54 protein-coding genes (2 of these 54 only partly in view) are annotated in these 56,819 nt (G+C 74.0%); 23 read left to right on the top strand and 31 right to left on the bottom strand.

Annotated elements, in window-relative coordinates:
- On the bottom strand, nt 1–74 hold the 5' end (the start) of the coding sequence (gene cydB / locus R6Y94_RS18450) for a cytochrome d ubiquinol oxidase subunit II (protein ID WP_318397109.1). Its footprint begins 922 nt before the window's first position; the window shows 74 of its 996 coding nt (coding positions 1–74); its start codon is at nt 72–74; the stop codon falls past the left edge of the window.
- A gap of 58 nt (nt 75–132) precedes the next feature.
- Nucleotides 133–1,590 (bottom strand): cytochrome ubiquinol oxidase subunit I, encoded by a 1,458-nt coding sequence (locus tag R6Y94_RS18455; RefSeq protein WP_318397110.1) that lies wholly within the window; start codon nt 1,588–1,590, stop codon nt 133–135.
- Nucleotides 1,591–1,807: 217 nt separating this feature from the next.
- Here R6Y94_RS18455 and R6Y94_RS18460 point away from each other — a divergent pair, with 217 nt between their 5' ends.
- Nucleotides 1,808–2,602: a lysophospholipid acyltransferase family protein gene (locus tag R6Y94_RS18460; RefSeq protein WP_318397111.1), complete on the top strand. Its 795-nt coding sequence runs from the start codon at nt 1,808–1,810 to the stop codon at nt 2,600–2,602.
- Nucleotides 2,603–2,657: 55 nt separating this feature from the next.
- Here R6Y94_RS18460 and R6Y94_RS18465 read toward each other — a convergent pair whose 3' ends face one another.
- The 4 genes from R6Y94_RS18465 to R6Y94_RS18480 form a co-directional block, all read right to left on the bottom strand.
- The gene (locus R6Y94_RS18465; RefSeq protein ID WP_318397112.1) at nt 2,658–2,993 is read right to left on the bottom strand and encodes a hypothetical protein; all 336 of its coding nucleotides are present in this window, start codon (nt 2,991–2,993) and stop codon (nt 2,658–2,660) included.
- Complete coding sequence (locus R6Y94_RS18470; protein ID WP_318397113.1) at nt 2,942–4,222, bottom strand: RNA repair domain-containing protein; 1,281 nt, start codon at nt 4,220–4,222, stop codon at nt 2,942–2,944. The genes R6Y94_RS18465 and R6Y94_RS18470 overlap by 52 nt, the downstream gene beginning before the upstream one ends.
- 2 nt (nt 4,223–4,224) lie before the next feature.
- Entirely contained in the window at nt 4,225–6,054 is a 1,830-nt protein-coding gene (locus R6Y94_RS18475; RefSeq protein WP_318397114.1) for an RNA ligase family protein, read from the bottom strand.
- A 161-nt stretch (nt 6,055–6,215) separates the two neighbouring features.
- Complete coding sequence (locus tag R6Y94_RS18480; protein ID WP_318397115.1) at nt 6,216–6,848, bottom strand: hypothetical protein; 633 nt, start codon at nt 6,846–6,848, stop codon at nt 6,216–6,218.
- Between R6Y94_RS18480 and R6Y94_RS18485 the strand changes: the two genes are divergently transcribed.
- Nucleotides 6,829–7,245 (top strand): DUF5980 family protein, encoded by a 417-nt coding sequence (locus tag R6Y94_RS18485; protein WP_318397116.1) that lies wholly within the window; start codon nt 6,829–6,831, stop codon nt 7,243–7,245. The two genes, R6Y94_RS18480 and R6Y94_RS18485, sit on opposite strands and share 20 nt — an antisense overlap.
- 48 nt (nt 7,246–7,293) lie before the next feature.
- Here R6Y94_RS18485 and R6Y94_RS18490 read toward each other — a convergent pair whose 3' ends face one another.
- Together R6Y94_RS18490 and R6Y94_RS18495 are read right to left on the bottom strand one after the other, a co-directional pair.
- Entirely contained in the window at nt 7,294–7,824 is a 531-nt protein-coding gene (locus R6Y94_RS18490) for a LuxR family transcriptional regulator (RefSeq protein WP_318397117.1), read from the bottom strand.
- 19 nt (nt 7,825–7,843) lie between these two features.
- Nucleotides 7,844–10,459: a helix-turn-helix transcriptional regulator gene (locus R6Y94_RS18495; RefSeq protein WP_318397118.1), complete on the bottom strand. Its 2,616-nt coding sequence runs from the start codon at nt 10,457–10,459 to the stop codon at nt 7,844–7,846.
- Between the two features lie 208 nt (nt 10,460–10,667).
- Here R6Y94_RS18495 and R6Y94_RS18500 point away from each other — a divergent pair, with 208 nt between their 5' ends.
- The 4 genes from R6Y94_RS18500 (at nt 10,668) to gndA (ending at nt 16,306) form a co-directional block, all read left to right on the top strand.
- Nucleotides 10,668–12,185 carry a dynamin family protein gene (locus R6Y94_RS18500; RefSeq protein ID WP_318397119.1) on the top strand — a complete coding sequence of 506 codons (1,518 nt, stop codon included), beginning with the start codon at nt 10,668–10,670 and terminating at the stop codon, nt 12,183–12,185.
- Nucleotides 12,182–14,101 (top strand): dynamin family protein, encoded by a 1,920-nt coding sequence (locus R6Y94_RS18505; protein WP_318397120.1) that lies wholly within the window; start codon nt 12,182–12,184, stop codon nt 14,099–14,101. The genes R6Y94_RS18500 and R6Y94_RS18505 overlap by 4 nt, the downstream gene beginning before the upstream one ends.
- The gene (locus R6Y94_RS18510) at nt 14,094–14,732 is read left to right on the top strand and encodes a hypothetical protein (RefSeq protein WP_318397121.1); all 639 of its coding nucleotides are present in this window, start codon (nt 14,094–14,096) and stop codon (nt 14,730–14,732) included. Before R6Y94_RS18505 ends, R6Y94_RS18510 begins: the two co-directional genes overlap by 8 nt.
- A gap of 107 nt (nt 14,733–14,839) precedes the next feature.
- On the top strand, nt 14,840–16,306 hold the full coding sequence (gndA, locus tag R6Y94_RS18515; RefSeq protein WP_318397122.1) for an NADP-dependent phosphogluconate dehydrogenase: 1,467 nt from the start codon (nt 14,840–14,842) through the stop codon (nt 16,304–16,306).
- 108 nt (nt 16,307–16,414) lie between these two features.
- Here gndA and R6Y94_RS18520 read toward each other — a convergent pair whose 3' ends face one another.
- Nucleotides 16,415–17,728 (bottom strand): Hsp70 family protein, encoded by a 1,314-nt coding sequence (locus R6Y94_RS18520; RefSeq protein ID WP_318397123.1) that lies wholly within the window; start codon nt 17,726–17,728, stop codon nt 16,415–16,417.
- A 187-nt stretch (nt 17,729–17,915) separates the two neighbouring features.
- On the opposite strand from R6Y94_RS18520, the gene R6Y94_RS18525 reads away from it, so the two are divergent.
- The 4 genes from R6Y94_RS18525 (at nt 17,916) to R6Y94_RS18540 (ending at nt 21,429) form a co-directional block, all read left to right on the top strand.
- Nucleotides 17,916–18,689, top strand: a complete 774-nt coding sequence (locus R6Y94_RS18525; protein WP_318397124.1) for a glycerophosphodiester phosphodiesterase — start codon at nt 17,916–17,918, stop codon at nt 18,687–18,689.
- Between the two features lie 45 nt (nt 18,690–18,734).
- The gene (locus R6Y94_RS18530; protein ID WP_318397125.1) at nt 18,735–20,111 is read left to right on the top strand and encodes an MFS transporter; all 1,377 of its coding nucleotides are present in this window, start codon (nt 18,735–18,737) and stop codon (nt 20,109–20,111) included.
- 135 nt (nt 20,112–20,246) lie between these two features.
- Nucleotides 20,247–20,618 carry a hypothetical protein gene (locus R6Y94_RS18535; RefSeq protein WP_318397126.1) on the top strand — a complete coding sequence of 124 codons (372 nt, stop codon included), beginning with the start codon at nt 20,247–20,249 and terminating at the stop codon, nt 20,616–20,618.
- A gap of 139 nt (nt 20,619–20,757) precedes the next feature.
- Nucleotides 20,758–21,429, top strand: a complete 672-nt coding sequence (locus tag R6Y94_RS18540) for a thymidine kinase (RefSeq protein ID WP_412102808.1) — start codon at nt 20,758–20,760, stop codon at nt 21,427–21,429.
- Between the two features lie 27 nt (nt 21,430–21,456).
- Here R6Y94_RS18540 and R6Y94_RS18545 read toward each other — a convergent pair whose 3' ends face one another.
- Nucleotides 21,457–21,915, bottom strand: a complete 459-nt coding sequence (locus R6Y94_RS18545; protein WP_318397127.1) for a DUF4878 domain-containing protein — start codon at nt 21,913–21,915, stop codon at nt 21,457–21,459.
- A gap of 174 nt (nt 21,916–22,089) precedes the next feature.
- Between R6Y94_RS18545 and R6Y94_RS18550 the strand changes: the two genes are divergently transcribed.
- On the top strand, nt 22,090–23,790 hold the full coding sequence (locus tag R6Y94_RS18550) for an acyl-CoA dehydrogenase family protein (protein WP_318397128.1): 1,701 nt from the start codon (nt 22,090–22,092) through the stop codon (nt 23,788–23,790).
- A 278-nt stretch (nt 23,791–24,068) separates the two neighbouring features.
- Here R6Y94_RS18550 and R6Y94_RS18555 read toward each other — a convergent pair whose 3' ends face one another.
- The 4 genes from R6Y94_RS18555 to R6Y94_RS18570 all read right to left on the bottom strand — a co-directional run bounded on the left by R6Y94_RS18555 (nt 24,069) and on the right by R6Y94_RS18570 (nt 27,600).
- Complete coding sequence (locus R6Y94_RS18555; protein WP_318397238.1) at nt 24,069–25,013, bottom strand: tyrosine-type recombinase/integrase; 945 nt, start codon at nt 25,011–25,013, stop codon at nt 24,069–24,071.
- A gap of 251 nt (nt 25,014–25,264) precedes the next feature.
- Entirely contained in the window at nt 25,265–25,690 is a 426-nt protein-coding gene (locus R6Y94_RS18560) for an Hsp20/alpha crystallin family protein (protein WP_318397129.1), read from the bottom strand.
- A 112-nt stretch (nt 25,691–25,802) separates the two neighbouring features.
- Nucleotides 25,803–26,297 carry a GNAT family N-acetyltransferase gene (locus R6Y94_RS18565; protein WP_318397130.1) on the bottom strand — a complete coding sequence of 165 codons (495 nt, stop codon included), beginning with the start codon at nt 26,295–26,297 and terminating at the stop codon, nt 25,803–25,805.
- 67 nt (nt 26,298–26,364) lie between these two features.
- Nucleotides 26,365–27,600: an MFS transporter gene (locus tag R6Y94_RS18570; protein WP_318397131.1), complete on the bottom strand. Its 1,236-nt coding sequence runs from the start codon at nt 27,598–27,600 to the stop codon at nt 26,365–26,367.
- A gap of 69 nt (nt 27,601–27,669) precedes the next feature.
- Between R6Y94_RS18570 and R6Y94_RS18575 the strand changes: the two genes are divergently transcribed.
- Nucleotides 27,670–28,173, top strand: coding sequence for a MarR family transcriptional regulator (locus tag R6Y94_RS18575; protein WP_318397132.1), 504 nt, complete (start codon nt 27,670–27,672; stop codon nt 28,171–28,173).
- A 25-nt stretch (nt 28,174–28,198) separates the two neighbouring features.
- Here the strand turns inward: R6Y94_RS18575 and R6Y94_RS18580 are convergent, their stop codons facing one another.
- The 4 genes from R6Y94_RS18580 to R6Y94_RS18595 form a co-directional block, all read right to left on the bottom strand.
- Nucleotides 28,199–28,516 (bottom strand): type II toxin-antitoxin system PemK/MazF family toxin, encoded by a 318-nt coding sequence (locus R6Y94_RS18580; RefSeq protein ID WP_318397133.1) that lies wholly within the window; start codon nt 28,514–28,516, stop codon nt 28,199–28,201.
- Nucleotides 28,513–28,764 (bottom strand): hypothetical protein, encoded by a 252-nt coding sequence (locus tag R6Y94_RS18585; protein ID WP_318397134.1) that lies wholly within the window; start codon nt 28,762–28,764, stop codon nt 28,513–28,515. Before R6Y94_RS18585 ends, R6Y94_RS18580 begins: the two co-directional genes overlap by 4 nt.
- Before the next feature lie 73 nt (nt 28,765–28,837).
- Complete coding sequence (locus R6Y94_RS18590; RefSeq protein ID WP_318397135.1) at nt 28,838–29,497, bottom strand: response regulator transcription factor; 660 nt, start codon at nt 29,495–29,497, stop codon at nt 28,838–28,840.
- A complete protein-coding gene (locus R6Y94_RS18595) occupies nt 29,494–30,705 on the bottom strand; it encodes a sensor histidine kinase (protein WP_318397136.1) in 1,212 nt (403 codons plus the stop codon). Before R6Y94_RS18595 ends, R6Y94_RS18590 begins: the two co-directional genes overlap by 4 nt.
- A gap of 96 nt (nt 30,706–30,801) precedes the next feature.
- Between R6Y94_RS18595 and R6Y94_RS18600 the strand changes: the two genes are divergently transcribed.
- The 3 genes from R6Y94_RS18600 to R6Y94_RS18610 all read left to right on the top strand — a co-directional run bounded on the left by R6Y94_RS18600 (nt 30,802) and on the right by R6Y94_RS18610 (nt 33,627).
- A complete protein-coding gene (locus R6Y94_RS18600; protein WP_318397239.1) occupies nt 30,802–31,764 on the top strand; it encodes an ABC transporter ATP-binding protein in 963 nt (320 codons plus the stop codon).
- Nucleotides 31,761–32,624: a hypothetical protein gene (locus R6Y94_RS18605; RefSeq protein ID WP_318397137.1), complete on the top strand. Its 864-nt coding sequence runs from the start codon at nt 31,761–31,763 to the stop codon at nt 32,622–32,624. Before R6Y94_RS18600 ends, R6Y94_RS18605 begins: the two co-directional genes overlap by 4 nt.
- 517 nt (nt 32,625–33,141) lie before the next feature.
- Nucleotides 33,142–33,627: a dCMP deaminase gene (locus tag R6Y94_RS18610; RefSeq protein ID WP_318397240.1), complete on the top strand. Its 486-nt coding sequence runs from the start codon at nt 33,142–33,144 to the stop codon at nt 33,625–33,627.
- 40 nt (nt 33,628–33,667) lie between these two features.
- On the opposite strand, the gene R6Y94_RS18615 is transcribed toward R6Y94_RS18610, so the two are convergent.
- Together R6Y94_RS18615 and R6Y94_RS18620 are read right to left on the bottom strand one after the other, a co-directional pair.
- Nucleotides 33,668–34,228 carry a DinB family protein gene (locus R6Y94_RS18615; RefSeq protein WP_318397138.1) on the bottom strand — a complete coding sequence of 187 codons (561 nt, stop codon included), beginning with the start codon at nt 34,226–34,228 and terminating at the stop codon, nt 33,668–33,670.
- Nucleotides 34,229–34,553: 325 nt separating this feature from the next.
- The gene (locus R6Y94_RS18620) at nt 34,554–35,582 is read right to left on the bottom strand and encodes a tyrosine-type recombinase/integrase (RefSeq protein ID WP_318397139.1); all 1,029 of its coding nucleotides are present in this window, start codon (nt 35,580–35,582) and stop codon (nt 34,554–34,556) included.
- 148 nt (nt 35,583–35,730) lie between these two features.
- On the opposite strand from R6Y94_RS18620, the gene R6Y94_RS18625 reads away from it, so the two are divergent.
- Both R6Y94_RS18625 and R6Y94_RS18630 read left to right on the top strand, forming a co-directional pair.
- Nucleotides 35,731–36,198, top strand: coding sequence for an HNH endonuclease (locus R6Y94_RS18625; RefSeq protein WP_318397140.1), 468 nt, complete (start codon nt 35,731–35,733; stop codon nt 36,196–36,198).
- 621 nt (nt 36,199–36,819) lie between these two features.
- Entirely contained in the window at nt 36,820–37,305 is a 486-nt protein-coding gene (locus R6Y94_RS18630; RefSeq protein WP_318397141.1) for a DUF1062 domain-containing protein, read from the top strand.
- A gap of 176 nt (nt 37,306–37,481) precedes the next feature.
- Here R6Y94_RS18630 and R6Y94_RS18635 read toward each other — a convergent pair whose 3' ends face one another.
- The 3 genes from R6Y94_RS18635 to R6Y94_RS18645 are packed head-to-tail and all read right to left on the bottom strand — an operon-like array spanning nt 37,482 to nt 41,175.
- Nucleotides 37,482–38,333: a sensor histidine kinase gene (locus R6Y94_RS18635; RefSeq protein WP_318397142.1), complete on the bottom strand. Its 852-nt coding sequence runs from the start codon at nt 38,331–38,333 to the stop codon at nt 37,482–37,484.
- Entirely contained in the window at nt 38,330–39,106 is a 777-nt protein-coding gene (locus R6Y94_RS18640; protein WP_412102802.1) for a response regulator transcription factor, read from the bottom strand. The genes R6Y94_RS18635 and R6Y94_RS18640 overlap by 4 nt, the downstream gene beginning before the upstream one ends.
- Nucleotides 39,025–41,175 (bottom strand): MMPL family transporter, encoded by a 2,151-nt coding sequence (locus tag R6Y94_RS18645; protein ID WP_318397144.1) that lies wholly within the window; start codon nt 41,173–41,175, stop codon nt 39,025–39,027. Before R6Y94_RS18645 ends, R6Y94_RS18640 begins: the two co-directional genes overlap by 82 nt.
- A gap of 397 nt (nt 41,176–41,572) precedes the next feature.
- On the opposite strand from R6Y94_RS18645, the gene R6Y94_RS18650 reads away from it, so the two are divergent.
- Nucleotides 41,573–41,737 (top strand): hypothetical protein, encoded by a 165-nt coding sequence (locus R6Y94_RS18650; RefSeq protein ID WP_318397145.1) that lies wholly within the window; start codon nt 41,573–41,575, stop codon nt 41,735–41,737.
- A 345-nt stretch (nt 41,738–42,082) separates the two neighbouring features.
- Nucleotides 42,083–43,252 (top strand): AAA family ATPase, encoded by a 1,170-nt coding sequence (locus tag R6Y94_RS18655; protein WP_318397146.1) that lies wholly within the window; start codon nt 42,083–42,085, stop codon nt 43,250–43,252.
- A 178-nt stretch (nt 43,253–43,430) separates the two neighbouring features.
- Here the strand turns inward: R6Y94_RS18655 and R6Y94_RS18660 are convergent, their stop codons facing one another.
- Nucleotides 43,431–44,387, bottom strand: a complete 957-nt coding sequence (locus R6Y94_RS18660) for an endonuclease/exonuclease/phosphatase family protein (RefSeq protein ID WP_318397147.1) — start codon at nt 44,385–44,387, stop codon at nt 43,431–43,433.
- 98 nt (nt 44,388–44,485) lie between these two features.
- On the bottom strand, nt 44,486–46,903 hold the full coding sequence (locus R6Y94_RS18665; protein ID WP_318397148.1) for a PEP/pyruvate-binding domain-containing protein: 2,418 nt from the start codon (nt 46,901–46,903) through the stop codon (nt 44,486–44,488).
- 86 nt (nt 46,904–46,989) lie between these two features.
- On the opposite strand from R6Y94_RS18665, the gene R6Y94_RS18670 reads away from it, so the two are divergent.
- On the top strand, nt 46,990–47,718 hold the full coding sequence (locus R6Y94_RS18670; protein ID WP_318397149.1) for a TetR/AcrR family transcriptional regulator: 729 nt from the start codon (nt 46,990–46,992) through the stop codon (nt 47,716–47,718).
- A gap of 128 nt (nt 47,719–47,846) precedes the next feature.
- Entirely contained in the window at nt 47,847–48,851 is a 1,005-nt protein-coding gene (locus tag R6Y94_RS18675; protein WP_318397150.1) for an NAD(P)H-dependent glycerol-3-phosphate dehydrogenase, read from the top strand.
- A 27-nt stretch (nt 48,852–48,878) separates the two neighbouring features.
- On the opposite strand, the gene R6Y94_RS18680 is transcribed toward R6Y94_RS18675, so the two are convergent.
- A complete protein-coding gene (locus R6Y94_RS18680) occupies nt 48,879–49,592 on the bottom strand; it encodes a class I SAM-dependent methyltransferase (RefSeq protein ID WP_318397151.1) in 714 nt (237 codons plus the stop codon).
- A gap of 162 nt (nt 49,593–49,754) precedes the next feature.
- On the opposite strand from R6Y94_RS18680, the gene R6Y94_RS18685 reads away from it, so the two are divergent.
- Together R6Y94_RS18685 and R6Y94_RS18690 are read left to right on the top strand one after the other, a co-directional pair.
- Nucleotides 49,755–50,912, top strand: coding sequence for a hypothetical protein (locus R6Y94_RS18685; RefSeq protein ID WP_318397152.1), 1,158 nt, complete (start codon nt 49,755–49,757; stop codon nt 50,910–50,912).
- A 233-nt stretch (nt 50,913–51,145) separates the two neighbouring features.
- On the top strand, nt 51,146–51,487 hold the full coding sequence (locus tag R6Y94_RS18690) for an RNA polymerase-binding protein RbpA (RefSeq protein WP_318397153.1): 342 nt from the start codon (nt 51,146–51,148) through the stop codon (nt 51,485–51,487).
- Between the two features lie 243 nt (nt 51,488–51,730).
- Here the strand turns inward: R6Y94_RS18690 and R6Y94_RS18695 are convergent, their stop codons facing one another.
- From R6Y94_RS18695 to R6Y94_RS18715, 5 genes are all read right to left on the bottom strand, one after another.
- The gene (locus tag R6Y94_RS18695) at nt 51,731–52,261 is read right to left on the bottom strand and encodes an FxsA family protein (protein WP_318397154.1); all 531 of its coding nucleotides are present in this window, start codon (nt 52,259–52,261) and stop codon (nt 51,731–51,733) included.
- Nucleotides 52,262–52,321: 60 nt separating this feature from the next.
- Nucleotides 52,322–53,119, bottom strand: coding sequence for a polyprenol monophosphomannose synthase (locus R6Y94_RS18700; RefSeq protein WP_318397155.1), 798 nt, complete (start codon nt 53,117–53,119; stop codon nt 52,322–52,324).
- Nucleotides 53,116–54,756, bottom strand: a complete 1,641-nt coding sequence (gene lnt / locus R6Y94_RS18705) for an apolipoprotein N-acyltransferase (protein ID WP_318397241.1) — start codon at nt 54,754–54,756, stop codon at nt 53,116–53,118. The genes R6Y94_RS18700 and lnt overlap by 4 nt, the downstream gene beginning before the upstream one ends.
- A 682-nt stretch (nt 54,757–55,438) precedes the next feature.
- Complete coding sequence (locus R6Y94_RS18710; protein ID WP_318397156.1) at nt 55,439–56,788, bottom strand: glutamate mutase L; 1,350 nt, start codon at nt 56,786–56,788, stop codon at nt 55,439–55,441.
- Nucleotides 56,789–56,790: 2 nt separating this feature from the next.
- On the bottom strand, nt 56,791–56,819 hold the final stretch of the coding sequence (locus tag R6Y94_RS18715; protein WP_318397157.1) for a hotdog domain-containing protein. Its footprint extends 406 nt past the window's final position; only the last 29 of its 435 coding nucleotides appear in the window; its start codon lies beyond the right edge, outside the window; the stop codon is at nt 56,791–56,793.

The following is a 56,819-nucleotide window of genomic DNA, read 5'->3' on the forward strand; positions in this document are numbered from 1 at the left end:
TCGAAGCCCTCCAGGATGAAGTAGCCGGTGAAGAGCACGGCGATGAGCAGGAACCAGAAGGTGGACAGGTCCATCGTGGACTCCGGTCGGGTCGGTCGTGGGCGGGCTGCGGGTGCGGCGGGCGGCGCCGGGTCAGTAGGCGAAGGCGAGGGGGCGGTTCTCGTCGTCGGTGTCGGGATCGGGTTCGGCGGGCGGTGCGGTGTCCGGCAGGCCGGCGCGGGCGTACCGGATCAGCAGCCGGACCTCGACGACGGCGAGGGTGGCGTAGACCAGGGTGAAGGCGGTGAACGAGGTGAGGACCTCGGCCAGCGAGACGCTGCGGGAGACGCCGTCGCGGGTGAGCATCTCGCCGAAGACGACCCACGGCTGCCGGCCCATCTCGGTGAAGATCCAGCCGAAGCAGTTCGCGGCAAGCGGCAGGACCGGCATGACCAGGCCGGCCCGGACCAGCCAGCGGGAGTTCGGGGTACGGCCGCGGCGCTGCGCCCAGAGCACCCAGGCGGCGATCGCGGCGGCGGCCAACCCGAAGCCGATCATGAATCGGAAGCTCCAGTAGGTGACCGGGATGACCGGGGTGTAGCTGCCGGGGCCGTACTGGGCGACGTACTGGGCCTGGAGGTCGTTGATTCCCCGGACCTGCCCGTTCGGGTCGCCGGTGCCGAGCACGGAGAGCAGGTACGGGATCTTGATGGCGAAGAGTTCCCGGCTGCCGTCCAGGCTGCCGACGGTGAGTACGGAGAACGAGGCGGGCGCCTCGGTGGTGTAGAGCGCCTCGGCGGCGGCCATCTTCATCGGCTGCACCTGCGTCATGATCTTGCCTTGCAGGTCGCCGGTGATCACGACGGCGACCGCGGCGGCGAGGGTGACCCAGGCGCCGAACCGGGCGGCGAACCGGAACGCGGCCCGGTCCTCCCCCGCCGCCGGGCTCTGCCGCTCGGCGGCCTGCTTGCCGGCCTTGCCGGTCGGGCGGCGCAGGTGCCAGAGGGCGATCGAGACCATCAGTGCCCCGGCGACCAGGAAGCAGCCGGCGAGGGTGTGCGGGAAGGTGACCAGGGTGACCTTGTTGGTGAGTACGGCGACGATGTCGGTGAGTTCGGCCCGGCCGGTGTCGGGGTTGATCCGGTAGCCGACCGGGTTCTGCATCCAGGAGTTCGCGGCCAGGATGAAGTACGCGCTCAGCGTCGAGCCGAGCGCGGCGGCCCAGATGGTGGCCAGGTGGATCCGTCGGGGCAGCCGGTCCCAGCCGAAGATCCACAGGCCGAGGAAGGTGGATTCGAGGAAGAACGCGAGCAGCGCCTCGATCGCCAGCGGGGCGCCGAAGACGTCGCCGACGAAGCGGGAGTAGTCGCTCCAGTTCATCCCGAACTGGAACTCCTGCACGATGCCGGTGACCACACCCATCGCGAAGTTGATCAGGAAGAGCTTGCCGTAGAACTTGGTCAACCGCAGGTAGCGCAGCTCCCCGGTGCGATGCCAGCGGGTCTGCAGGATCGCCACGAGCACCGACAGCCCGATGGTCAGCGGTACGAAGAGGAAGTGGTAGACGGTGGTGACACCGAACTGCCACCGGGCGACGTCGAGCGCGTCCACGGCAAACCCCCAGGTATTTACTACCGGACGTAGTAAATACTACCCGTCGTCGTAGACGGTGGCGCTGGGAGGTCGATCACGTCCGCCGGGCGCCTCCGACGCCACCGCCGGGTCGCCGGACTCGTGCAACCGGCGGCGGCACACCGCGTCCCGGCCGGCGCGACACCCCCGGCCCCGGGCCTCCCGGACGGCCGGCGCGTGCGACGATCGACCGCTGATGGAGACCACCACCGCCGCACCCTGGCGCGCCCCTCGCTTCTGGCTCTTCCTCCAGGTCCTCGCCCGGGGCGTGGTCGGGCTGCTCGCCCGGCTGCGGGTCACCGGCGACGTGCCCGACGACCTGCGGCATGGCCCGCTGATCCTGGCCGCCAACCACCTCAACCCGTTCGACCCGGTGGTGCTGACCGCCGCCTGCCGGGTACGCCGGATCGCGCCTCGGATCATGGCCACCGGCGGTGTCTTCCGGGCCCCGATCGTCGGCTCCGCGATGCGGGCCAGCGGACACATCCGGGTCGACCGGCGTACCCCGACCGTCGGACTCGCCCTGGAGCACGCGGCGTCGGCCGTCGCCCAGGGCTCGGTGGTGCTCGTCTATCCGGAGGGGCGGATGGGGCTCGACCCCGGCATGTGGCCCGAGCGGGGCAAGACCGGCACCGCTCGGCTCGCCTTCGCCAGTGGCGCCACGGTGGTGCCCGTCGCCCAGTGGGGCGCGCACGAGGTGCTGCCGTACGCCGCACCGGCCGGCATGCTCCGGGCGGTCGGCCGGGCGATGCTCCGCCGGCCGGTGATCCGGGTGCACTTCGGCCCGCCCGTCGACCTGACCGGGATCGACCCGACCAGCCCCGGCGCCGCCGCCCGGGCCACCGACGCGATCATCGAGGCGCTCACCGTCGCCCTGGCACCGCTGCGCCCAGACGAACCCGACCGGCCCCGGTACGTCGACCCGACCCGGCCCACCGAAGCCCGGCGCCAGCACCGCCGTCCCCGCCTCGACGACGCAGCCGGCGGCTGACCCGGGCACGGTGTTCCCGGCGGCGGGAGCATCGTGCCCGGGTTCGGTGCGCGGCTCACCGCAGGGTCGGCACGTCGCCGCCGGGCAGCCAGTCGACGGTGGCACCGGGCAGTCCCGCCGTCCAGGGCGCGGCCGCCTCGGCGAGCCGGACCGGATCCGGTGGCGTCGGGCTGAGGCCGATCACGTACCGGGCCAGCTCCGGAGTCCGCTCGAACGGGCGCGGCCAGGCGTGCGGCTCCGCTGCCCCGGCCCGCTCCACGGCGGTGAGCAGGGCCCGAACCCGGCCCCGGACCCGGCCGAGCGTCACGCTGAACGCCTCGCCCCGGACCGCCCGTACGGTCAGCACCGCCCAGGCGGCGTGCCGGCGGTGCAGCGGCGGTGGCGACAACAACGCGGGGTCGGCTCCGGGGCGGCTCCCGCCGCGTCCTCGACCCCGGTGGGTCGGGCCGGCTCGCCGGGTACGCCGGCCGGGTCGGTCGAGCCGTCCACTACGACGTCCACGGTGACGCCGTAGTGGTCCGAGACGAACAGGCCGTCGACGGAGGCCGGGGCGGTGCCGAGCAGGGCGGCGGCCTCGGCCCGCAGTCCGGTGCCGCGCAGCAGTACCCGGTCGAGCCGGCCCGCCCGGCCGGACAGCGACGAGACGGCCGCCAACGGGTTGACCTGCGGGTCGAAGGTCGGCGTCCGGTCGGCGGGCCCGTGCAGCTCGGACCAGGCGTCCCGTACCTCGGGCAGGACGCCGGGGCCACGTCCGCCGTCGTTGAAGTCGCCGACCAGCACCACCGGTCCGTCGATCCCGGCCAGCGCCTCGGCGAGCCGGGCCAGTTCGACCTGCCGTCGGGCCGCCCCGCCGTCGGCGTGGTCGCTGGTCAGGTGGGTACCGGCCACCACCACCGGCCCGGCGGCCGACTCCACGGTGATCGCCGCGACCGCCTTGTGCGGGCCGAGCGGGTGCCGGCCCGCCTCCCGGACCGGCAGCCGGCTGAGCAGCAGCAGCCCGGTGTCGTCGACGTCCCGACCGGTCGGGTCGGTGCCCAGGGTGTAGCCGGCGCGGACCCAGGGGGCGCTCAGCAGCAGGTGCAGCAGCCCGGCTTCGACCTCCTGCAGGGCGATCACGTCCGCGTCGGCGTCTTCGAGCGCGGCCAGCAGCAGCGGCCGGCGCCGGGCGGTGTCGATCCGGTCGCTGTCGTACCGGTCCCAGAGGGTGTTCCAGGTCAGCACCCGCAGCCGGGCCGGGCCGGGCAGCGGTGCGGTGCCGGCCGGCGCGGGCGCGGCACGCCAGCCGGCGGCCGGTACGCCGGTCCGGTCACCCGGTCCGGCCGACCAGCGGAACGGCGTGCCGGCGGCGAAAGACGGCGCCCGGAGCAGCCGGGGTCGCCGGCTGCGGCCCACCGGAGCCGAGTCGATCCGGTCCAGGCCGGCGGCCCGGTCCCAGACCACCTCGCCGTCCGCCTCGATGAACAGCACCCGGTGCCACGGGATGTCGCCGCCCGGTGTGAACGCGGGCAACGGCACCCGTTTCGGGTCGGTGCCCCGGACGTTGACCCCGAGCACGAACCGGGCCGGGTCGAAACGCGGATCCCAGCGGATCCGGTGGTAGATCTCCTCGCTGGTCCGCATGCTCAACCCACCTCGCCGAACACGGGCGCACCGTCGCGCACCGGCGCACCGTCGGCCGGGTTCTCCGGCTCCTCGTCGGCGAGGCTGCCGGCGACGTCGCCGACCGTGCCGTCCGGCCCGACGTACCAGGTGCGGTGCGCCTCCCCCGGCAGCGGCGGCCGGAACCGGCGGAGCTGGCCGGCGAGTACCTCCGGCGGCACCGGGTACGCCCGGTCGGCGTTGCGCCGGGCCAGCACGTCGTCCGGAACCAGCAGCACCGCGTGCGTGGTCAGTGCGTCGCGGCGGCGGGCCACGGCGTGCACCAGGGACCGCTGCTGCCGGTTCAGCGCGGTCGCGTCCCAGACGACCGTCCCGCCGGCGGCCAGCAGGGTGTCGAGCCGGTCCAGGCCGGCACGCAACACCTCGGCGTTCGCCCGCTGGTCGGCGCGGGACCCCCGGGCCTGGCGCAGCTCGTCGAGGGAGACGATCCCGGCCACGCCCGGCAGGCGCTGCGCGAAGCTGCTCTTGCCGCTGCCGGCCGGCCCGACCGTCAGCACGAGCCGGGGAAAGCGCCCCGACCGCCACCGCCAGGTCGCCGCCGGTGCCTGCTCCGGCGTGCCGATCCGGCCGTCCGCGTACGCCCGGCGGGCCTCGGCCCAGCACCGGTCCGCCGCCTCCGGGTCGCACCCGCGCAGCGCCGTACGCAGTTCGGCCCGCAGCGGACGCAGCGGCGCCTCGGCGAGCAGGCCGGCCTCGTCGGCGTGCAGTTCCGACCAGGCGACCTGCTCCCGTGCGTCGGCGCTGCCGGCATCGTCGCGGCCGGTCAGCACCGCGGCGGCGACGGCGTGCAGCACGCCGACGTCGACCGCGTCGGCGAGCCGGACCAGGCCGGCCCGGCGCGCCTCGTCGGGAAACGGCCGGTGCGGGCCGGTGTGCAGCTCCACCAGGTCGTTGATTCGGCGCGCCAGCGGCATGCCGAGCGGAGCGACCAGGCGGGCCGCCAGCCCCGGCCGGCGGGTCTGGGCGAAGAGGGCGGCCAGCACCCCGGCCAGGCGCGGGTCACCGCAGCGGCCCAGCAGGTCGAGCCGGGCCAGGACGTCGGCGACGACCTCCTCGGCCCGCTCGGCCGTCCCGCCGTCACCGGCGGTGCCGTCGTTTGCGGTGCCGGTGACGCCGAGGGTGGCGGCGAGCAGCGCGGGTACGTCCGCCGGGCCGCCCGACCGCACCTCCCAGAGCGGGGCGTGCGGGCCGAGCCCGTTGGGCACCACCGGAGCCAGCATCCAGTGCGCGTCGGTGCGTACGTGGTCCCGGCGTACCCACTTCACGACCCGGGCGGCGAACTCGGCGCGGGGAAAGCCGTCGACGGTCCGGACCACGTAACCCTCCTGCCGGGCCGGGTCGAGCCGCAGCGTACGCAGGGCCCGCTCGTCGAAGGTGCCCCGCCACAGCACCGGCGGCACCGGCAGGCCGAGCCGCCGGGTGAACCGGACCGTCCGGTCCCAGTCCAGGCAGTGGTCACCGGCCCAGACCGAGAAGGCGTAGAACCAGCTCGCCAGATCCTGGTAGCCGATCGAGTGCCGGGCGTAGACGTTCTCCCCGCAGATCCGCCACCCGGCCGGCAACCCGGCGGCGATCCGGCCGTGCAGTGCCTTCAACCAGGCCCGGGACGGATGGTGCGCCGAGTCCAGCGAGCGGGCGTGCAGGCCGTCCCGGTAGAGGGTGGTGTTCTCGCCGTCGAGTTTCTCGGTCACCACCACCTCCCGGCCACGCAGGCCGGACAGGTCCCCGACCCGCAGGTCGTCGGCGGCCACCCCGGGCGACCAGGGCAGGTGCGGGGTGCGAGGGTACGGCACCCGCATGATCCACCCCCGACGACGACCAACCTGGTGATCGAAAACGGTACGCAGCGCGGCAATTCCCGGCCAGCCATTTAGGCATCGGCGAGCGGGAAGCGAACCGCGCCGGTCACGCGGATCCGGAGCAGGTCGACGGTGCTCTCAGCAAGCCGTGTCGCTCACCCTTGCTGAGAATGTCCGGTGCGGTGGTGGGACCGGTGCTCGTACTGCGCCGACGGGACCGGCCGCCAACCCGGTGTCGACTCGTCGCTCCGGCAGGCGGTGCAGAACGTCCACAGCCGATAACCATCCCCGTACGTCTGGCAGTGGGCCAGGTAGTTTCCGGTGTATTCCCATGCCTCGCCGGCGAACCTGCACTCCGCGCAGTACCGGAACGACGACCGGTACTGCCATCCGCTCGGTAGATTCCCGTTGCATCCGGTGACGAGCGGCTCCACCACCGCAGCCCGAGCCTGCTCGGCCAGGCCCGGAGCCGGCTGGGCCAGCGCCGGGACCGCGTTCACCGCCACTCCGGCAGAAAACGCAGCGGCAAAGGCCAGCGCGAAGGCCGCTTTCTTGAGTAAGAATCCACGTCCCTGTGTCATGTCGCGAAAACTATCAACAGGCGACTTCTCGGCGGCTTCGGCTGCTTCTGATGTCTCTCTGAGACGACAACCGTAGGCTGCCGGGTTCAGGGCGGCGATACGAGTGACGACGATGCTGGGTGTGAGCCGCCCGTCGAACGAGCTTTGGGAGGTTTCGATGTTGCGATCGACCTTCGGCGCCGCTCGGTTGGCGCTCGGGCTGGTCACCGCTCTGACCCTGGCGCTGATCGCCGGCCAGCCGGCCGCCGCGGCGGGTACCTCCACGTCGGAGGGCGGCTGGCAGCTGACGAACATCGGCCAGCGCATCTGCATTCCGGCCGGCGAGTCCTGGTGGACGTACTTCTGGATCACCATCGACGGAGAGTGGTCGACCCCCATCGAGGTCGGAGCCCGCAACCTGCCTGCCGGCACGACCACCAGCCTGCCGCACGCGCCGATCCCGCCCGGATCGAGCGATGGTCACACCGCGCTCAATCTGATCGCGATGACCCTGCCGCCGCTACCGTTCGGGGTGTACCAGCCGGTGCTGACGGCGTCGGACGGGCTGCAGACGCAGCGCGTCCCGGTCACGATCCAGGTCCAGGAGCGCTGGGGCTGCGCCTGAGTTTCACCGGCCCGCCATCCGGGACCCGAACTCCGAACCCTGCGCCCGTCAGCCGGAGCGGCGCTGTCGCAGGTAGGCGAGGACGGCCTCCCGGGTGGTCCGCACTCCGAGCGCCTCGCGGGCCTGGGCGATCCGCCGGTTCGCGGTCCGCAGCGACAGGAACTCCGCCGCCGCCGCGGCGGCGATGGTCTCGCCGTCGGCGAGCCGCTCCAGCAGCGCCCGCTGCTCGGGGATCAGCCGGCTCACCACCGACTCGGTGTCGGACTCCGGCACCTCGTCCGGATCCCGGTGCACCGGCCCGAGCCGGCTCAGGTCGTCGACGAGTGCCCGGCCGACCTCGCCGGCCGGGTCCACGATGGCCACCACCCCGGCGCCACGGGCCGCGGCCAGTACCGCCAGCCGGACCGTGTCGGCGTCCGGTACCCGGCCGAACAGCACCAGCCGGGCGGCGGCCAGGTCCCAGCCGGGCTCGGCGACGGCGAACCCCTCCCGGGTCGACCACCCGTCCCGGGCCAGTCGGCGCAGCACCGTGGTCGCGTCGGTCGCCGACGGTACGACGTAGCGCGGCGGTTCGGTCATCGCTCACCTCCAGCACCAGTCACAGCGCCTCCAGGGCGAGGGCTGCGGCCTCGGTACGGGTGCGGGCGCCCAGCTTGCGCATCCCGGACCGGACGTGGGTCTCCACCGTCTCCGCGGATATACCCAGTTGACCGGCGATACGTCGGGTCGGTTCGCCGGCCGCGACCAGCCGGAGCACCCCACGTTCCCGGTCGGTGAGGTCGCCGTCCGCGCGGGCACCCCGGATGTCTCGGCGTACCGCGTGCCGGCGCAGCGCCCGGCGGATCCGGCCGAGCAGTACGACCAGCCCGGCGCGTTCGGCGCGTTCCTCGGCGGTCAGCAGCAGCGGGACGCTCCGGGCCGGGTCCGGTTCGTGCAGCCCGGCGGCGAGCAGGCAGCGCACCTCCTCGCGGACCGCCAGGTCCCGCCAGCCGTCGGCGGCCCGGGTGAAGCCGGCCGGGTCGCCGCCCGGGGTGTCCCAGGCGGCGAGGGTCTGCCACACCGGCGCCGGCGCCGGCGGAACGCCGGTCACCGCACCGCCGGGCAGCCCCGGACCGGGGCCGGCATCCGCGCCGTCGTACGCCGCCCAGCGGGCGGTGATCCGGCGCAGCCCGTCGATCAGCGGCGGGCCGCCGGAGGATGCTCCGCCGGCCCGGTCCGGCTGACCGTCCAGCCAGGCCGCCTCCCGGCTCACCCAGTCGAGCAGCGCGTCGGCGCCGGTGGAGCCGCCGGTGGCGGCCGCCAGCCGGGACCGGGCCGGGCCGAGCAGGCCACCGTCGGCCTCGACCAGGCTGGCGGCGGCCACCGCGTAGCCCCGGGCCAGCCGGGGCAGCGTCCGGTCGGTCAGGTCGGCCGCCCGGCGCAGCGCCTCGTCGGAGTCGAGTGCCGTCCCGGAGTCGAGTGCGGGCAGCCCGCCGCGCAGCGCCGCGCACCACAGCCGGGCGGCCAGGAACCGGGTCTGCCAGCTGTAGGCGAGGTCGGCCGCGCAGGCGTGTTCGGCCGCCTCGGCGGCCTGCCCGGCCTCGCCGGGCCGGCCGTCGGCGAGCAGCGTCTCGACCAGCAGCCAGGCACTCCACCGGGCGGAGAGCGGATCACCGGCCGTACCCGCCGCCGCGGCGGCGGAGGCCAGCGTCGACTCCCAGCCCGGGGCTCGGTTCGCGGCGCGTACCGCCGCCAGCGCGGCCCGCAGGCCCGGGTGCGCCGGTTCCGGGCCGTGCAGGGCGGTGATCCGGGCCGCCGCCCGGGTCGCCTCGGCCGGGTCGGCGTCGAGCTGGGCGAGGAGCATGATCCGGTCCCGGGCGGCGAGCTGCTCGGGGGTGGCCGAGTCCGGTACCCGGGCCACCGCCGACCGGGCGCCGGCCAGGTCGGCGAGCTGGACCAGTGCCTCCGCCCGCAGCAGGTCCGGGTCGACGCCGAGCGGTGTGCCGGTGCCCAGCACCCGGGCGGCGGCCCGGGGTCGGCCGCAGGCCAGCGCGGCCCGGGCGGCGTCGACCCGGACCGCCGGTTCCGGCTCGACGCCGGGCAGCGCGCAGGCGAGCAGCAACAGCTCGGCGCGGAGACCGGCGGTGTCGGCGTCGGCCGCCACGTCCAGCGCCCGCCGGTACGCCGCCGCGCCGTCACCGGCCGCCGCCAGGTGCCGGACCGCCTCGGCCGGTGGTACCAGCTCGGCCAGACGCCGGTGCAGCGCCTGCCGGCCGGTCTCGTCGAGCAGCCCGGCGGCGACCTCGGCGACGTACGGCGAGACCGGGGCGACCAGCGCGGCGCCGCCCTGCTCGACGGTGACCAGGCCGGCGGCGTGCAGTTCGTCGACCCCGGCACCGAGCACCCCCGCCGGTGCCGGCCGGCCGAGCAGCCCGAGCGCGGCCATCGTGGTGCGCGCCGGCCGGGTGAGATCGGCCAGCGCCGCCGCCACCGCGTAGCCGACCTGGTCGGCGTCGCGGTCCGCCGGCACCGGCTCCGGACGCCGCTCGCCGGTGCCGCCGGGTCGGGGTGCTCCGGCCGCCCGCTGCGCGGCCGCCTGCCGGGCCAGGGTCACCACCGCCAGCGGCACCCCGCCGGCCCGTCGGACCACGTCGGCGACGGTCGACGGGCCCAGCCCGGGGGCGATCCGCCCGGCCAGGAGGGTCGCCGACTCCACGGTCAGCGGCGGCACCGTGAGCCAGCCCGCCGCGACGGCCCGCAGCGCCGCCACCGCGGCCGGCGGCAGCCGGTGCGGGGTACGCAGCGCGACCGCGATCCGGCAGTGTGCGGCCAGCGGCACCAGGGCGGCGAGAGTGGCCGGATCGACCCACTGGAGGTCGTCCAGCAGCAGCAGGCCGCCGCGTACCCGGGACCGGACCGCCTCGGCGAGCAGTGCCGGATCGTGCCCGGGCAGCCGGACCCGGACCGCGCGGGCCAGCGCGAACGCCGGTTCGCCGGGCAGGCTGGCCAGGCCGCCACCGGCGAAGACCGGCCCCCGGAACGCGGCGCCGAGCCGGTGCAACGCGGTGCTGCGCCCGCCACCGGGTCCACTGTGCAGCACCACCAGGCCGGGGGTGGTGAGCAGGCCGGAGCCGGCCGCGACGACGTCCGGGGCCCGATCGCCGACCGGCCCGTCGTCCGGCAGGTCGGCTGGCCGGAACTGGTCGGGCAGATCACCGACCGACGCGTGCCGCACTGTCCCCCCCCGCCCGGGTCGACGCCTGGCCACCCTGGAAGACGGTGGCACGAACATGGGATCCTGCGCCGGCAGGATATTCGTAGTGTGATGTCCGGCAGGGGCAGCCCGCCCCCGCCGTCGTGTCGGAAGGACAGCAGACGAGATGAACGTGCCCCACCACCGGGTTCCTGCCATTGTCGCCGACCGCACCGCCGGCTGACGAGCGATGGGAGCAGGTCCGCTCAGCGCCCGGGTCGCCGGCCTCTGTGACGAGGTCGGTCCCCGACTCGGCGCCGCTACCGGAACCCAGGTGTCGGGGGTACGCCGCCGGCTCGACGAGCCGCTGCGGGTGGCGATCGCCGGTCGGCTCAAGGCCGGCAAGTCGACGCTGGTCAACGCGCTGATCGGCCGGCGGGTGGCACCGACCGAGGTCGGCGAGTGCACCCGGATCGTCACCCAGTTCCGCTACGGCACCGCCGACCGGGTCGACGTGGTACGCCGGGACGGCAGCCGGCTCAGCCTGCCGCTGGACGACGCCGGCATGATCCCGCAGCGGCTCGGCGTGCCGCGTGCCGAGATCTCCTACGTCGATGTCACGCTGACCAGCGATCACCTGCGCGACCTGACCGTGCTGGACACCCCGGGGCTCGCCTCGACGAACACCTCGGTCAGCGCGGGTGCCCGCCGGTTCCTGTTCGAGGCCGCGGCCGCCCCGTTCGACGACAACATCGACGACGATTCGGCCGGCGCGATCGCCGGTGCCGAGGCGATCGTCTACGTCTTCACCCAGTCGGTCCGGGACGACGACGTGGCGGCGCTGGAGGCGTTCCGGTCGGTCTCGGCCCGGCTGGCCAGCAACCCGATCAACTCGCTGGGCCTGTTCAACAAGGTGGACAAGCTGGTCGGCGGTGCGGCCGACCCGTGGCCGGTGGCCGGCCCGCTGGCCGCCGACCAGACCGGTGTGCTGCGCCGGGTGGTCTCCGAGGTGGTGCCGATCGTCGGGCTGCTGGCCGAGACGACCGAGGCTGGCCGGCTGACCGCCGCCGACTGCGAGGCGCTGCGGACGATGGCCCGGCTGCCGGCCGGCGAGCGGGCGGTGCTGCTCGCCTCGGTCGACCTGTTCACGTCCCGGGACTGCCCGGTTCCCCGGGAGCAGCGGGAGCGGCTGCTGCGGCTGCTCGACCTGTACGGCATCGGCTTCGCCATCGCCCAGTTCGCCGCCCAGCCGCAGCTCGCCAGCGGCGACCTGGTGCGGCTGCTGTTCCAGGCGTCCGGGTTCCCCCGGCTGCGCAACACCCTCGACCAGGCGTTCCGGTGGCGTACCGACGCGATCAAGGCCGGCTGGGGGCTCTCCACCCTGGAGAAGCTGGCCAGCCACGCTTCCCGGCCCGAGGAGCGGGAACTGCTGCGGGACGCGATCGAGCAGGTGCTGCAACAGCCGGAATACCACCGCCTGCGGCTGCTGGAGGTGGCCCAGCTGGTCAGCTCCGGCTCGGTGGAGCTGCCGGAGCCGATGGAGCAGGAGCTGACCCGGCTGGCGCTCTCCACCGACCCCCGATGGATCCTGAGCCTGCCGGCCGCCGCCCCGGAGCAGTTGGCCCGGGCGGCGCTGGAGGCCGCCACCCGCTGGCGGGTGTACGCGGTCGCCGGGGCGAGTCCGGCGCAGTCCCGGGTGGCCCAGGTGGCGCACCGCGGCTTCTTCCTGCTCTCCCAGCGGGTACGCGCCGAGGGGAGCCCGCGGTGACCGCCGGCCGTACCGCCACCGGGTCGGGTGCCGCCGCCCCGGCCCAGCGTGGCGGCGGGAACCCGGAGGCGGCGCTCGGCGCGGCGCTGGGCGGGGCGGTCGACGGCGGGCTGGCGTTCCTGCGCAAGGTCGCCCCGGACGCCGCCGCCGAGGTCGACATGCTGCGCCGCCAGGTGGTGACCCGCCCCTCGATCGTGGTGGTCGGCGAGACGAAACGCGGCAAGAGTTCCCTGGTCAACGCGCTGGTCGGGGTGCCCGGGCTGTCGCCGGTCGACGTCGCGGTCGCCACCTGCTGCTATCTGGAGTTCGTGCCCGGGCCGGAGGCCGGCGCCCGGGCCTTCCTGCCGGGTCGGGGCGAGCCGCTGCCGCTGCGCCTGTCCGACCTGCGGGACTGGGCCACCCCGCTGGGCCGGCTGCCGGACGACCAGCGCCCGCCCCGGCACATCGAGGTGACCCATCCGGCGCCACTGCTGCAATATCTCAGCCTGGTCGACACCCCGGGCACCGGCGGGCTGGATCCGGCGCACGCCCAGATCGCGCTGGACGCGGCGGCCCGGGCCACCGCCCTGCTCTTCGTGGTCGACGCCGCCGCCCCGTTCGCCCAGCCGGAACTCGACTTCCTGATCGAGGCGAGCAAGCGGGTCAACCTGGTGGTCTTCGCGCTGACCAAGACAGACGCGTACCCGGGCTGGCGGACGATCCTGGCCGACAACCGGGCGCAGTTGCAGGCCCACGCCCCCCGGTTCGGCGGCGCGTCGTGGTTTCCGGTCTCGGCCCGGCTGGCCGAGCTGGCCCGGACGATGCCGGCGGAGGCGGCCGGTGAGCTGATCCGGGAGTCCCGGATCGCCGAGTTGCAGCACGCCCTGATCGGAGTGGCCGCTCGGGGGCACCTGCTGCGGCAGGCGAACCTGCTGCGCACGGTCCGCAGCGAACTGGTCCGGTACGACCTGGAACTCGGCGACCGGCTGCGGGCCGCCGACCCCGATCCGGCGGACCTGGCCCGGATCAAGCAGGACCGGGCGGCGCTGGCGGCGCGGAAGCGTACCGAGTCGCGGCAGTGGTCGCTGGCGTTGAGCACCGAGACGCAGCGGGCCCGGGTGGAGGCGACCGGGCTGCTCCGGGGTTACGTCGGCACCCTCCAGGAGGAGTTCCTGAACCGGATCGACAAGGCCCGGGGCGAGGAGCTCAAGGGGCTGCCGCAGCAGGTCGACGAGGGGTTGCACGCGCTGTCGGTACGGCTCTCCGACGATCTGGAGGTGCGGTTCCGGCAGGTCGGCGAGCGGGTACTCGCCGAGGTGTTCCAGCCGGAGGAACTGCGGTTCGTGCTGGGGCGGCTCAACGCGACCCTGCGGCACGCGCTGGCCAGCAAGCCACGCCGGGACGGCGGCGGCCCGGACAACATGATGATCGCGATGTCTGCCGGGTCGATGGCGTTCCTGGCCGGCCGGGGCGCGATGGCCGGCGCCTCGGCGCTCGGCGCGGGCGCGCTGGTCGGCGGCAGCCTGCTGATCCCGTTCGCCGGGCTCGGCCTGGGGCTCGCCGCCGGCGGCTTCATCCTGTACCGGCGCCGGGTGCACACCGACCGGCAGCAGGCCCGGATGTGGCTGCGGGAGGTGGTCGCCGACGCCCGGGCCGCGCTGTCGGACGAGATCGCCAACCGGTTCACCGACCTGCAGTACGCGCTGACCCTCGCACTGGACGACGCGATCGAGCGCCGGCTGCGGCAGCTCGACGAGCGGATCGCGGAGATCGACGCGGCGGCGGCCGAGGACAGCGCCGTGCGGGCCCGGCGCCGGGCCGTGACGCAGGCGGAGCGGGAGACGGTTCGGGCCCGGGTCAAGCAGGTCGACGAGGTGCTGGTGCGGGCCCGGGCGCTGGCCCCGGCCACCGAGGACCGAGGGCGGACACATGACTGACTACTGGGGCGGCTGGTCCGCCGACCAGCCGGAGTTCGGCGGCCCGGAAGGTGAGGACTTCGGTGACCTGACCCCGGACCAGCCCGACGACGGCGGCTTTCCGGTCGAGGGGTTCGGCGCCGCCGACCCCGACCCCGGCGACCTGTCCGGGGCGCCCGCCGACCCGCCGATGCCGCTCGGCTACGACGACCTGCCGACCGCCGACCCGTACGCCGAGCCGGACCCGTACCCGGCGGAGGAGTCGGGGTTCGGGCCGGACGGCTATTCCGAGGTGCCCGCCGAGGAGGGCTTCGGCGCGGCGGACCCGCCGGTCGGCGCCGACCCGGACCTCGACCCGTACGCCGACATCGGACCGGCCTGGTGGGAGTCGACCGAGCTGCCCGACCTCGGCGCACCGCCAGAGCCGGTCGACGGCTTCCCGTGGACCGATCCCGCCCTGCTCGGCCAGCCGGACGCCGCGGTGCCGCCGCCGCTGTCCGAGCCGGACGCCGCGACGGTCGCCCCGGACGAGTTGGCCGGGTACGCCGGCGAGGAACTACCGGCCGACGGCGACCCGTGGTCGGCGCTGACCGCCTCCGACGACCCGGCGACGAGTACGCTTGCCCGGTTCTGGTTGCCGGACGAGCGCTGAGGAACACCGGGCCTTCCGCCCTGCTGCGGGATTCCGCGCGCTTCTCCGACGCCGGCACGGGAACTGGCAACCGGCCGTACCTGGCCCAGAAGGAAGCGAGCGGCAAGATGGCGGAGACGACGAGTGGCGGCACCGGCGCCACGGCCCAGATCGGGGTGACCGGGCTGGCGGTGATGGGCCGCAACCTGGCCCGCAACCTGGCCCGGCACGGTCACCGGGTGGCGGTGCACAACCGGTCGCCGGAGCGGACCCGGAGCCTGGTCGCCGAGCACGGGGACGAGGGGACGTTCGTGCCGAGCGAGTCGCTGGCCGACTTCGTCGCCTCGCTGGAGCGGCCCCGCGCCGTCATCGTGATGGTGAAGGCGGGCCGACCCACCGACGCCGTCATCGACGAGCTGATCCCGCTGCTTGAACCCGACGACATCGTGATCGACTGCGGCAACGCCCACTTCGCCGACACCCGGCGGCGGGAGGAGACGCTGCGCGAGCACGGGCTGCACTTCGTCGGCACCGGTGTCTCCGGCGGCGAGGAGGGTGCGCTGCTCGGCCCGAGCATCATGCCGGGCGGTTCGGTCGAGGCGTACCGCAAGCTCGGGCCGATCTTCGAGTCGATCGCCGCCCAGGTCGACGGGGTGGCGTGCTGCGCACACATCGGGCCGGACGGTGCCGGGCACTTCGTGAAGATGGTGCACAACGGCATCGAGTACGCCGACATGCAGCTCATCGCCGAGGCGTACGACCTGCTCCGGGAGCGGCTGGGTGCGACACCGGCCGAGATCGGCAAGATCTTCGCCGGCTGGAACGAGGGCGACCTGGAGTCGTTCCTGATCGAGATCACCGCCGACGTGCTCGGGCACGTGGACGCCGGCACCGGCAAGGCGTTCGTCGACATCGTCCTCGACCAGGCCGAGCAGAAGGGCACCGGCCGGTGGACGGTGCAGAGCGCGCTCGACCTGGGCGTGCCGATCACCGGGATCGCCGAGGCGACGTTCGCCCGCTCGCTGTCCGGGCACGCCGACCAGCGGGCCGCCGCGGCCCGGGCGTACGCCGACGCGGGCGGTGAGGCGCCGACCGCTGAGGTGGACCGGGACGCGTTCGTGGAGGACGTCCGCAAGGCGCTGTACGCGTCGAAGATCGTCGCCTACGCGCAGGGCTTCGACCAGATCCGGGCCGGCAGCCAGGAGTACGGCTGGGACATCGACCCGGCGGCGCTGGCCACCATCTGGCGGGGCGGCTGCATCATCCGGGCCCGGTTCCTCAACCGCATCCGGGAGGCGTACGACGCCGACCCTCAGTTGCCGACGCTGCTGGTGGCGCCGTATTTCGTGCAGGGGGTCGCGGAGAGCGTCGCCAGCTGGCGGCGGGTGGTCAGCTACGCCGCCCAGGCCGGCGTGCCCGCCCCCGCCTTCGGCTCCTCGCTCTCCTACTACGACGGGCTGCGGCGGGACCGGCTGCCGGCCGCGCTGATCCAGGGCCTGCGGGACAACTTCGGTGCCCACACCTACCAGCGGGTCGACACCGAGGGCAGCTTCCACACCCAGTGGGCCGGCGCCCGCACCGAGTCTCCGGCCTGACCGCAAACCGCGATAACGCGGCGACCGCGCCAACCCGACGGGTCGGCGGTCCCTCCTCCGGCACGGGGGCGGATCGCCGGCCCGGTCGCGTCCCGGCCTGTCCCCGGGTCAGCCGGGCCCGGCGGTGACGACCGCGACCAGCACGACGAGCGCGGCGACCACCAGCAGGGCCAGCGTCCCGGTCCAGACCAGTCCGGTCGTCCCGGTCCAGAACCGGCCGGCCGGCTGCGCCCCGGGCTGACCGGGCTGGGCGGGCGCCGGCCATTCGGGCTGGGCGGGCGCCGGCCGCAGCGGCGTCACCGCCCGGGCCGGAGCCGATCCATCACGGGCCGACCCGCCCGGGGCCGGTGCGGGCCGGGCCGGTGGGTCGTCGAGCCGGAGGGCTCCCTCGGCGACCACCGTCTCCGGCTGCTCCAGGGTGGTCGGGGCGACGCCCAACTCGGCGTGGATCAGCCGGGCGGCCAGCGGAATCCGGCTGGAGCCGCCGACCAGGAAGATCCCGACCAGGTCGGCCGGGTCCAGCCGGGCAGCGGCGATCGTCCGGGCCAGGCAGTTCACCGTCTGTTGGAGCTGCCGGCGGATCAGCGACTCCAGCTCGTCCCGGGTCAGATGCGCCCGCAGGTCCAGCGCCGGCAGGTGCAGCTCGGCACTGGCGGCCCGGGACAGCAGTTCCTTGGCCGCCCGGACATCGTCGTAGAGCAGTTCCCGCGCCCGGCGCTGCCCCGCGTCGGCCGGGCTCAGCAGGCCGTGCCACAGCTCGGTCCGGCCGCCGGCGTAGCCCCGGCCGAGGTGCTCGACAAGGGCCTCGTCGAAGTCCAGCCCGCCCAGATCGGTCAGGCCGGACTCGGCCAGCACGTCGAAGCCGTCGACGGTGCGGCGGACCACGGCGGCGTCGAAGGTGCCGCCGCCCAGGTCGTAGACGGCCAGCGACCGGCCGGGCGGCACCACCGTACCGAGTACCGCCGGATAGTAGGCCGCCGCCGCGACCGGCTCGGCGACCGGCCGGGGCGGCGGCAGCCCGGCGGCGCGGGCGGCGGCGACCAGCACGTCGCGACGGCGCTCCCCCCACCGGGCCGGATGGGTGAGCCGGACCTCGTCGACCCCGCCGAGCTGCCGGTACGCCTCGGCCGAGACCCGCCGCAACACCGCGCCGACCAGCTCGGTGACCGGCACCTCCCGGTCGCCGAGCAGCACCGCCCCGTCGTCGATCCGCCGTTTCGGGGCCGGCTCGAACCGGGCCGGGTCGAGCCGGGCCGCCCGGAACGCGTCCCGTCCGGTCAGCGGCGTGCCGGCCGGGTCGAGGCAGACCGCCGAGGGCAGCAGCGGGCTGCCGTCGAAGAGCAGCGGCCGGGCCCGGCTGTCGGCGCCCCGCACCACGGCAACGGTGTTGGAGGTGCCGAAGTCGATGGCGAGCAGCCGCATGGCGAGCAGCCTACTGAACCGTCGCCGACCTGCCCTCGCGGTCCGTCCTGCCCAGGTGGCCGGAAGTCGGGGCGCGGGCACCGCGCCGTCCAGGTGGCGTTCGCCGCCCGGAAGAGTTCCCGTCGGGCGGGGGAAAGCGCCGCCCTCCGGTCACCGCACGGCCAACCGGGCCGGGCATACTCGCACCGTGATCCGGGACTTCGCCTACCTCGACGCGCCGACACCGCTGGCGTTCGCGCACCGTGGCGGCGCCGCACGCGGCGACGAGAACACCACGGAGGCGTTCGCCCGGGCGGTCCAGCTCGGCTACCGGTACGTCGAGACCGACGTGCACGCCACCGCCGACGAGGTGCCGGTGGTCTTCCACGACGCGACCCTGCACCGGATGACCGGGGAGCACGGCCGGATCGCCGGACTGCGCTGGGCGGACCTGAAGACGATCCGGGTCGGCGGGGCGGCGGCGGTACCCCGGCTCGACGACGTACTCGGCGCCTGGCCGCAGATCCGGTTCAACGTCGACGTGAAGGCCGACGGCGCGGTCGCGCCCACCGTGCGTACCGTCGACCGGTCCGGGGCCGGCGACCGGGTGCTGCTCGCCTCGTTCAGCGACGCCCGGCTGGCCCGGCTGCGGATCCTGGCCGGGCCGAAGATCGCCACCTCGCTCGGGCTGCGCGGGGTGGCCCGGGTACGGCTCGCCTCGCTGGCCAACCGGCGGCTGATGCTGCCGCCGACGGTGGTCGCCGCCCAGGTGCCGGTCCGCTACCGCGGGGTCAAGGTGGTCGATCGGCGGTTCGTCGACTACGTGCACCGGCTCGGTCTCCAGGTGCACGTCTGGACCATCGACGACATCACCGAGATGAACGAGTTACTCGACCTCGGTGTGGATGGCATCATGACCGATCACGTCGACGTGCTGCGCGAGGCGTACCAGAGCCGCGGTCACTGGCCGTCCGATCGGTAGGTCGGCCGGTGCAGGCCCGCCCGACCCCGATACCGAAGGACCGACATGGCCGAGACCATCCCCGTGACGGCGCCGGACGCGCCACCCAGCACCCGGCACGAGCGGGTCGGCTGGTACTTCTACGACTGGGCGAACTCGGCCTTCAACACGACGGTGATCACCGTCTTCCTCGGCCCGTACCTGACCTCGATCGCGAAGGCGGCCGCCGGCTGCGCCTCGGACGACCCGTGCCGGGGCGGGCGGGTCAGCCTGCTCGGCATCGACATCGCGCCCGGCTCGCTCTTCCCGTACATGGTGTCGCTGTCGGTGTTCCTGACCGTCTTCGTGCTGCCGCTGGTCGGTGCGGTCGCCGACCGGTCGCCGCGCAAGAAGGAGATGCTGGCGCTCTTCGCCTACATCGGTTCGGCGGCCACCATCGGGCTGCTGTTCCTGACCGGCGACCGCTACCTGCTCGGCGCCGGGCTGTTCCTGGTCGCCAACATCTCCTACGGGGCGAGCATCGTCGTCTACTACTCGTTCCTGCCGCAGATAGCCGGTCCGGAGGAACGTGACAGCGTCTCCAGCATCGGCTGGGCGATCGGCTACATCGGCGGCGGTCTGCTGCTGGCGATCAACGTCGCGGCGGTGCTGTTCAAGGACTCGCTCGGGATGGACACCGGCGAGGTCGCCCGGTACAGCATGGTGTCGGCGGGCATCTGGTGGGCGGCGTTCACCACCATCCCGCTGATCCGGCTGCGCAACCGGCCGCCGGTCGCCGGCCCGGCACAGGGACCGGTACTGCTCGACGGGTTCCGCCAGCTCTGGCACACCCTGCGCAGCCTCAAGGCGTACCCGTTGACGTTGTTCTTCCTGGTCGCCTACCTGGTCTACAACGACGGCATCCAGACGGTGATCTCGCTGTCGGCGGTGTACGGCACCGAGGAGCTGAAACTCTCCGACGACGTCCTGGTGCCGACCATCCTGATGGTGCAGTTCCTCGCCTTCTTCGGCGCCCTCGGCATGGGCGCGCTGGCGAAGCGGATCGGCGCCTGGAAGACGATCCTGATCAGCCTGGTGCTCTGGACGGTCGTGCTGGCGGTCGCGTTCCGGCTGCCGGCCAACCAGGCGCTGCCGTTCGTGCTGCTCGGCGGCGGGATCGGCATCGTGCTCGGCGGCAGCCAGGCGCTGAGCCGGTCGCTGTTCAGCCAGTTGATCCCGAAGGGCAAGGAGGCCGAGTACTTCGGGCTGTACGAGATCTCCGACAAGGGTACGAGCTGGCTCGGGCCGCTGCTGTTCGGGCTGGCGTACGGGATGACCGAGAGCTACCGGGTGGCGATCATCTCGCTCCTGGCGTTCTTCGTGATCGGGTTCGTGCTGCTGGCCGCCGTGCCGATCCGGCGGGCGATCGTCGCCGCCGGCAACACCCCGCCGGAACGGCTCTGACCGGCAGTGCACCGCCGCAGTCCACCGGCTGCCGCGTCGGCCCGGGCGGCCCGCCCCAGCTGGCCCCACGGGCCGACCGGCGGCCCCCTCTGGGCGCGGGTGGGCCCGGGGCGGCACGTGGGCAGGAGGCGCGGAATGGAGCCGATCGAGGTGACGGCCGGTATGGCACTGGTCGGCGCGATGGCCGATGCCGGCTGGCCGGCGGCCCGGGCCGAGGTGGTGGCCTTCTGGCGGCAGGTCCGGCCCGGGGAGGCGGACGACGTGGCCGCCGACCTGACCGAGGTACGCGCCGAGGTGCTCGCCGCCCGCCAGGCCGGCGACCCCGCCCTGGAACGCGCCCTCGCCGACACCTGGCAGTGCCGGTTGCGGAACCTGGTGCAGGATGACCCCGCCCTCGCCGCCGGCCTGCGGCGCCTCGTCGACCGGCACCTCGTGCCGGCGCTCCCGGCGGACGAGCGGGCCGGGATCACCAGCCGGCTGCCGGACCGGGATTCCGGCCCGGGCTGAGTCGCGGTCCGACAGGTTGGGCCGCGGCCTGGCGGACGCCGGCCGACCAGAGTGGCCAACGACACGGCGGGTCGAGCCGGAAACACCTGGTGGCTTAGGCTCCCCGACCGTGACCGACGACAGCCGCACCAGCCCGACCCTGTCCGCCGGCGACGAGTCCGCGCTCGCCCAGGCGTGCTTCGCTGCCGGCGACGGCCGGTTACGTCAGGGCGCCGCCCTGAAGTTCTTCTGGGGACCGATGGACTGTGGCAAGTCGACCATGGCCCTGCAGATGAACTACAACCACGCCCGGCAGGGTCGGCGCGGACTGGTGCTGACCAGAATCGACCGTTCCCTCGGCCCGCAGATCACCACCCGGATCGGCCTGGCGCACGAGGCTATCGAGGTCACCGAAGACCTCGACCTCTGTGAACTCGTCAGGGGCCGGTGGGCCGAGGGCGACCGGCTCGACTACCTGATCTGCGACGAAGCCTGCTTCTACACCGTGCGGCACGTCGAGCAGATGGCCGAGCTGGTCGACTGCTACGACGTGGACGTCTTCGCGTTCGGCCTGGCCAGCGACTTCCGGTCCTGCCTGTTCCCGGCGGCGCAGCGGCTGTTCGAACTTGCCGACGAGGTGTCCCGGATCCAGGTCGAGGTGCTCTGTTGGTGTGGACGCCCCGGGCAGCTCAACGCCCGGGTGGTCGGCGGCGCGGTGGCCCGGCAGGGCGAGCAGGTGGTCATCGGCGACACCGTCGAGGCGGCCGAGGTGCGCTACCAGGTGCTCTGCCGGCGACACTTCCGCTCCGGTGACCTGGGCGAGAGCCGCTGACGTCGGAGCCGGCCCGCCCGGTCGGGGTCAGAACGGGTCGCCGCAGACCCGCCACTCGTCGCCGTCCTTGATCATCGGCATCTCCCGCCGGTCCACCGCACCGGAGCGGCGGGTCAGCTTCGCCGTCGCGGTCGCCCGGAGCTGGCCCCGGTCGCTGGCGACGGTGACGTCCTCGATGGCGTACCGGGTGATCGTCGGTGGCACCGAGAGCCGTCGCTCGAACTCGTCCCGGCTCCACCGCTCGCGGGTGTCGACGCAGAGCCGATCGTAGGCGCCGCCCGCGTCGCCGCTGGTCACCTCCTGCAGGAACGCCTCCGCAGCCTCCTGGGCCGCACCGGAGGACTGCCGGACGTGCTGGTAGTTCCAGGCCCCGAGGCCGGCCGCGCCCACACAGCAGACGAAGAGGCCGACCGCGACCACCGACAGCACGCCCCGGAGCCGGCGTGGTCGCCGTCCCCCGCGCCCGCCGGGCAGCTCGTAGCCCATGCCACCGACGGTAGATAGCCGCCGCGTCCGGCGGGTGCCGAACCGCCCGGGTCGGCACCCGCCGACCATGATCGGCTCGGTCGGCGCCACCGGCCGCCGTGGTCTACGGTCGGGACCATCCCCGCCAGCTTCGCCGGCCCGCCGGCCGGCCCTCGCCCCTCGAGGACGACGACCATGCAGCGCTACGTCCAGTCGGTCCCGCCACCCGCCGACCCGTACTTCAGTGACCGGCTGCTGCGGTCCTGGCTGGACCACCAGCTCGGCCCGGACGGACACGCGGCCGCGGCGGACCGGCTGGCCGCGCTCGCCACCGATGTCACCGGCCCGCTGCGGGCCGCGCACGCCGACGCGGAAGTGCACCCACCGACCCTGGTCCGCTACGGTCCGTGGGGGGCCCGGATCGACCGGATCGAGACCTCCGCAGGCTGGCAGGCCCAGCGCGCGGCGGCCGCCCGGCACGCCGTGGTCGCGCTGCCGTACCTGGCGCAGGCCCGCAGCACCTGGGGAGCGGCGGCCCGGGTCGTCCAGCACGCCCTGCTGCACCTCTACGGTCCGGAGTCGGCCACCTTCTCCTGCCCGGTGGCGATGAGCGACGGCGCCGCCGCGCTGCTCGCCCGCCCCGAGGTCGATCCGGCGCTCCGGGACGCCTGGCTGCCCCGGCTCACCGCCACCGACCCGGCGACGGCGGTCAGCAGCGGGCAGTGGATGACCGAGTCGCAGGGCGGCTCCGACCTGGCCCGGTCGACCACCACCGGCCGGCCCGCCGCCGACGGCTCCTGGCGGCTCACCGGCGAGAAGTGGTTCTGTTCGGCCGCCGACGCGGAGCTGGCGGTCGCGCTGGCCCGCCCGGAGGACGCCGGGGTGGGCAGCCGGGTGCTGGTGCCGTTTCTGGTCCCCCGCTACGCCGCCGACTCGCCGCTGGCCGGGCCGGGTGCCGAGCGGGACGCCCCGGCGCCGGGGATCACCGTGCACCGGCTCAAGGACAAGCTCGGTACCCGGGCACTGCCGACCGCCGAGATCGGGCTGCGCGACGCGTACGCCTGGCCGCTGGGTGACCCGTCCGTGCCGGGTCTGAGCCGGGCGATGACGCTGGTCGTGGTGACCCGGCTGCACAACGCGGCGGCGGCCGCGGCCGGCATGCGCCGGGGACTCGGGTACGCCCTGGCGTATGCCGACGCCCGCCAGGTGGCCGGCGGACGGTTGATCACCGCACCGCTGCACCGGGCCACCCTGGGCACCCTGGCGGTGGACGCCGCCGGGGCGTTCGTGCTGGCCGGGCACGCGTTCGCGCTGCTCGGCCGGGTCGAGGTGGGCGCGGATCCGGCCGCCGCGGCCGAACTGCGGATCGTGGCGCCGTTGGCCAAACTCGCCACCGGACGGCTGGCGGTCTCCTCGGCCAGCGAGTACGTCGAGTGCTTCGGCGGCGCCGGATACGTGGAGGACACCGGCGTGCCCCGGCTGCTGCGGGACGCCCAGGTGCTGCCGATCTGGGAGGGCACCACCAACGTGCTCGCGCTGGACGTGCTCCGGGCGGTGCTCCGGGAGGACGCCGCCACCCCACTGCTGGCCCGGCTGGACGCCGCTACCGACACCGCCCGACGGCTGCACCCGGCGCTGGCCGACGCGCTCGCCGGCACGACGGCGGAACTGCGGAACTCGCTCGCCGAGGTGGCCCCGGAGTCGGTCGCGGTGCTGGCCGGGGCGCGCGGGCTGGCGCTGCGGATGGCGTACGCGCTGGCCACCGCGCTGCTGGTCGAGCAGGCGGCCGGCGGCGACGAGACGGCGGAGGTGGCCGCCCGGCTCTGGGGGCGGCGCTGGCTACGCGGCGCGGACATCGCGGCGGAGGCACACCACGAACTGGACCTGCTCTGCTAAACCGCCCCGGGCCCGGCAGACCGGCGGCGCGCGGACCCGGTCGCCGGACCTGACAGGAGGTGTCAGGTACGGCGGGCAGGCTGGCCGGCACGGAAAAGATCGGCGACCTCATCTTGGTCAACCTGGACAGCCCGGATCCCCGCGCGCACGCCGAGTTCTACTCCCGGGCGCCCGGTTGGGAGATGACCGGTGGCGGTGCTCACCGATCCGGCCAGTCAGCCGTTCCGCAGCTGCCTGCGGGCCCAGGACCGAGCAGGCGGACCTGAATGCCCGCCGCGTCAGTTCCGGCGGCGGGCCCGGGCCGCCCAGATCGCGTACGCCGGATCCCGGTCCAGGTTGTGCCGGTCCCGGTCGTACCGGCGGGTGGTGCGCGGGTCGGCGTGCCCCATCGCGTCCTGCACGTCCTCCAGCGGCACCCCCTCGGCCCGGGCCGAGGTGGCGAAGGCGTGCCGTAGCGAGTGCGGGGAGAGCCGCTCCCAGGCCGGAATGCCCGCCACCCGGGCCAGCCGGCGGACCAGCCGGAACACGGCGTGCCGGTCGAGCCGGTTGCCGGTGGCGGTCACCAGCAGCGCGCCGGTCAACTGCTCCATCGGCCGCCCTGCCACGATCGCGCGGGCGGCCAGGTAGGCGTCCACCGCGTACGCCGAACCCGGGGTCAGCGCCCGGCGGCGGGCCCGGCCGCCCTTGCCGACGAACCGCACGCTGCGGTGCCCCCGCTCCCGGCCCAGGTCGGCCAGGTCCAGCGAGACCAGTTCGCCGACCCGGAGCCCGAGGTCGGCGAGGAGGGCCAGCACCACCCGGTTGCGCAGCGCGGTGGGGCCGGTGTCGGCCTCGGCGGCGGCGAGCAGCGCGTCGACCTCGTCCGAGGTCAGGCCCACGGTGGCGGAGTGGTCCCGGTCGACCCGGGGGCGGTCGGCAGCGGAGACCGGATTGCCCGGCACCGCCCCGAGCTTGCCGAGGAACATGTACCAACTGGACAGCGCGGAGAGCTTCCGGGCCACCGTGGCCGCGGTCAGCGGGCGGCCGCTGCGCGGATCGACGTTCGACTCCAGCTCCCGGGCGTACGTGTTGACGTCCAGGAATGTCGCGCCGAGCGGGTCGAGTGCCCGGCCGCCGCACCAGCCGAGCCAGCCGGCGATGTCCCGCCGGTACGCGGCCCGGGTGTGCTCGGACAACCGACGGTTACGCAGCCATGCCTCGGTGAAGTCGGCCGGGGCGGACATCGACACCGATCGGGGTGTCGACCGGCGGACCAGTGTGGATCGGGACACGCGAGAAAGTTTTTCAGACCATTCGCCCGAGACCTCGAAGACGCGCCCGGCGATCTCCAACTCTCGGAAATACCGGGATAATCGTGCGCGGGTGCGCGCCGGCCGACTCGGCTCACTGCTCCTGCCGTCGCCGGCCCCGGGACGGCCGACGCGCGCCGGTCCAGGTGTCGACCGGACGGGCGCGCGTCGGTGGTAGGCGGGAATCAGGAGTTGAGCTGGCGCGGGCCGGCACCGGAGACGGTGACCTCGACCCGGCGCGGCTTGGCCCGCTCGGCCACCGGAATGCGCAGGGTCAGCACGCCGCCCTCGTAGCCCGCCTCGAGCTTGTCCGTGTCGAGGGTGTCGCCGAGGAAGAGCTGCCGGGTGAAGGCCCCCATCGGACGTTCCGCGGCGACGAGCTCCACCTTGTCGCCGGTCGGTCGGCGCCGCTCGGCGCGGACGGTGAGCACGTTGCGCTCCACCGTGCACTCGATGCTCTCCGGGTCGACGCCGGGCAGGTCGAAGGCCGCGTAGAAGTAGTCGCCGTCGCGGTAGGCGTCCAGGTGCATGACCGCCGGGCGGCTGGTGGTGCCGAAGAAGTGCTCGGCGATCCGGTCGATCTCGCGGAACGGGTCGGTACGCATCAACATCGTCGATCCTCCTCGGTTCTCCTGGCCGAAGGTTAAGTTGAGTCGAGGTGACTCAAGTTCTCTTCCTTATTACCGCGCCCACGGCTCCGGCGTCAACCCCGACCACACGACGTCAACCGAGCCGCTTCTCGAACCAGTGGTCGGCGTACGGCGAGACCGCGTAGGCCGGCACCTCCCGGTAGCCGTGCCTGGCGTACAGCGCCCGGGCCTCCACCAGGTCGTGCCGGGTGTCCAGCCGCATCGTCGTCGCCCCGTGCGCCGCCGCCTCCTCCACGGCGGCGAGCAGCCGTGCTCCGCCCCCGCGCCGTCGCGCGCCGGCCCGGACGAACACCCGGGTCACCTCGGGGTACGGCAGGTCACCCAGCCGTACCCCGGCACAACCGGCCGGCTCGCCGTCGTACCAGCCGACCAGGAACAGCCCGGTCGGCGGGGTCAGGTCGTCGCTCGGCTCGTCCGCCAGCACCTGGTCGATCTCAGCGTCGTCGGTCGGCCGGCGATGGTACCGGCTGACGATCTCGGTGTAGTAGTCACGGAGCAGGGCACGCGCCACCGGCCCGTCGACGGGCTCGGCGCGGACCGTCCAGCCCAGGGTCAGGATGTCTCCCACCCGGTCAGTCTGGCCGGCGCGTCCAAGCGGTTTTCCCCGCTCCGGGCCGGTGGCGCGGGGCGACCGGTCAGCGGACCGCCGCGACCGGCGCGGCTTCCGGTGCGGCTTCCGGCCCGGCGCCGACCGGGCGCCGCACCCCGGGGACCGCGGCGGTGCCGAGGCAGGCCACCGCGACCGCGACGGCGGCCAGCGCCAGTGGCACGGTGGGCGACCAGGCATCGGCGGCGAGCGGCGCGAGCGCGTACCCGAGGGGCATCGCGGCGAGCGAGAGCAGCCAGTCGTAGGAGGTGACCCGGGCCAGCACGTGCGGCGGGATCTCCGCTTGGACGACGGTCTGCCAGATCGGGTTGAGGAAGCCGAGGGCGGCCAGCGCGACGCCGTACGAGACCACCACGGTCCAGGCCGGAGCGGCCACCGCGAAGAGGGTGAGCGGCAGCGCGTACGTGGCCAGTCCCAGGTTGGCCACCAGGATCGGCCGGCGCAGCCGGGCCCGTCCGGCCAGCAGGGAGCCGACCAGCAGACCGACCGCACCCGCCTCGAGGACCAGGACCCAGACGCCCTCGCCGCCCAGCCGGTCGATCGCCACCGCCGGGCCGAGCGTGACCAGCACCGCCGCCACGCCGTTCCAGACCGCGTGCGCCACCAGACTGCTCCAGTACCAGTCGCGGGAGCGGACCTCGGACCAGCCCTCCCGCAGGTCGGCGAGGAGTGGGCGGCGCCGCACCGGGGTCCGGCGTACCCGGAGCACGGCCAGCAGGGCGGCGCTGACCGCGAAGCTGGCGCCGTCGAGCACGAACGCCCAGCCGGGGCCGGCGGCCCAGATCAACGCGCCGGCCAGCGCCGGTCCGGCCAGGCCGGTGACGCTGCGGGCGGCGCCCAGCGCCGCGTTGGCCCGCTGCCGGCCGGACGCGTCGACCACGCCGGCGACCAGCGGTGAGGTGGTGGGCATCGCGAAGGCGGACGCGACCCCACCGACCGCCGAGGCGACGGCGATCGACAGCAGGGTCGGATCGCCGCCGAGCAGTTCGACACCGATGAAGACCTGGGCGGCGCAGCGGACCAGGTCGCTGCCGATGGCCACGATCCGGGGATCGAGCCGGTCGGCGAGTACTCCGCCGAGGGGTAGCAGCAGCAGTCTCGGCACCATCGCACAGCCGAGCACCAGGGCCAGGGCGGAGCTGGAACCGGTGGCTCGCAGCACGGCGAGGGCGAGCGCGGCCGGCACGACGGCGTCGCCGAGCGCGGAGAGCGTACGGCCAAGGAAGAGCAATTGGAAGGCGCGCAGCCGGAGCGGGTGGGTCACGGCTCGGAGATTATTTCGAAGCCGAATCTTTCGTCAACGAATAATTCCGCTTCGACGTAGGATCGTCGCGTGGAGCACCAGGAGGACTGGACCGACGGGCACGTCGCGCGCTGGCTGCCCGTGCTACCCGACCTCGACCCGGACGTGGAGGGCACGGTGACCCGGGCGAAACTGCTGGCCCAGCACCTGCGCCGGGTCCGGGAGAAGTCGCTGGTCGACTTCGACCTCCAGCGGCCGGAGTTCGACACCCTGCACGCGCTCGCCGGCCGACACGGCCGGGCGGTGCCGTCCCAGCTCGCCGACGACCTCAACCTGGCGCCGCCCTCGGTCACCGCCCGGATCGACGCCCTGGTCGCCCGCGGCTTCGTCCGGCGGACACCGTCGGCCACCGACCGGCGCCGGGTCGACATCGAGCTGACCGAGCAGGGCCGGGCCGCCTGGCTCGGCGCGATGGACATCCTCGGCGACGAGGAGTACAGGCTGCTCGGCGCGCTGACCGCGGACGAGCGGCGTACCCTCTCCGACCTGCTGCGCCGGGTCATGCTCGCCGCCGAGCACCCCCAGACGCTCTGACCGAACTAGTGGCCCGCCCTGGTGGTCACAGCTCGAACAGGTCCCGCAGCGCCTCGCCGATCCGGGCCATGCTCGCGCCGGTCGCCATCCCCACCCGCTCCACCGCCACCGCCGCCGGAACCCGGCGCAGCCGGTTCACCACCACGACCCCGGTGACCGGATCCGTCTCGGCCAGCGGCACCACGAACGGCGGAAGTTCGCTGCTGCCGCGCTGCCGGACGATCGGGGCACAGTACGGGGAGGTGGACGGCCGGTCGTTGTGCCCCTCGCCGGAGAGCACGATGACCCGGTGTCTGGCCTGCTGGGTACGGTCGCCGACGGTCCAGATCTCGCCCCGGTTCACGCGGCGCCGGCCAGATCGGACCAGCCCGCGTCGACCCGGTCGGCGTAGCGGTCGAAGGCGTCGAGTTCGTCCCGGACCTCCGGATTAGCGGCCAGCCACGCCTCGTGCTGCCGAGCCGCGGCGCGGAGCGCCTCCCTGCGGGCCGCGCGGTCGATCCAGGCCGACAGGGACAGGCCGTCCTGCTTCGCCGCGGCACGGGCTCGGGCGAGCGTGTCCGGGTTCAGGCTGAGCGTGACCTTGTCCGCCATGTCCGCGATGGTACGCCCGGTGGTGTCGGCGGAGGTATCCGCGCGGGTGTGTCGGGGCGGCACCGGAGACCGGTCAGCGGGCCGGCGCGACCAGCCCCAGCTCGTACGCGATGATCACGAGCTGTACCCGGTCCCGGGCGTCGAGTTTGGTCAGCAGCCGGGCCACGTGCGACTTGGTGGTCGCCATCGTGATGAACAGCTCGTCGGCGATCTCGCTGTTCGAGCGCCCCTGCCCGATCAGGGTCAGCACCTCCCGCTCCCGCTCGGTGATCCCGGCGACCGGGCGTACCCGACGGGCGGCCGGCGGGGCGGCCTCGACGAAGCCCGCGATCAGCCGGCGGGTAACACTCGGTGCAATCAGAGCGTCACCAGCGGCAACCACCCGGACCGCCCCGAGGATGTCGTCCACGGCCATGTCCTTGACCAGGAAACCGCTGGCACCGGCCCGGAGTGCGCCGTAGACGTGCTCGTCCTCGTCGAAGGTGGTCAGCACGAGTACCCGGGTCGCTCCGTCACCGGCCACGATCTGCCGGGTCGCCTCGATACCGTCCATGCCGGGCATCCGGATGTCCATCACCACCACGTCGGGCCGGACGGCCCGGGCCAGCTCGACGGCCTCCGCACCCGTGCCCGCCTCGCCGACCACCGACAGGTCGGGGGTGTCGGCGATCAGGACCCGCAGCCCGGAGCGGACCAGCGGCTGGTCGTCGACGAGCAGTACCCGGACGCTCATGCCGGCACCGCCCGGGTCTCCGGCAGCGGCAGCCGGGCCGCCACCCGGAAACCGCCGCCGGGGACCGGTCCGCCCGTGAAGTCGCCGTGCAGCAGGGCGACCCGCTCCCGCATCCCGCCGATCCCGAACCCGCTGGCCGCGACCGGCCCGCCGCGCCCCTCGTCGACGATCTCGACGTGCAGGTCGTGCTCCCGGTAGTCGAGCGTGACCCGGCACCGTGGCGTACCGGCGTGCCGGACGACGTTGGTCACCGCCTCCTGCACGATCCGGTACGCGGACAGCTCGATGTCGGCGGGCAGCGGCCGCCGCTTCCCCCGCCGGCACAGCTCGACCCGGACCCCGACCTCCGCCGTCGCCTCGGCCAGCCGGTCGAGATCGGCGAGCCCGGGCGCCGGATCCCGGGGCGCCGGGTCGGACGGGTCCGCCTGACGCAGCCCGCCGAGCACCCGGCGCAGGCCGGCAAGAGTCTCCCGGCTGGTCGTCTCGATCGCCCGCAGCGCTGCGCCGGCCTCGGCCGGCTGGGTCTGGATCACCCGGCTACCCACCCCGGCCTGGATCGCGATGATGCCGATGCTGTGCGCCACCATGTCGTGCAGTTCGCGGGCGATCCGCAGCCGTTCGGCGGTGACCGCCTGGGTGGTGGCCTGCGACCGCAGCGCCTCGGCGTACCGCCGCCGGGCCCGCACCGAGTTGCCGATCATCCAGGTGGCCAGCATCCCCAGGGTGGGGATCTCCGGTTGGAAGACGGCGTTGTCGCCGAGGTCCAGGTAGCCGATCAGGATCTCGGCGCAGAGCGTCAGTACGGCAACGGTCACCGAGAGCGGGCGGGACCTGGTCGCCGCGACGAACCCGACGACCAGGTTGATCGCCAGCAGTTGCAGATACCGCAGCTCGGCCAGGTAGTCCTGGTGCCACGAGTGGATCATCACCGTCATCGCCGCCGACCCGAGCAGCATCAACGCCAGGGTCGCCAGCGGGCTGCGCCGCAGCAGGACGGCGGGCAGCGCCATCACCAGGGCCGGCAGCGCGTACCGGGGGATCGTCTCCAGCATGTTGTCGTAGCGGCCGGGACCGTCTGAGACGATTGTCACGGTAAGGGCCAGCAGCACGGGGAACGCGGCGATTCCGCACCAGACCAGTGCCGTCCGCACCCCCGCCGGCAGGCGGTGGCGCAGCGGTGGCCGGAGCAGGCGCGGGGTGGCGTCCACGCGGCGAGACTAGCCACCGGCCGGCCGGTGCGGCATCCGTCCACGGACGTAATCCCGCAGGCTGGCGCCGCCCGGACGGTTGCCCCCGCCGGCCCGATGTGCCGGGCCGCCCGATTCGGCAGCGTTGCGGTCGTGATCGAAGTCAACGACCTGACCAAGCGATACGGTCGCAAGACCGCCGTCGACGCCCTCTCCTTCACGGTACGGCCCGGGCACGTCACCGGCTTCCTCGGTCCGAACGGTGCGGGCAAGACCACCACGCTGCGGATGATCCTCGGTCTGGACGCGCCGACCCGGGGCACCGCCACGGTCGGCGGCGTGCCGTTCCGGACCCACCGGCGCGGGCTGCGGCACGTCGGCGCCCTGCTCGACGCGAACCACGTGCACGGCGGACGCAGCGCCCGGGCACACCTGTCCGCTCTGGCCCGCAGCAACGGCATCCCGCCGCGCCGGGTGGACGAGGTGCTCCGGGAGGTGGGCCTTGCCGAGGTGGCCCGGCAGCGCGTCGGCGGGTTCTCCCTCGGCATGAAGCAGCGACTCGGCATCGCCACGGCGCTGCTCGGCGACCCGCCGGTGCTGCTCTTCGACGAGCCGATCAACGGGATGGACCCCGAGGGGGTGCGCTGGGTCCGGCACCTGTTCCGCCGGCTCGCCGCCGAGGGCCGGACGGTCTTCCTCTCCAGCCACCTCATGACCGAGATGGAGAACACCGCCGACGAGCTCGTCGTGATCGGCCGGGGCCGGCTGGTCGCCGCCGAGTCGCTGGCCGGCTTCGCCGCCGGCAGCAGCCGGCGCAGCGTGCTGGTGCGTACCCCACGGGCCGCCGAACTCACCGCGCTGCTGACCGCCGCCGGGGCGTGGGTGGAGGCGCGGGAGAGGGTCGATTGCGAGGTACCCACGCTGACCGTCACCGGGCTGCTGGCCGAGCAGATCGGCACGCTCGCCTTCGACCACCGGATCGTCCTGCACGAACTGGCCACCCGGACCGCCTCACTGGAGGACGCCTTCATGGAACTCACCGCCGACCGCGTCGAATACCTGGCGGGGCAGCCCCGATGAGCCCCGGCACCGTCACCTCGGCACCGACTCCGGCACGCCGCGCCGAAGCGCTCGCCGCGCCACCTGCCCGGTTCCGTGACCTGCTCGCCGCCGAGTGGATCAAGGTCTGGTCGCTGCGCTCGACACCCTGGACGCTGCTGCTCAGCACGCTCTTTGTCGTCGGCACCGCCACCATGGAGGCGCTCGACGACTACCGCGACTTCCCGAACATGAGCCCGGAGGCGCAGCGAGAGCCGATGTTCGCGCTCTCCGACGCGTTTCCGCTGATGGGCTACTGGGCACTGGCACTCGTCGCGGTCAGCGCGGGCGCGATCGTGGTGGTCGGCGAGTACGGCAGCGGCCTGATCCGCACCACCACCGTCGCGGTGCCGGCCCGCGGCTCGGTGGTGCTGGCCAAGGCGGTCGTGGTGGCCGTGCTCTGGACAGTGGTCGGCACCCTCGCCGCGAGCGGCGCGTTCGCGGTCTCCCAGGCCATCCTGAGTGGACGGGGCGCGGCGGTATCGATCACCGAACCGGTCGCGCTGCGCGCCCTGGCCGCGTCCGCGCTGCTCCCCACGGTCTGCGCGCTGATCGGACTGGGCCTCGGAGTCCTGATCCGGCACGCCCCCACCACGATGGTCACCGGCATCCTCACCCTGCTGATGCTGCCGCAGTTCTTCTCGATCCGGACGCAGTGGACCGCCGAGATCAACCATGCGATGGTGCTCACGGCATGGCAACGGTTGACCGCGATGTGGGTACCGCCGCCGGATGACGGTTTCTACCGGCCCGACGTCGCCGGGTCGTGGATCGTCTACGCCGCCTGGCCGGTGGTCGCGATCGTCGTCGCCCTGATCGTGGTACGCCGCCGCGACGTCTGAGCGGCCGCCCCCGCCCCCCCCCCCCCCCCCCGCGCCGGGCCGCGGGGCCCCCCCCACCGCCCCGGGGCCCCCCGCCCGGGGGGGGGGGGGCCCCCCCCCCCCCCCCCCCCGGCGGGGGGGGGGGGGGGGGCCCCCCGCCCGATCGGCTCGGTACGTCGCGACGGTCTGCTCGGCCAGATCCGCTCCGAGTGCCTGCGGGCGTCGGTGGCGGCATGCTGTTGATCCTCGTCGGACATCCGCCCCGGCGACCATCCGGCGGGCGATCTCGTTCATGATGGCGTCGTCGTCTTCCACCGTGCGGTGTGCGAATCGAACCGGAGGCCACTCCCCTGACCCCGGCCGGGGCGTACGGAGTGCGGGGTGGCCGGACACCGAAGGGCTCGGGAGGTTGGGACGTACATCGCAGGTACGGGACAGGAGTCGGCACCGCGTCGCCGGCGTGGTGACCGTCGGCGGCTCGGGTGACCTGGTCGGCCCGGCGTGGGCGACGGACCGGGACGGATCGTTATGGGCGGGCATGAACGGCATCACCGCACAGGATCGGCGATGGCTCAGGGCGGCCATCGAACTGTCTCGTCTCTCGCCACTCTCGCCGACCCACTACGCCGTCGGCGCGATCATCCTCGACCGGCACGGCATCGCGCTCGCCACCGGGTACACCGGGGAGACCGACCCGCACTACCACGCGGAGGAAGCCGCGCTGGCCAAGCTCGCCGGCCGCGCCGACCTGGACCTGTCCGAGGCGACGATCTACACCTCGATGGAGCCGTGTACCGCCCGCAGGTCACGGCCGGATCCCTGCACCGACCTGCTACTCGACGCCGGCGTCGCGCGGGTGGTGCTGGCCCTGCGGGAGCCGCTCCTCTTCGCCGACTGCGACGGTGTGGAGACCCTGCGCGGGGGCGGGGTCGACGTTGTCGAGATCAGCGAGTTGGGGCCTCTCGTCACCGCGATCAACGCCCACGTACTCGGGGTCGCCGACCGTCCCCGGAACGACCGGTGAGGCCGGTGGTCGTCCGTCGGCGGACGGAGACCGTCCAGCTCTACTGCCCGACTCGGCCGTCGATGCGTTCACGTAGCAGATCGGCGTGCCCGCAGTGTCGGGCGTACTCCTCGATCCGGTGGACCCACAGTTCGCGGACGGCGAAGCCGTCCTTCCCCACCCGCTCACCCAGATCCGGATGCGCGGCCAATGCGGTGTCGGTGGCCGCCTGCTCGCGGGCGAGATCGGTGAATGCGCCGTCGACTACCGCCTGCTCAGCGACGGCTCCGTCGAAATCCGCATCATTCGCTCCGTACAGTTTCGGCGCTGGGTTCGCTGGCCGGATCCAGTTCCGCCAGTCCCGTTCCACCTCGGCCAGATGGCGGAGAAGTCCGAGCAACGACATGGTAGACGGAGGAACCGACCGACGAGCCAGTTGCTCCGGGTCCAACCCCTCGCACTTCATCTTCAGGGTCAGCCGGTAGTTCGTCAGGAAGTCCTGCAGCGTCGCCAACTCACCGTCCGGGCTGGTCCCGTCGTTGTTTCGGGGATCCTCGTCGGGATCCGCCCACATGTCGGGGTAGACGCCGGCCTGGGTCCACCGCTGCGGTATGTCGCTCACCGCGTTGACGATGCTGGGCAGTGGCCCCACACGCAAGCGAGTATCCAGGCGACGCCCACCGCATCGCAGGCGACGATCGTGGCTGCCCTCGGTGGCGAATCTGCGCTGGTTCGATCTCTGGCCGGCGCTGGATGTCGATGGCGTCGCCGGTCAGGGGCCAGGTGGCGCGGGCGGGCGTACCGGTACCTGTCCCGCACCGGTTAGCGGGGTCGGTCGTTCCAGCCATCTGCACCGCCGGGCCCGCGGCCACCGTTCCCGCGTCTTCAGACGGGTCCCTTCACCGACGCTCCGTCAGCCGCCGACCAGGGCCGATCGAGCCCGCGCCTCAGGAGACGTTCGCCGCACCGATCCCGTCCCGTCGGCCGCTCCGCCGGGCACGGGCCGCCCAGATGACGTACGCGGGATCACGGTCGAGGTTGTGCCGGTCCCGGTCGTAGCGACGGGTCGTACGCGGGTCCGCGTGTCCCATCGCGTCCTGCACGTCTTCCAGGGACACCCCTTCGGCGCGGGCAGTGGTGGCGAACGCGTGCCGCAGCGAGTGCGGCGACAGCCTCGCCCAGGCGTGAATGCCGGCTGCCCGGGCGAGTCGGCGGACCAGCCGGAACACCGCGTTCCGGTCCAACCGCGCACCGGTACCGGTGACCAGCAGTGGACCGGTCAACTCCGGCACGCTCAACCCCTCGGCGGCGGCCCGGGCCGCCAGGTAGGCGTCCACCGCATACGCGGTGCCGGGGGTGAGGGCGCGGCGACGGATCTTGCCGCCCTTGCCGACGAAGCGGATGCTGCGATGTCCACGCTCGGTACCCAGGTCGGTCAGGTCCAGCGAGATCAGTTCGCCGACCCGCAGCCCCAGATCGGCCAGCAGGGCGATGGTGACCCGGTTCCGGATGGCGGTCGGTCCGGTGTCGGCGTCGGCCGCGGCCAGCAGCGCATCGACCTCGTCGGGGGTCAACCCGACGGTGGCGGAGTGGTCCCGGTCGATCCGCGGGCGGTCGGCGGCGGCCACCGGATTGGTTCCGACGGCCTGCAGCTTGACCAGGAACTCGTACCAGCTCGACAAGGCGGAGAGGCGGCGGGCGACGGTGGCCGGGGTGAGCGGGCGGCCACTGCGGCGCCCCAGCGTCGCCTCCAACTGACGGGCGTAGGCGTTGACGTCGAGGAAGGTGGCCCGCAGCGGATCGAGGTCTCGGCTCCCGCACCAGCTCAGCCAGCCGGCGACATCTCGTCGGTACGCGTCGCGGGTGTGCGCTGACAGCCGCCGGTTGTCCAGCCAGGCTTCGGTGAAGTCGGCGGACCCGGCGGCTGTCAGCGCGGGGCTGCTCGACCTGTGCGGCACGACTTCGGAAGACAGCATGCGAGGAAGACTCTCAGCTACCAGGCGGATTTGTGCCGAGGCGCGCCCGGCAGCACACCGTCGTCGGTGACCGTCGGTCGGGCCAGGACAGCGGCGGATATCGGCGCCGACCGCGGGGTAGATCGGAGCTGCCCGCTATCCTCCCGGCGTGCTCTCCCAGATCAGAGGCTTGTCCCGCCATTTCACCGAGGAAACGCTCCGAACGTACTTGTTGGACCGCTCGGTGCGCAGGGAGGACGGCTGCCGCATCGTACGCGGCTACGGTAGCCAGCGAGGCGTTCCCCAGAAGGTCGCGGGTCGGGCATGGGCGCACATCGCCGCATACGTCGTCTTCGTCGGCGGCTACAGGCCTGAGTTGGAAGTCGACCACCTTTGCGGTGTGCCGGACTGCATCGAGCCGACCCACCTGCGTCAGGTCACTCATGCCGAGAACTGTCGTAGCCGCAAGCAGCAACCTCGGTGCCGCAACGGACACGACCGCGAGATCGATGCCCGTACCGGCCGTTATCGCAAGGTCTGCCGACGCTGCAACGGCGACGCGCAGAAGCGGTGGCGCGAACGGCAGGCACGCCAGGTTGCCGAGGGCCGCGCCGGCTACGGCCGCGCAACGGACTGATGCCGGCCGCAGGATCCGGCAGCATCGGGTACGGGCCACGGAGAGAAGAGCTTTACACCAGGCTAATCGCTTACGGTAAAGAACTGTCATTATGATGTTCCGCGTCCTGGTCGTTCCGGCCGCCCCTCCGGTCCCGGCTACGGGGATTAATGAATTACCGGTAATGACAATCCGGCAATATCCAGTGACCCGCCCACCCCTGGGTTGTCTGGGTGCGGGTAAGAAACGTCGACGTAGACCCGGGACGGCCGGCCGGGCCTCGACGACACCATCGCCTTCGCGCTGAGGCGTCCCGGTAGCGCTGACGAAGTCTCGTCGAAAACCGTTTGAGCCTTCGATCCGCGTTCCCGTAGGTTGCCCCCCAGCCCCATCCCGGTGAGGACAGAGGACAAAACCCGCGTGACCCCGCCTGCTCTCTAGACCTGACACCTTCTTGCGCTCACTTAGCCGACGTCCCCGTCGGCTCTGCCGGGCTGCCCATGCGCGCCCGGTCATCCAGCGTTTGAGGCCGCGCGCAAACGGCCTCGTGTCAGGTCTGGAGAGACCATGTCTTCACCACCTCATACCGTGCTGCCCTGGGTCGTCCGTCGGACGAGGCTGCCTCTACTGTCGTTGCGGTGCGTGGACTGCCGCTCGGAGTCGGCCACCACCGGCGAGGGCAGGTTCCGCGTCAACGCCAACCGCAAGCTGCTGGACGTGTGGCTGCTGGTCCGCTGCGTATCCTGCGATCGGACGAGCAAACTCACGGTGCACGAGCGAACGCCGGTCAGTTCCTTCGATCCGGCCGAGCTGCACGGCTACCGTGTCAACGATCCGGAACTGGTGGCGTCCAGGTTGTTGGATCCGTTGCTCGCCCGGCGTAGCCGCTTCGCCCTGGACTGGACGGGGGCCTGGCGGCTGGACACCCCGTCGGCACGGCGCGACGAGGCGTGGCCGGTCCAGGTAGAGGTCCTCTTCGAGGATCCGGTACCGGTGCGTCCGGATCGGCTCATCGCGCAAGGGCTCGGCCTGAGCAGGCCCGAGGTACTGCGGCGGATCAAGTGCGACATTCCGCTGCGCCGCCCGACAACCGCCGGATTCACCTTCACCGTGATGGCCGGGGACTAGCCGGGACGTAGCCGGGCGGACCGCCCGGCCCGCCCGGCTACACCCCGAAACCCATGCCAGTACCGGACGCGCAAGCCACACCCCGGCACAGAACGCGCAAGAGCCCCACCACGACCGGCGGTGGCAGAAGGGAGGACGCCGCCACCCCACTGCTGGCCCGGCTGCGATGACCGAGCTCAGTGCGCGGGACCGGGCGGGGACGGTCGCGCCGGTCCAGCAGAGCGGTCCCGTCGGGCAGGGCGAGCTGTCGCCGGGAACGTGACCCGTACGGTGGTGCCCTGCCCGGGCACCGAGGTCACCCCGGCCCGGCCACCGTGCGCGGCCACGATCGCCTCGACGATGGCCAGACCCAGACCCGACGAGCCACCGCCGTCGCGGCTGCGGCTGGGGTCGGCGCGGTAGAAGCGCTCGAACACGTGCGGCAGATGTTCCGGCGCGATTCCGTCGCCCTCGTCGCGTACCGCGATCACCACTTCGCCGTCCTCGGCGGTGACGGTGACCGTGACCGGCGTGCCGGGCGGGGTGTGCTGTACCGCGTTGCCGACGAGGTTGCGCAGCACCTGCTGGATGCGTGGGCCGTTCCCGTCGACGGCCGCTTCCGCCACGCCTTCCAGGGTGATGGCCCGGTCGGCGCTGACCACCCGGGCGTCGTCCACCACCTCGCCGGCCAGCGTCACCACGTCCACCGACCCGCGGTCCAGCGGTCGCGCCCCGTCGAGGTGGGCCAGCAGCGCCAGTTCGTCGACGAGCAGCCGCATCCGGTCCACCTCGGCCTGCATCCGTTCCATGGCGTGGTCGAGTTCGTCGGGGTCGCGCAGCCCGCCCTGGACGTACAGGTCGATCCAGCCGTGCATGGTCGCCAGTGGCGTACGCAGCTCATGGCTGGCGTCGGCGACGAAACTGCGCAACCGGTCCTCGGCCCGTCGGCGGGCGTCGAACGCCTTCTGGACCGCGGCGGTGATCGCGGCGGCCTCCGGGCCGGCGAACAGCGCGATGAGGGCCAGCCGCCACCGGGAGGACCGGTTCACTGCTGCACCGGCCGCAGGCTGTACCCGAACCCCCGCACGGTGTGGATCAGCGACGGCCCACCGAAGTCGATCTTGCGACGCAGGTTCGAGACGAAACGCTCGACCACGCCCGCGTCGCCGCCGAAGTCGTACTGCCAGACGTGGTCCAGGATCTGCGCCTTGGAGACCACCCGACCGGTATTGGCCAGCAGGTAGCGCAGCAGCCGGAACTCGGTGGGGGACAGCTCGACCGGACGCCCGCCCCGGGTCACCACATGCCGGGCCTCGTCCATCTCCAGGTCGCCGCAACGCAGCACTCCCTCCGGCACCGCCGGCGGCACGCGGCGGGAACGCCGCAGCAGCGCCTCCAGCCGCGCGGCGAGCTCCACCACGTTGAACGGCTTGCTGACGTAGTCGTCGCCGCCCAGACGCAGTCCACGCACCCGGTCGCCCACCTCGTCGCGGGCGGTCAGGAACATCACCGGCAGCTGGACGCCCCGCGAGCGCAGCAGGTGCAGCAGGTCGAAGCCGTCCGTGCCGGGCAGCATCACGTCCAGCACGATCGCGTCGGGCGTGCGCGCCTCGATCGCGGCCAGGGCGGCCGGCACGTCGCCGGCCGCCTCGACCTCGAACCCCGCGAACCGCAGCGCGGACAGCAGCAGCTCCCGCAGCCCCGGATCGTCGTCCACCACCAGAATGCGGTCCACGTTGTCTATCTCACCATCACGACGGAAGAGCGCCGGTCGAGCTGCCTGCCCTCCACATCCAGGTTCGGCAGCACCCGGTCGAGCCACTGCGGCAGCCACCAGGCGCGGTGCCGGGTCAGCGCCAGCACCGCCGGCACGAGCGTCATCCGGATCAGGAACGCATCCAGCAGGACGCCCACCGTGAGCGCGAAGGCGATGGGCCTCAGCGTGGCGTCGCCGTCCGGGATGAAGCTGGCGAAGACCGAAGCCATGATCAGGGCGGCCGCCGCGACCACGCGTGCCGAGGCCCGGTACCCCTGGGCGACCGCGCGTTGCGGGTCGCCGCTCTGGGCGTACTCCTCGTGCATGCGGCTGACCAGGAAGACCTCGTAGTCCATCGCCAGGCCGAACAGCACCGCCATGAGGATGATCGGCATGAAGCTGATCACCGGCCCCGTCCGCGAGACCCCGATCAGATCGGCGAGCCACCCCCACTGGAATACCGCGACCACCGCGCCCAGGGTCGCACCGACCGACAGCAGGAAGCCCAGCATCGCCTTCAGCGGCACCACCAGCGACCGGAAGGCCACCATCAGCAGCAGAAAGGCCAGGCCTACGACGACCAGCGCAAAGGGTACGAGCGAGGCACTCAGCAGCTCGGAGATGTCGATGCCGATGGCGGTCACGCCGGTGACCGACACCGACTCCCCGCCCGCGGCCTCGATGGCGGTCACCAGTTGCTCGGTACGTTCGTCCTGCGGCCCGGTCTCGGGGATCACCGTCAGCAGCGCGTACCGGCCACTGGTGGACAGTTGCGGGCGGCCGACGGCGGCAACTCCGTCGACCGCGCCGAGTCGCTCGGCCAGCGCCGTGGCGGCGGACTGCTTGTCGCCTTCGTTCCTCAGGTCGGCCAGGACCAGCAGCGGGCCGTTGAAGCCCGGTCCGAACGCGGCGGCTGTCAGGTCGTACGCCTGCCGCTGCGTGCTGGCCGCCGGAGCGGAACCGCTGTCGGTGAGCGCGAGCCGCAACCCCGGCACCGGTACGGCCATGACACCGAGCGCCGCGACGACGGCGAGGGTCGTGACCAGCGGCCGGCGGGTGACCAGCCGGACCCAGCGCGCGCCCATGGTGGGCCGGGCATCCGCGGCCTCGCGCCGGACGGCCCGCGAGCCGGGCTTCGGGCGCAGCCGGTCCCCGGCGAAGCCCAGCACAGCCGGAATCAGGGTGATCGCGACCAGCACCGCGACGATCACGGCGGCGGCCGCAGCCAGTCCCATCGCGGTCAGAAACGGCATCCGGACGACGGTCAGCCCGGCCAGGGCGACGACCACGGTGAGGCCGGCGAACACCACGGCGGTGCCGGCCGTACCGATCGCACGGGCCGTGGACTCGGCCACGGGCATGCCGGACGCCAACTGCGACCGGTGCCGCGCGACGATGAACAGCGCATAGTCGATGCCGACCGCCAGCCCGAGCATGAGGGCCAGGGCCGGCGCGGTCGTCGGCAGCGTCAGCATGCCCGCGGCCGTGGCCAGGCCGGCGACGGTGGCGCCGACCCCGAGCAGGGCGGTGAGCAGAGGCAGCCCGGCCGCCACCAGGGAACCGAAGGTGATGACGAGGACGACCAGCGCGATCAGCAAGCCGGCGACCTCGGTGCCCTGGCCACCGTCGCCGGAGCTGTCGGCGTACGCCGGCCCGCCGACCTCCACCCGCAGCCCGACCTCGCGGGCCGGTCGGAACACGTCCTCCAGCGCTTCGAGGGAGCCGCCCTCCGGCCGGGCGCGCTTCTGCTGATGGTCCACGGTGGCCAGGGCGACGCGACCGTCCGGCGAGACCGTCTTCGCGGCGAACGGGTCCACCACCCCGGCCACCTGCGGCGCCTTCGCGGCGGCGGCGAGGGTCCGCTCGATGACGGCTCGGTACTCGGTGACCTGGTGGCCGGCGGGCGCGACGAACACCACCTGCGCGGAGGTGCCCGACGAGGCGGGAAACTGCTCGGCGACGGTGTCCAGGGTCCGCTGAGCGCGCGAGCCGGGTATCGAGAACTCGTCCTCGTACGAGCCGCCGACGGTGGCGGCGAGGGCCCCGGCCGCGACGAGGACGGCCAGCCAGGCCACCAGGACGGTCCGGCGGCGCCGACAGGTCCAGGCGCCGAGCCGGTAGAGCGATGCGGCCATGACGGCAGACTCCCGTGGTCGTGGGTCAAGGAGCCTCAGCACACCGCCCGTGCCTGACGGTCCGGCGCCGGCGAACCTGACGGTTGCCTGACGGTCGATCCCTGACGGGCGCGTGATCGGCTCGGCGCCGAACGTCACGGCCGCCTTCAGCCGGTGCGGTAGCGGGTCGGCGGCCAGCACCCGGTGGCACCGGCCAGCCGCGCGAGCTGCACCAGGTCCGACCCGCACAACCCGACCGGGGTCATCCCGACCCCTGAGCTGCGCAAACTCCCGCCGGGTCAGCAGGCGGTGGTCTTCGGGACCGCAACCGACTACGTCGGTCTGGACACCTACGACCTCCTGCGGCAGCAGGTGGTGGTGTCGCACCACTTCTGGTTCGACGACGGTCGGCGCACGCGTGTTCCGCAGTCCGCACCGCTATGTCTGGCCCGCCGAACTGGATCTCATGGCACAGCTCGCCGGCTTCGAGTTGGAGTCCAGGTACGCGGACTGGACCGGCCCCGAGTTCACCGCCGAATCCCGGTCACACGTCTCCGTCTACCGACTCCCGCCCGACCGCTGAAGCCACCGCCGAGTAGCCGGCGACGCCGGTCGCCGGCGGGACATCGACAATCGGTCGATGATCACGCGACCGACCACCACGTCTGCCCCTCGGGGGCGTCCTTGACGAACACGATCCGGTCATTGCTGGCCAGGGCCAGGGCCGGGACGATCAGCAGCGGGGAGGCGTGCAGACCGCCGGTGGCGGCGACGGCGAAGTGGACGGCGCACGCGCGGCCGCCCCCGGGTACGACGACGCTGGCGGCGTACCGGATATTCGGTCGACCTGGCCGCGAGCGGTCAGGATACTTCCGACCATGACCCGGGCCCTGGTGTCGCCGTTGTCGACGGGTCGGCGAGCCCGCCGATGAGTGCCCCGCTGCCGGTGCTGTGGCTCTACGGGCCGCCCGCCGCCGGGAAGTCCACGATCGGCTGGGAGCTGTTCACCCAGCTCTCCCGCCGGATCCCCACCGGCTACGTCGACCTCGACCAGTTGGGCATGTGCTACGCCCCGCCGACGCCGGAGAACTGGGCCCCGGAGCCGGCCTCCGACCCGGGTCGGCACCGGCGGCAGGCCCGCAACCTCAACCAGGTGGCGGCGAACGTCCGGGCCGCCGGCGCCCGCTGCCTCGTCGCCTCCGGGGTCGTCGACGCCGTCCGTGGGATCGACGTCGACCTGCTTCCACACGCGGCGCTCACGGCGTGCCGGCTGCGCTGCGAGCCGCACGAGCTGCGGCAGCGGCTGGCCGGCCGGGGCCGGGCCGGGGACGAGGCCGCCGACCGGGTGCTGGAGTACGCGGAGGCCCTGGACCGCAACCATCCGACCGGCCTCTGCCTCGACACGACGGGACGGAGCATCACCGAGGTGCTCAAGCTGGTACAGGGCGAAACCGGCGGCTGGCCGGCGCTGACCAGCCCGGGTACGGCACCGCTGGTGGGGTCGCCCGGGCCCTACCCCAGCTACCCTGCCGGGCCGGGCGAGATCCTGTGGCTCTGCGGCGCGACCGGGGTCGGCAAGTCCACGGTGGGCTGGGAGACCTACACGACCGTCCGCAGGGCCGGAGTCCACACCGCGTTCGTCGACCTCGACCAGATCGGTTTCTACCGCCCGGCCGGCGTCCCGCCGCCGCGCAACCATCCGCTGCGGGCGAGCAATCTCGCCGCCGTGTGGCAGACCTACCGGGCCACCGGTCTGCGGCGCATGATCGTGGTCGGTCCGGTCGGCGACGCCGACGCCGTGCGGACGTACCGGGAAGCGCTGCCGTCCGTGCGGATCACGGTGTGCCGGCTGCACGCCGGCCGCGACTCGCTGACCGAGCGGATCATGCTCCGGGGTCAGGGGCAGGGCCCGCAGATCGCCGGCGACGACCTGTCGGGGCAGCCGGCGGCACGGCTGCGCCAGGCCGCCGACGAGGCGACGGCCGACGCCGAAGCCCTGGAGGATGCCGCGCTCGGCGACCGGCGCGTGGACACGGATCGCCGACCCGTACCCGAGATCGCCGGGGAAGTCCTCCGGCACGTCCGCTGGCTGAGCTGACCCGGGGCGTACTCCGCCGGCAGACCGGAACGACGGCATGCCGCGATCGCCGTCGACGGCTGGCCGACCCGCTGGCTGCTCGGCGCGGCGGGCCCCGGCCCGCTCGGGCGCCAGGGCGCCGCCGCCGACCAGCAGCGCGACTGCGCCGAGCCGGCCGGCCCGCTCTGCCGCGCCGGGTTCACCGGCCGAGGCGGGCGGCGATCGGCAGGTGGTCGCTGCCGGTGGCCGGCAGTGTCCACAGGTCGGCGACGGTCACCGAGCGGGCCATCACCTGGTCGATCCGGGCGACCGGCAACGCCGCCGGCCAACTGAACGGAAAGGCCGGAGCGGTCGACGGCAGCAGTTCCCTGACCGGCGCCAACCCCCGGTCGTGCACGGTGGTGTTCAGGTCGCCGAGCAGGATCACCGTGGCCAGCGGTTCGGCGTCGATCGCCCTGGCCAGCAGCCCGGCGCTCTCGTCGCGCCGGGCGGTGCCGAAACCGTCCGGCAGGCCGAACCGGACCGACGGCAGGTGCGCCACGTAGACGGCGACGTCGCCGCCGGGCATCCGGGCGGTGGCCCGCAGCCCCCGGTTCCAGTCCGGGCCGATCCCGGCCGGTCTGATGTCCAGCGGCCGGTCGTCCAGCAGCGGGTGGCGTGACCAGAGACCGACGGTGCCGTGCACCGAACGGTACGGATAGTCCCGGCCCAGCACCGCCGCGTACGCCGACAGCGCCGGTGCGGTCAGCTCCTGCATCCCGACCAGGTCGGCCCGGACCCGGGCCAGCGCGCCGGCCGTGCCCGCCGGGCCGGGGTTGGTGTCGCTGACGTTGTGCTGGACCACCGTGATGCCTCCGCCGGAACCGTCCCCGGGCAGCAGCGCCGCGCCGAACAGCCCGAGCCAGGCGGTGGCGGGCAGCGCCAGCGCGAGCAGGGCGGCCACGGAGCGGCGCAGCAGCGCCGGCAGCAGCAGTACCGGGACGGCGGCTCCCAGCCAGGGCAGGAAGGTTTCCAGCAGGCTGCCCAGCCGGCCGATCCGGTTGGGCAGCAGGGCGTGGCCGGCCAGCAGCACCCCGACCAGCAGTGCCAGGGCCGCAGGCAGCCACCCGCGGCGCCAGGCCGACCGGCCGCGCGCGTCGACGCCCCAGCGCCGCACCGTCGTCGGCTCGTCGTCCAGGGTGGACCCCTCTCCTATGGCGATCGGCCGGGTGCATGGTGGCCAACGCCTGGTCCGGGTGGGACGGCGCCGATCGCCTACCGCCCCCGGTCCACCGTCACCGTCCCGGCGGCGCCGTCGACGGTGACGACCTGACCGGTTCTGATCGTATCGGTGGCGCCGGGGACGCAGATGACGGCGGGGATGCCGTACTCGCGGGCCACGGTCGGGCCGTGCGCCATCGGCGCGCCGGTCTCGGTCACCAGCCCGCCGGCGGTCAGGAACAGTGGCGTCCAGCCGGGATCGGTGGTCGGGGCGACGAGGATCTCGCCGGGCTCGATGCGTGCGGTCGCCGGGTCGTGCACCACCCGGGCCGGGCCGGTCACCGTGCCCGGGGCGGCACCGACGCCGCGCAGGGCGTCGGGTGCGGCGGCGGTGGCCGGGGCGAGCGCGGCCTCGACATCGGTGCCGTCGGAGAGCACCGCGACCGGTACGTGCCGGCGACGCAACTCCCGCCGGTACGTCGCCCGGCGCTGCGCGACCAGCGCCCGCTGGTCGACCCCGGCCGAGACGGCGGCACGTGCCTCCGGGATGGTCAGGAACATGATGTCGTCGGCCTGCGCCAACCGCCCGCCGTCGGCCAGTTCCGCGCCGACCAGCAGCAGTTGCCGGCGGTTCTCCCGCAGCGGATACAGCCCGGCGAACTTGCCGGCCTCCCGCAGCCCGGCCAGCACCCGCGCCCGGCGCAGCAGGAACCCGGCGAGCCGGCCCCGGACCGGTCGGTGGCGACGGACCCGGCGGACGAGCGCGGCGAGCGCCACCTCGGCTGCGGCGGCGGCCCGGGCGAACCGCCGGTCGGGCGCCTGCTCCGGGTCGGTGACCCGCAGGTAGTTCGCGATCGAGGCGAAGACCGGTGTCGGGTCCTCGGCCCAGCGGGGTACCCCGAGGTCGACCTCGGCGGCGGCCCGCTGCCCGTACGTGTCGAGGAACTCGGACAGTCCGATCTCCGGCAGGGTGCCGGCCCGGTACCGCGCGGCGAGTTCCTCCGGCGGTGTCGTGCGGAGCAGGTCGCGGTGTGCGTCGGCCCGCTCGGCGAGCCGCCACAGCGCCAGGTCCATCTCGATGGTGACGTTGTGCGGCATGCCGCCGAACACGGCGTGGATCTCGGCCTGGCTGGCGATCCCCTTGAGCAGTTCGACCGGCAGGGCGGCGGTCAGGATGCCGGCGACAACCGGCCAGACGATCCGGTCGTACCGGGTCGACGGGTCCTGGGCCTCGACGAAGTCCAGCCGTTCGGCGGCGGTACGCAGTCCGGCCGGCGCGGCGGCGGCCCGCTGCCGCAACTGGTCGATCTCCTCGAAGAGCCGGCCCCGGGCCGCCTCGGGCCGGGCCAGTGCGGCCACGATCCCGGCGATCGCCCGTGGCGCGGTACGCAGCGCCGGGCCGAGACCACCGGCCGGGCGGGACCGGACGGTGGGCACGGGCGCGAACCGGGGGTCGGTGAGCAGGTGTGCGACCACCGCCTGGGCGCGCGGGCCGAAGTCCACCGCCATCAGCTTCACCAGTCGTTTGCGGGTCGCCGGGTCGCGGACCAGGTCGGTCAGGTCGCCGTAGAGGCGGCCGCCGATGTCGACGATCTCGGCCTTGATGCCGAAGGAGCCGAGCATGCCGGCCAGGATCACCCGCAGCGCGGACATCCCCATCGGGGTGACCGGGCGGAGCATCCCCTGGACGTGCCCGAACTCCAGGTAGATCCGGGGCTGTGGCCGGTCGGTCGGCGGCGGCAGCGGGAAGAGCGTGGTGATCGGCCGGGACTGGAGCAGCCACAGCGTGCCGTCGGAGTCGATCGCCCACTCGACGTCCTGCGGGGCGCCGAAGTGGGCCTGGATCCGCTCGCCGGCCCGGTGCAGCTCGACGAGCTGGGCGGGGGTGAGGCAGCCGCGGTCGTCGTACGGGGTGTCGTCGAGGACGTAGTGGTCGGCCGGGGCGGTGCCGTCGACCACGGCGGTGCCGAGCCCGGGGGCGGCGTCGACCACCATCTCGGTGCGGCAGCCGGTGAGCGGGTTGGCGGTGAAGAGCACTCCGGCGACCTTCGCCTCGACCATGCGTTGCACCACCACCGCCATCCGGACGGTCCGCCCGTCGATGTCGTTGGCCTCGCGGTAGGCGACGGCCCGCTCGGTGTGCAGCGAACTCCAGCACTTGGCGATGGCGTCGTGCAGTGCGTCGACCCCGGTGACCCCGAGGAAGGTGTCCTGCTGGCCGGCGAAGCTCGCGTACGGCAGGTCCTCGGCGGTGGCGCTGGACCGGACCGCGACCGGCCCACCCCCCAGCGCCCGGTACGCCGACGCCACCTCGACGTCCGGGATCACGCCCCGGTCGTGGGCGGCGGTGGTCAGGCAGAAGCCCTCCGGCACCCGCTCGCCGAGCTTGATCAGCTCGCCGAGCCCGGCGGCCTTGCCGCCGACCAGTTCCGCCGTGCCGGCGGACGCCTCAGCCAGCGTGATCACGTTCACCAGGGACTCCCCTCTTTTGCAATACGACTGAAATGTAATCGGCTCGGCGACTCTGTGTCAATACGACTGCAATGTAAAGTGGCGGGGTGCCCAGGAGAGCCGATCACGTCGCCCGCCGCCGGCAGCTCGCCGACGCCCTGATGCGCCTCGCCGCCACCCAGGGCCTGGAGGCGGTCAGCCTCCGGCACGTGGCGGCCGAGGCCGGGGTGTCGACCGGCATGGTGCAGCACTACTTCCGCACCAAGGACGAGATGATGACCTTCGCCCTCGACATGGTGATGGGCGATGCGGTGCAGCGGATCACCGCCGAGGTGACCGCCGCCGGTCGGGTTCTCAACCCCGCCGAACTCGTCCGGACGCTGATGATCCAGATCTTGCCGCTGGACGAGCCCCGCCGGCTCGAGGGACACGTCACCCTCGCCTTCCTCGCCTACACCGCCGTCAAGCCGGCCATCGCCGAAGGGCTGCGGGGAAGCGCCGACCAGATGCGGGCCTTCATCGCCGACCAGATCCGGGCCGTGCAGGCGAGCACCGGGACGGCACCTCGGATCGACCCGGTGCACGCGGCCACCGGCCTGCTGGCCCTGGTCGACGGGCTCGGCATCCACCTCCTCGGCCGGCACTACTCCGACGAGCAGGCGGTCGCCGCCCTCGACGCCCACCTCGGGCTGCTGTTCGGCTCCACACCGGCCCCGCCCGGCGACGACCTGGCCCGCCAGGACCCGCCTGGCCAGAACCGCCACGGCCCGGTCGGCGGCGACCCCGTCGCCCGGGCCGGCGGCACCACCCCGGATCTGCCCGCCGGCACCGGATGACCGGAGTACGTCAACCCGGCGCACCACCGTCGACCCGCGCGGCCGTACGGGCGGACCCCGGCAGCCCCGTACGCTACGACCGGACCCGCGCCGCGCACGGACGGCGCAGGAAGAGGGAGGGCCGCCCGGTGACCACCCGTATGGCCGTGTTCGGCGCCGGCTCCTGGGGCACCGCGTTCGCGATGATCCTCGCCGACGCCGGCTGTCGGGTCACCCTGTGGGGACGGCGCCCCGACCTGGTCGACGCCGTCAACCGCACCGGCACCAACCCCGACTACTTCCCCGGCATCCCGCTGCCGGCCGGCATCACCGCCACCGCCGATCCGGCGGAGGCCGCCGAGGGCGCCGAGTTCGTGGTGCTCGCGGTGCCGTCGCAGACCCTGCGGGCCAACCTCACCGCCTGGACGCCGCTGATCGCCGCGGACAGTGTCCTGGTCAGCCTGATGAAGGGCGTCGAACTCGGCACCGCCAAGCTGATGAGCCAGGTCGTCGCGGAGGTCACCGGCGCCGGACCGGACCGGGTCGCGGTGGTCTCCGGCCCCAACCTCGCCCCGGAGATCGTCCGCCGCCAGCCGGCAGCCAGCGTCGTCGCCTGCCGCGACGAGGCCGTCGCCCGGCGACTCCAGACCGCCTGCCACACCGGCTACTACCGCCCCTACACCAACACCGACGTGATCGGCTGTGAGATCGGCGGCGCGGTCAAGAACGTCATCGGCCTGGCCGTCGGCATCGCCGGCGGTCTCGGCCTCGGCGACAACACCAAGGCGTCGCTGATCACCCGTGGCCTGGCCGAGACCACCCGGCTCGGGCTGGCGATGGGCGCCGACCCGCTCTCCTTCGCCGGCCTGGCCGGGATGGGCGACCTGGTCGCCACCTGCTCCTCGCCGCTGTCCCGCAACCAGACCTTCGGCACCAACCTCGGCCGGGGCATGACGGTCGCCGAGACGGTCGCGGCGACCCGGCAGACGGCGGAGGGCGTCACCTCCTGCCAGTCGGTGCTGGACCTGGCCCGCCGGCACGACGTCGACATGCCGATCGCCGAGATGGTCGTCGACATCGTGCGCGGCGGAAAGTCGCCGCAGGTCGCGGTGAAGGAGCTGATGGCCCGCTCGGCAAAGCCCGAGCGGCGCTGACCACCCCGACAGCCCTGGTCGGGGTGGTCAGCGCCGGACGCAGACGTAGCTGGCGTACGTGGCCGGGTCGCGGCTCGGGTTCGCCTCGACGATCCGGAAACCGGCCCTGGCCAGCATCGGTTCGAGCAGCCAGCTGAAGGTGCTGTGCTCGGTGCGGACGTGGGTGACGAGTTCGGCCCGGCTCCAACCGTCGGCGGTCGACCCGGCCGCGCCGGCCAACCAGGTCTCGAACTGCTCCGCCACCTGCGCCGGCTCGAACGTGTAGACCAGATCACGCAGCAGCAGGATCCCGCCCGGCCGCAGCATGCCGGCGACCCGGGTCAGCGCGACCGCCTTCCAGAAGTCCGGTAGCTGGTGCAGCGCGTGCCGGCTGTAGACGAGGTCGGCCGGCGGGCCCTGGTGGGCGTAGCTGAGGAAGCCGGCCCGGACGACCTCGACGTTGTCGAGCCCGGCCCGTTCGGCGCCGGCCCGCAGCCGGGCCAGCATCGCCGCCGAGACGTCCACCGCGACCACCCGCCGGCAACACGCCGCGGCGGCCAGGGTGAGCCGGCCGGTACCGGCACCGAGGTCGACCAGCATGGCGTCGCCGTCCAGCCCGTACCGGCGCAGTATCTCCAGGTCGGCGCCGGGATCGTGGCCGGCCTTGCGGTCGTAGCCGTCGACGTACGCCGGATCGAGGTGCTCGGGTCCGGCGTACGCCAGCTCGTCGAGCCACCAGTCGGGGTGTTGCCACGGTGCCATCCGACTCCCCCACCGGGCCTCTACGCCCCTCGCGCGACGGCCGGGTCCCGCACCGGCCCGGCGAGGCGCCAGTATCGCCGCTTTCGGCCGGCCGGGGCACCGCATTTACCCGGCCGGCCGGCCGCCGCCGCCGGGGACGGGCCGCACTAGACTTCCCCGGCGATGGACGAGCAGAACCCCACCCCGGAGCCGCCGACGGAGACCCGGCCCTGTGCCCACTGTGGACGCCCGGTACCGCAGCGGGCGGCGGCGGGCCGGCCGTTCCGGTACTGCCGGGACAACGACGGCGCGTGCCAGCGGGCCTCCCGCAACCAGCGGATGCGGCACCGCAACGCACCCGGGCTGGCCGGACAGGTGGCCCGCACCTGGGAGGTCGTCGACCGGCTCGACCAGGTCACCGAGGCGCTGGCCGAAGCGCTGCACGCCGAACTCTCCCCGGCCGGGGTGGAACGCCGGCTCGCCGAGGTGCGGGCCGAGGCGGCCAGCCAGATCGCGGCGGCGCAGACCGAACGGGACGAGGCGCGCCGGGACGCCGAGACGGCCGCGGTCACCCTGCACCAGGCGCAACAGGCGGCCAGCGCGGCGGCCACCGACCGGGCCGCCGCCCGGGAGGAGGCCGAGCGGGCCGCCCGCACCGCCGAGCGCGCCGGCGCCGAGACCTCCGCCGCGCTCGCCGCCCGGGACGCGGCCCAGCAGGCCGCCAGCGCCGCCGCCGCGCTGCGTACCCAGGCCGAGCAGGACCGTGACGCGGCCCGCCGGGAGCTGCGGGCGCTGCGCACCGAGGCGGACGCCGACCGGCGGCGGTTGGCCGAGCTGACCCGGGAACTCGCCGAGGCGACCCGGGACCGCGACTCGGCCCGGGCCGAGTCGGAGCGGGCGGCCCGGTCGGCCGCCGAGGCGGTCGGCCAGGCGGAACGGTTCCGGGCGGCGGCGGCCGAGGCCCGCGCCGCCGCCGAGAGCGCGGCCGGGGAGGCGGCCCGGTTCCGGGCCGAGGCCGAGCGGGCGGCCGCCGACGCCGCAGGGGCCCGGTCCACGGCCACCGCCACTGGCGCCGACCTGGAGCGGGCCCGGGCCGACCTGCGGGCCGCCCGGGACACCGCGACCGCCGTCCAGGCCCGGCTCGACGCGCTGACGGTACGCCTGTCGGCGGCGGAAGCCGACCGGGACGCGGCCCTGGCCCGGGCCGGTCAGCTCTCCACCCAGGTCAGCGACCTCGCCGCCGCACTGGCCGGACTCAGTGCCCGGGCCGTGGCCGACGCGTCGACCGGCCGTCCGGCAGCCGTCGGATCCCGCCCCGCCGGACCGGCGCCCGAGCCGTGATCCGACGGGTTCCGCTCCCGGTGCGGCCGGACCGGACCGGACAGCCGGAGCAAGGCGACATATCCCGGCAATTCTCCACCGACACCGGTGATCTCGATCACCGTTCAGGAGATCCGGCTACGCTCGGAGCGTTTGACCACTTGTACGTTTCTGCCGGGCGGCGGGAATCGCCCACCCGGCACCTGTCGTTACACCGATAAGAACACGCACCACGACCGAGGGGAAAGCCGATCATGGGCGAGCGCATGCTGCGCGGGAGCCGTCTGGGAGCAGTCAGCTACGAGTCCGACCGCAACACCGAGCTTGCCCCGCGACAGACCCGAGAGTACCTCTGCGCCAAGGGCCACCAGTTCGAGGTGCCCTTCGCCGTCGATGCCGAAGTGCCGATGACCTGGGAATGCAAGTTCGACGGCAGCGTCGCCCGGCTGGTCGACGGCAGCGAGCCGGAGCAGAAGAAGGCCAAGCCGCCGCGTACCCACTGGGACATGCTGCTGGAGCGTCGCTCGATCGCCGAACTGGAGAGCATTCTCGCCGAACGGCTCCAAGAGGTCCGGACCCGGCGCGGCCGGGCCTGACCGGTCGCGGCAGCCAGCACACCACCGCCCCCACGACGTCGTGGGGGCGGTGCCGTCTGGCGCCCGCGGACGCGTCCCGGCGGTCCGCCACGGCGCCAGCCAGTCGACCCGTCACCAACCGTGCAGACCACGTCGGCGGCGCCCCTGGAGGGCCTCCCCGCCACCGAGGGCATGATCGAGATCGCCGGGGTGGAGACCCACCCGGCTGCCGGCGCATTCTCGGGCGGCCCTGGCACCCGACCGTCAGGGCCGGCGCGGCTCGACGATCTCGCCCTCGATCGCCCCACCCGGGGCGACCGGCGGCGGAGCCGTGTCGGCCGGCTCCGGGCGTGCCTCCGGTCGCGGCTGGCCCCGCCGGACCCGCACCCGGCGCGGTCCGAACAGGTCACCGGCGACCTCGGCGGAGACCCGCCGCTCGGCCACCCGCTGCACCTGCCCCCGAACCAGCCGGCGCGGCAGCGGCACCGTCAGCAACAGCCCGACCACCCCGGTGACCAGGCCGGGAATCGCGAGCAGCAGCCCGGCGAGCAGGCCCACCAGCCCGTCACTGACCTCATTGCCCGGCGGACGGCCAGCCTCGACCGCGGCCCGCAGCCCCCGCCAGGCCCGCATCCCCTCCCGGCGCAGCAGGGCCAGCCCCAGCAGCGAGGCGGCGAGCACCAGCAGGACCGCCCAGCCGAACCCGATCCACCGCCCGAGCAGCACGAAGACCGCGACCTCCACGATCCCGGTCAGCAGCAGTGCCAGTGGCACGATCCTCAACCCTCGGCGCATGTCACCCCATCCGGATGTCGGGCCCACAAACCCCGTACGTCCAGCATGACACGCCACCGGTCACGGCCAGCGGAGCCGCTGGTCGCCGGTACCGCCCCGGCGCGGCGCCACCCGCCGGTCCGCCACCGACCAGAGCGTGACCCGCCACAACGCCTCGCCGATGATCACCGGACTCATCTTGCTCGTCCCCCGCTCCCGCTCGGCGAACGTGATCGGCACCTCGACCGTACGCAGCCCGGCCCGGTGCGCCCGCCAGGAGAGCTCCACCTGGAACGAGTACCCCTGCGAGGCAACCGAGTCGAGGTCCAGCCGGGCCAGCGCCGGCACCCGGTACACCCGGTACCCGCCGGTCGCGTCGGACAGCGGCATCCCCAACGCCACCCGGGTGTAGAGGTTGCCGCCCCGGGACAGCAACTGCCGGTGCCACGGCCAGTTCACCACCTGACCGCCCGGCGTCCACCGGGACCCGATCACCACGTCCGCGTCCCGGGCCGCGTCCAGCAGCCGGGGCAACTCCTCCGGGGCGTGCGAGCCGTCGGCGTCCATCTCCGCCACGGCGTCGTAGCCGTGCTCGGCCGCCCAGCCGAACCCGGCCACGTACGCGGCACCCAGGCCCTGCTTGCCGGGCCGGTGCAGAACGTGCACCCGGGGGTCCGCTCCCGCCATCCGATCCGCGATCGCCCCGGTGCCGTCCGGACTGTTGTCGTCGACGACCAGGATCTCCACCGACGGCGCCACCCGGTGCACCCGGTCGACGATCACCCCGATGTTGTCGGCCTCGTTGTAGGTGGGCACCACCACCAGCACCCGGCCCACCCCCGGATAGCCGTCCCCATCCGATCCGTTCGACTCGTTCACCGCTCCTCCGCATCCGCCGGGTCGCCGGCCGTCGCCGTACCGACCCCGGGAAGCGGACGCCGACGGGTCAGCGTCGCGGCGGCGAGCGCCGCCACAGCCATGGCCAGCAGCGCCACCTCCGGCCACAGGCCGACCCGGGTGGCGACCGTACGGGCCTCCCCGAGGTGCATCTGCCGGGTCACCACCGCCCTGGTGTTGAACCCGGTCGCCCCGGTTACCCGCCCATCGGCCCCGACGAACCCGGAAACACCGACCGTCGACGCCATCAGCGCCTCCCGGCCGTGCTCCACCGCCCGCAGCCGCACCATCGCCAACTGCTGCTCGGCCTCCGCCACGTTGAACGTCGCGTTGTTGGTCTGCACGACCAGCACCTGCGCCCCACCGGTCACGGTGTCCCGGACCACCTCGTCGTAGGCGACCTCGAAACAGATCACGTCGCCCAGCGTCACCCCGCCGACCCGCAGCACCCCCGGTTCGGTGCCGGCCACGAAGTCGTTGCGAACCCGGTCGACCTCCTTGCTGACCATCCGGGCGATCTCCCGCAGCGGCACGTACTCGGCGAACGGCACCGGATGCCGCTTGACGTACATCTGCGCCCCGTCCAGGCCGGTACCCGGCAGCCACACCAGCCCCGCGTTGCGCACCTGCCCCTCGTCCGGGCCGAGCAGCACCGCGCCGACCAGGATCGGCGCGCCGATCGCGTTCGCCGCCTCCGAGATGCGCCGCCCCGCCGACGCGTTCCGGGTCGGGTCGACGTCGCTGGAGTTCTCCGGCCACACCACCAGGTCGGGCCGCTCCGCCTCGCCCCGCGCGACCTGGCCGGCCAACTCGATGGTGGCGTCGACGTGGTTGTCCAGCACCGCCTGCCGCTGGGCGTTGAAGTCGAGCCCCATCCGGGGCACGTTGCCCTGCACGATCGCCACCCGGGCGGTATCCGAGCCGGCCCCGGCCAGCGGCACCAGCAGCCCGCCCGCCACCAGGGCCGCCGCCCCGGCGACGAACCCGCCCCCGCGCAGCCAGCCGGCCACCGGGAGCCCCCGCCACGGCCGCCACACCGCCACCACCAGCAGCCCGCCGGCCACCGCCACCGCAAAGGTGACCAGCGGGGCACCCCCGTACGCGGCCAGCCGCAGCATCGGCGAGTCACCCTGGCTGAACGCCAGCCGCCCCCACGGGAACCCGCCGAACGGGGTCCGGTCGCGCAGCGCCTCCTGCGCCACCCACAGCACCCCGGTGACCAGCGGCCACGACCAGCGGAGCCGGTCCACCAGCGGACCGGTGAACGCCAGCGCCAGCCCCAGCAGTCCCAGATAGGCCGCCTGCAACCCGGACAACAGCAGCCACGGCACGTTACCGGTGTAGAGGTTCGTCCAGCTCAGCATCGGCAGGAACAGCGCCAGCCCGGCCAGGGCCCCGAGCCCGAACCCGGCCCGCATCCGCCGCCGGTGCACCGCCACCGACAGCAGTGCCACCCCGACCGGCGCCAGCCACCACACCCCGTACGGCGGAAACGCCAGCAGCAGCACCAGCCCGGCGCCGAGCGCGGCCGGCAACGCCAGCCACAGCGGCAGGGGTCTTCCGGCCGGCTCGGCGGTCCGGTCCCCACTCTCGGCAGTCTCGGTCGGCTCGGCCGTCACCACTGTCACGCGCGCCTCACGTCTTCTCGAACGCCACCGGCCCCGGCGCCGGTGAGACCACCTGCCGAAGGCTACCGGCCCGGCCGCCCGGACCGGCAGCCGCGAGGCTCCCGGATCGAATCCCGACGGCGCGAACCCACCGAACCAGTCGAAAGGCCGCCCGGACCGGGTGCCGGCGTGGCAGCGACAGCGGCCGGCACCCGCCGAAAGGCGACTGCGGCCAGCGCACCGGAACGAAAATCGGGGCGCGGCCGACAAGCCGCGCCCCGATGCTCCCAGGCCCTCCCCGGCCGGTGTGGTAGGGCGTTGCCACACGACCTTCGGACCGACCGGACGTGAACTGGCTGTTCCCGTCGGGCCGTTGTCTACTGGCCGCCTGCACCACCCTGCCCGAGCACCGGTAACCGCAGCCGGTTCGCGCCGCCCCGCCGACCCCCGCCCGCTGGACCTGGCCGTTGCGACGACACGAACACATGTCGCTCGGCCAGCGGACGAAGGGACGAAGCGAACAACAGCCGCTTCCCGTTGTAGGACTCAAAGACGGTACGTGGTACCCCCCGGGCACTGTCAACCGCCCCCGGCCAGTCGTCCGGTTCGGGCGGCGTGTCGGGATCCGCCGCGCCGCGCCGCCCCCGGTTCGTCTCCCGTTCGCCCGCCGGACATCGCCCGGTAGCCGGTTCAGCTAGCCGACTGAGCCGGCCAGCAGGTGCCGGTGCAGCAGCCCGGCCGCCGCCACCGGATGCGGCTGCGCCAACAGCCCGGCCGCCGCCAGCACGTACGTGACGTCGACCACCGTACGGGCCGACCGGGGCAGCGGCCAACCGCCGGCGTAGTCGGTCGACACCCCGTCGAGCATCCCGGCCGCGACCACCGGACCGGCGTGCCGGAACACCCCGCCGGAGCCGACCAGCAGCCGGACATCCCGCAGATCCCGCCCCGGCTGCCCGGCCGCACCCCCGCCCCGGGCGTGCCGGCGTACCGCCACCACGGCCGCCAGGGCCGCGATCCGCCGCTCAGCCGCCCGCTCCCCGGTCGCCACCAACCGGCCCGGTTCGGCCGCCAGCGTCGCCGCCACCGCCGCCAACGGGCCCTCCTCGCCCGGCGACAGCAGCCGCTCCGCCACCGCCGCCCGCACCACCCCGGGCGCGCTCCACCGCACCCCCAGATCACCCTCGACGGTCCGGGCCCGCCACAGCGTCCCGGCGGCCGGCCGCGCCGGACCACCGGCCCGCTCGTCCGGCACCAGCACCGAGTACACGTCGGTGGTGGCCCCGCCGACATCGACCACCAGCAGATCACCGCCGAGCCGGTCGGCGAGCGACTCCACCCCGGTCAACACCGCGTCCGGGGTCGCCGCCCGGACCAGCCGGGCGAACCGGCCGCCCCGGGAGAGCCGCTTACCGCCGATCACATGCCGCAGGAACACCTCCCGGATCGCCGCCCGGGCCGGCCCGGCCGCCAGTACCCCGATCGACGGCAGCACGTTGCCGGCCACCACCACCGGCACGCCGCGCCCGGCCAGCAGCTCCCGGACCGCCGGAGCCGCCACCGCGTTGCCGGCCACCACCACCGGCACCCGAAAGCGCGCCCGGGCCAGCCGCCCGGCGTTCGCGGACAGCACCTCCGCGTCACCACCGTCGGTCCCACCGACCAGCAGCACCACGTCCGGCCGGGCCGCCCGCAACGCCGCCAACCCCGCCCCGTCGAGCCGACCCGCTCCGACGTGCACCACCCGGGCCCCGGCCGACAACCCGACCTGGTGCCCGGCCCGGGCCGTGATCAGCTCCTCGTAGCCGAGCACCGCCAGCCGCAACCCGCCGCCGGCCGACGAACAGACGTACCAGGGCGCCGACCCGGCCCCGGACAGCCCGGCGGTCGCCTCGGCCACCGCCGCCTCCAGCCCGTGCAGCACGTCGGTGCCGACCGTGGTTTGGCCGGACGCCGAGGCCAGCAACGTGCCGTCGGCCAGATCCACCACCGCCACCTTCGTCCAGGTGGAGCCGACGTCGGCGCAGACCGCGTACGAGGTCACCGCTACCAGGGCCCGCCACCGGCCCGTACCG

Origin of the sequence: Plantactinospora sp. KLBMP9567 (genome assembly GCF_033446045.1) — a bacterium.
GTDB lineage: Bacteria > Actinomycetota > Actinomycetes > Mycobacteriales > Micromonosporaceae > Plantactinospora.

Excerpts from the sequence above, each read along its gene's own strand:
- R6Y94_RS18695 (WP_318397154.1), bottom strand. The coding sequence starts at position 52,261 with ATGCGCCGAGGGTTGAGGATCGTGCCACTGGCACTGCTGCTGACCGGG.
- gndA (WP_318397122.1), top strand. The coding sequence starts at position 14,840 with ATGGCGGAGACGACGAGTGGCGGCACCGGCGCCACGGCCCAGATCGGG.
- R6Y94_RS18530 (WP_318397125.1), top strand. The coding sequence starts at position 18,735 with ATGGCCGAGACCATCCCCGTGACGGCGCCGGACGCGCCACCCAGCACC.
- R6Y94_RS18610 (WP_318397240.1), top strand. The coding sequence starts at position 33,142 with ATGAACGGCATCACCGCACAGGATCGGCGATGGCTCAGGGCGGCCATC.
- R6Y94_RS18555 (WP_318397238.1), bottom strand. The coding sequence starts at position 25,013 with ATGTCCGCCCCGGCCGACTTCACCGAGGCATGGCTGCGTAACCGTCGG.
- R6Y94_RS18470 (WP_318397113.1), bottom strand. The coding sequence starts at position 4,222 with ATGCGGACCAGCGAGGAGATCTACCACCGGATCCGCTGGGATCCGCGT.
- R6Y94_RS18590 (WP_318397135.1), bottom strand. The coding sequence starts at position 29,497 with ATGAGCGTCCGGGTACTGCTCGTCGACGACCAGCCGCTGGTCCGCTCC.
- R6Y94_RS18550 (WP_318397128.1), top strand. The coding sequence starts at position 22,090 with ATGCAGCGCTACGTCCAGTCGGTCCCGCCACCCGCCGACCCGTACTTC.
- R6Y94_RS18460 (WP_318397111.1), top strand. The coding sequence starts at position 1,808 with ATGGAGACCACCACCGCCGCACCCTGGCGCGCCCCTCGCTTCTGGCTC.
- R6Y94_RS18685 (WP_318397152.1), top strand. The coding sequence starts at position 49,755 with ATGGACGAGCAGAACCCCACCCCGGAGCCGCCGACGGAGACCCGGCCC.
- R6Y94_RS18490 (WP_318397117.1), bottom strand. The coding sequence starts at position 7,824 with ATGACCGAACCGCCGCGCTACGTCGTACCGTCGGCGACCGACGCGACC.
- R6Y94_RS18620 (WP_318397139.1), bottom strand. The coding sequence starts at position 35,582 with ATGCTGTCTTCCGAAGTCGTGCCGCACAGGTCGAGCAGCCCCGCGCTG.
- R6Y94_RS18545 (WP_318397127.1), bottom strand. The coding sequence starts at position 21,915 with ATGGGCTACGAGCTGCCCGGCGGGCGCGGGGGACGGCGACCACGCCGG.
- R6Y94_RS18645 (WP_318397144.1), bottom strand. The coding sequence starts at position 41,175 with ATGGCCGCATCGCTCTACCGGCTCGGCGCCTGGACCTGTCGGCGCCGC.
- R6Y94_RS18605 (WP_318397137.1), top strand. The coding sequence starts at position 31,761 with ATGAGCCCCGGCACCGTCACCTCGGCACCGACTCCGGCACGCCGCGCC.
- R6Y94_RS18560 (WP_318397129.1), bottom strand. The coding sequence starts at position 25,690 with ATGTTGATGCGTACCGACCCGTTCCGCGAGATCGACCGGATCGCCGAG.
- R6Y94_RS18680 (WP_318397151.1), bottom strand. The coding sequence starts at position 49,592 with ATGGCACCGTGGCAACACCCCGACTGGTGGCTCGACGAGCTGGCGTAC.
- R6Y94_RS18510 (WP_318397121.1), top strand. The coding sequence starts at position 14,094 with ATGACTGACTACTGGGGCGGCTGGTCCGCCGACCAGCCGGAGTTCGGC.
- R6Y94_RS18520 (WP_318397123.1), bottom strand. The coding sequence starts at position 17,728 with ATGCGGCTGCTCGCCATCGACTTCGGCACCTCCAACACCGTTGCCGTG.
- R6Y94_RS18535 (WP_318397126.1), top strand. The coding sequence starts at position 20,247 with ATGGAGCCGATCGAGGTGACGGCCGGTATGGCACTGGTCGGCGCGATG.
- R6Y94_RS18500 (WP_318397119.1), top strand. The coding sequence starts at position 10,668 with ATGGGAGCAGGTCCGCTCAGCGCCCGGGTCGCCGGCCTCTGTGACGAG.
- R6Y94_RS18655 (WP_318397146.1), top strand. The coding sequence starts at position 42,083 with ATGAGTGCCCCGCTGCCGGTGCTGTGGCTCTACGGGCCGCCCGCCGCC.
- R6Y94_RS18600 (WP_318397239.1), top strand. The coding sequence starts at position 30,802 with ATGTGCCGGGCCGCCCGATTCGGCAGCGTTGCGGTCGTGATCGAAGTC.
- R6Y94_RS18585 (WP_318397134.1), bottom strand. The coding sequence starts at position 28,764 with ATGGCGGACAAGGTCACGCTCAGCCTGAACCCGGACACGCTCGCCCGA.
- R6Y94_RS18690 (WP_318397153.1), top strand. The coding sequence starts at position 51,146 with ATGGGCGAGCGCATGCTGCGCGGGAGCCGTCTGGGAGCAGTCAGCTAC.